We start from the raw sequence: 57,671 nt of genomic DNA, 5'->3' as shown, positions 1-57,671 counted from the left end.
TCAATTTACTCCTCCGCCCTGAAGATTTGCGGATTTATGACCCCAAAGACACGGCTCATAGTGGCCTACTAGGTCGTGTCATCGAAAGTAACTATAAAGGCAGCACCTTAGATTCGATCATTGAGCTGGCCAACGGTCATGTGATCAAAGCCTCTGAGTTCTTTGATGAGGATGACCCAAGCTTTGATTATAAATTGTATGAGGCGGTTAAAGTCGCTTGGGTTGATGGCTGGGAGTGGGTATTGCCCGAAGAAGACGGGGCGATAAAAAGTAAAACGGCGCAAAAGGATGGCAGCTGATGGCACGTAATAGCTTAGGCAGTAAAAGCCCTTTTCGTACTGCCACTCTTTGGCTGATTTGGGGCTGGTTGCTGATATTTGCGCTGTTGCCCAATATTTTGGTGATCGCTGTCAGTTTTTTGACCCGTGATAGCAGTGTTTTTATTAGCTTGCCTATCAGCATCGATAGCTACGTGCGCATGCTTGACCCGCTGTATTTTGAGGTGTTTGTCCATTCGTTATGGATGGCAAGTATCACGACGGTTATTTGCTTGTTGCTTGGTTACCCTTTTGCCTGGCTAGTTTCCAAGGCAAAAGTGCGCTGGCAACCGCTACTCATGATGCTCTTGATCCTACCATTTTGGACCAATTCTTTGGTACGGACTTATGCGCTCAAATTGCTGTTTGCCAATAACGGTTTGATCAATAAATCTTTGTTAGCGATCGGGGTAATCGATGCGCCTATAGATATTTTATACACGCAAGGGGCAGTGATTGCCGGACTCACCTATTTACTATTCCCTTTTATGGTATTACCGTTGTACGCGGTGTTTACGGACTTGCGTAACGACATGCTGCTGGCCTCACAAGATTTGGGCGCTTCAAAGACGCAGACCTTTTGGCATGTGGTACTACCATTAACGACGCCTGGTATCATTTCAGGGGTACTTTTAGTGTTATTGCCTGCGATGGGCATGTTCTATGTGGCCGATATTTTAGGCGGTTCACGCAATCTGTTGGTGGGTAATATTATCAAAAACCAATTTTTGGATGCGCGCGATTGGCCGTTTGGGGCAGCCGCCAGCGTGTTACTGACATTGGCGATGGCCATATTGTTACTCGCCTACCGTGCCAGTAGTCGCCGTATTGGCAAAACTGATTTTAACGAGGTGGCCTAATGTCCAATAATCCACTGAACCACTCCTTAAATAGCGCCCCGACCAAACCTAAACGCACTATCAAGATTGGCAGTATCGCGGCTAAAGGCTATCTTGGCCTGATTTACGCCTTGCTCTACCTGCCCATCCTTGTCTTGGTGGTCATGTCATTTAATCAGTCAAGAATCGGCTACAACTGGGGCGGTTTTAGCTTAAAGTGGTATGAGTCGCTGTTTAACAACCAAGCCATGCTCGATGCGTTTTGGCATTCGATTGTATTGGGACTGGTCGCTGCGACCGTCTCAACCTTAATAGGGACGCTTACTGCGCTTGCCCTACATCGCTATAAGTTTCGCGGCAAAGGACTATTGAACGGATTGCTCTTTGTGTTGATGATGTCGCCTGAGATCGTCCTTGCTATCTCATTATTGGCGTTATTTTTATTGATTGGTCTGCAACTAGGCTTTGTTTCGCTGCTATTGGCCCATATCACCTTTTGCCTACCTTTTGTGGTTATCACGGTCTTTGCACGCTTGAGTAGCCTAGATGAGCGTCTTTTGGAGGCCGCACGTGACTTGGGCGCCAATGAATCAACGATGGTACGTACGGTACTTATTCCCGTTATTTTGCCTGCGGTGGTGGCAGGTTGGTTGCTCGCCTTTACCTTGTCGCTGGATGATGTGGTGGTTTCAACCTTTGTTACTGGTCCCAGTTATGAGATTTTACCCCTGCGTATTTATTCTATGGTCAGGGTCGGACTCAAACCCGAGGTCAACGCCATCGGTACGCTGCTGCTAGTGGCTTCCTTGGTATTGGTCATCATCTCACAGCTCCTGTTACGTCGGCGCTAGCTGTCTTTTGTTTCTTAATCATAAGCTTTGAGTGAAAGTCAGCGCTATATTTATTATAATGAATTTTTCTCACTTTAGCGGTCAGGTAATACTATGCTCGAGCTTCGCCACCTCAATACTTTAACCGCGCTACGGGCGCATGGTTCATTAGCGGCAGCGGCTGATGAGCTACACGTCACGGCCTCTGCCGTCTCGCACCAGCTAAAAGAGCTGGAGAACTATTACGATATCAGCTTGGTGAATCGCCGCACCCGCCCGCTCACCTTTACGCCAGCGGGCAAAACGGTACTGGCCTTGGCAGACAGCATCATGCCGCAAGTTACCCGTACTAAGTCTAATCTTAAACGCTTAGCGCATGGTCAAGCAGGCAGATTACGCCTAGCTTCTGAGTGTCACAGTTGTTTTGATTGGCTGATGCCGATACTAAACCAGTATCGCCGTGAATGGTCGGATGTGGAGCTAGACTTTGCCACCGGTTTTGAACCCGAACCGCATCATTTATTGATGGAAGGTGATATTGATTTACTGATTACCACCAGTGACTTACCGATAGAGGGAATCAGTTATCAGCCATTGTTTGAATATGAAAGCCGCTTAGTGCTGTCACCAACCCATGATTTAGCGGCGCAGGACTTTATTGCACCGAAGGACTTGTGTGATGAGACCTTGATTGCTTATCCAGTAGAAGCCAAGCGCCTTGATATTATTGCCAACTTTATGACACCAGCGCAGGTAAGCTTTGAGCGTGTGCGTACGACTGAGTTGACAGCGATGCTGATTCAGCTCGTCGCTAGTGAGCGCGGCGTGGCAGCACTACCTGATTGGGTGGTGGCTGAATATGAGAAAAAAGGCTGGGTGGTCTCACGTCCATTAGGTAGTGGCGTGTATTGTCAGCTGTATGCAGCGACGCGCACGTCTAGTCAAGAGACGGCTTATATGCAAGGATTTGCAAGTTTGTTAGAAGGGATTGTAAAGCCGTTGTAAGACAACATTTTTTAGCTAAGTAACGCTAAATACTTTCTTATACCATGGTTCCCTAGTGAGGACTTGAATATTCGGCTGTGTGCTAATGATATAGAGGCTTTACTCCCTGAAATAGTCACAATGTACTTCGTGGTGTACATGCAGTGAGCTTTTGGATCATTATTTTTATTTACCATTAGCGCTGTTATAGGAATAAGGAGTACTACTGGCATACCTAACAACAAGACTAATGGTTAGGCATTAAGCTCTTTGCTCACCTTTTAATATCATTATTCTCAACAGAAGCTAGTGACTTGGCATACCATAGTGATCTGCGATTAGCTCAACAGTGCGCGATTGAGCCTGGCGCGAATAACCTTGAACAACTAACATGACCTCGTCGACTCCTGTCTGCTCCTGAATACTCTCTAAAATTTTTGCGACCTCGGCAGCAGTGCCATGCAGGGTTTGATTGGTATACTGCTCAATAATCTGGCGCTCTTGTACGTTGCCTTGAAAAGCCGCCACTTCATCAGGTGGCAGTAGGGCAAAAGGCTTACGTTGGAACATTCTTAACATTGCCATAGCAGATGATGTTGACTGGCGACGTGCCTCTACAGGATCTTCATCCGCAATCGCGCCAATAATGACCAAACTATATGGCTTGGCTAGAATTTTTGAAGGACGGAAATTCTCTCGGTAAATGCGCATGGCACTTAAGACATCAGCACTGCCAAACTGTAAAGCGAAGGCATAGGGTCTGCCAAGCTAGGCTGCCAAATGTGCGGAATAAGTCGATGACCCCAAGATCCAGACATCCGCAGGGGTCTTTGATGGGGGTACTCGGTTTTGCTCGGCTTGCCATGGGCCTGGCACCGCATGAACCGCATTATAAGGATGATCTTTTGGGAAGCTGTTTTGTAAAAAGCCCAATAATTCTGCGACTTGCTGAGGAAATTCATCGCTTGCTGCCTTATGCCGACGCAAAGCGGAAGCCGTTGCACAATCCGTACCCGGCGCCCGTCCCAAACCAAGATCAATTCGTCCTGGCGCCATCGCATCGAGCATACCAAATTGTTCAGCGACGACCAAAGGCACATGATTGGGTAGCATGATACCGCCTGCACCAAGTCTAATGCTCTCAGTTTCTCCAGTCAGCCGAGCCACCATCATCTGCGGCGAAGGAACTGCGGCGCCCGGCATGGCATGATGTTCAGACATCCAAAACCGCTCAAAACCCCTTTTATCCGCCAGTTTTGCAAGCGCAATCATCTCTTGAATGGTGTTCTCTGACGTATGACCAACACCGGTAAAGGCATTGTCGAGCACCGATAGAACGAAAGGGGCATTACCTGAATAATTTGGAATATTCATAAACGATCTCAGTTATAGCGTATTGATGAGGTATAGCAACACCCCTTGGGTATTGCCATACAAGAAAGATTTAAAGACTCAGCCATCAAGCACTAGAATTTATAGGTTTGACCATCATTAGGAACAAGCGCACGCTGCTTGTCTAAGTGCTTTTCTTCGATAAAGCGGCGCAGCTCTGCTTTTGTGAGTGTGGCATGATTGACCGTATCCATATGTACGCTAACAATCTGCGCATTAGGAGAGTATTGATACGCACGATATACATCGTCTTTACCCATGATGATAGAACCATCCACAAAGGTAGTCAGCTTCGCATACCCTGTATTCAGGATGACGGCATCAGGCTTGTAGCGAGTGAGTGCACTCTCTACGTCTTTATTCCAAATGGTATCCCCTACTACATAGACCGTCTTATAGTTTGGTTTCTGGAATACAATCCCCATCGTTTTGCCCAGCAGTTCAGCTAATGGCGCCACTTTGTACATCTCATCAGTACCATGCTGTCCGATGGTTTTATTAATCTTAGTGCCTTTAAACACAGCGCCTTGCTCGGTCAATACTCTAACATCAGTAAAACCATCTTTACGTACGATTGCCGCATCGGCTGCATCTTGGGTAAAAATTGGCATGTCACGAGGCACGAGGTTACGTGCAGCTTCATCCCAATGATCGTCATGTAAGTGGGTCAAAATAATGGCATCCACCTTAAGCACTTCGGCAGCAGTCATCGGCAAATCCACCATTGGATAACGTATTTGGCTATTTACTGTGCCATCAAACCCTGGATAAGCGTTTTTAGCCGCTAGCATCGGATCCACTAAAAACGTGGTCCCGTCATAATCAAGCTTAATTGTGGCATTACGGATTTGCTGAAATTCAACGGTATTGGTCGCTGTCTGTTTTACCGCGTTAGAATTTGCTGTTGGACTGGCAAAGGTGGTGCATGCCGTTAACAACATGACGCCACTTAATAGTGTGGTGCCGGTCAGCGATTTTACGATATTCATAATGATTACCTTATCAATGAATCTGTTTGAAAACTTTGGCTTAACGGGCAATCCAGGTTTGGGTATCAATCACTTCGCCATATAGAAACTCAATCGCTGCCATGATGGTGGCATGAGCCTGAGCAGCAGGTACTTTTGTGCCATTAAATTCAAGATCAAGCGTGGCACAGGCATCATGAACCGTAGTTGTGGTATAACCAAAGTCTACTGCCGCGCGAACTGTGGCATCCACACACATGTGGCTCATGGCGCCAATCACGGTCACCTCTTTGAAGCCTTCTTTATCCAATAGCTCTTTCAGATCGGTCTCACGGAACGAATTGGGATAGTGCTTAGTAATGACAGCCTCACCCTCTATCGGTTTTACTTTCTCATTGATCTCTACACCATCAGTACCAGGCGCAAAGATTGGGGCGTCAGCAGAGGGCATTTCATGACGGATATGAATGACGGTATGACCTTTTTCTCTAGCAGACGCAATCACCAAAGCAGCATTATCAGCGGCTTCGTTAATACCTACGAGTGATAAGTTACCTTGTGGGAAGTACTCATTTTGAATGTCGACAACGATCAGTGCTTGTGTGTTCATGATAATTCCTTTTTGTTTATGAAAGTGACTGTATAGACATATATTCTACAAGTACTATGCTACACTAACGAGTGGCTACATCGACATATAACAGGCTAATAACGACAAATGAATCAAAACAATGCGATTGAAATCGGCTTGATTGTCTATGAGAAAGCACAAATGGCCGCTGTCCTTGGACTGACTGATTTACTTATGATTGCCAGTAAACTCGCTGCCAAACGTGAAGATATAACCGATCTGCCTTTACAGGTCAGTCACTGGGAGATTAAAGGTTCTGATCTGCGTCCTACCTGCACTTTTTCGAGTAATCCAAATAGCGCAGGAAAATTAGCGGCTGTTATCATTCCGCCAACGTTAGAGGCGCCTATTGCAAAGCAAGCAGCAGCACCTTGGCTAGAATGGCTGAAAGAGTTGCACTCGACAGGTGTGATAGTGTCGTCCGTCTGCGCAGGTGCTTTTTTATTGGGCGAAACAGGACTACTTTCCAAGCGAAAGGCAACCACACATTGGGGTCATGTAGAAGAGTTTGAACAGCGCTTCCCCGATGTGGAGCTTGATGTTGATCGCATTATTATCGAAGACGGTGATATTGTGACCGCTGGGGGCGCTATGGCTTGGACCGATCTGGGGCTTAGGATGGTGGATCGCTTTCTTTGCTCACAGGTAATGAATGAGACCGCTCGTGCGTTGTTAATCGATCCCTCAAGGCGTGAACAATGCTATTACAGTACCTTCTCACCCAACCTCACCCATGGTGACGCAGCCATATTAAAAGTACAGCATTGGCTGCAAAGAACCAATGCACAAGATATTGATTTATCTACCTTAGCCAATTGCGCGCAGTTAGAAGAGCGTACTTTTCTGCGGCGTTTTCATAAGGCAACGGGCATAACATCAACAGAATACTGTCAACGATTACGGATAGGAGAGGCAAAAGACTTTCTACAGTTCTCGTCGTCTCCTGTTGAGAAAATTGCTTGGAAGGTGGGTTATGGTGATGTCAGTGCATTTCGTAAGATATTTAAGCGCATTGTTGGGTTGACACCAAGTGAGTATCGGCGCAGATTTAATTCGAATAAAGGATAAGATGTTTAGGCGGTGGCTGAGTTAAAGGTAGGCACATTGACTGCTTCTAGGTAAGAGAAAGATTTAATAAAACGGCTACTGATGTAGCCATAACCGTTTTATTCTTTAACTGTCATTAACGGGAAGACATTCCTTTAAAACGCAGTAAACGCAATGCATTCAGCGTCACCAATACTGTAGCACCAGTATCCGCTAGCACAGCAATCCAAAGTCCTGTCACGCCGAGTACAGTGGTTATCAGAAATATGCCTTTTAACCCAAGTGCAAATATGACATTTTGATGGATATTTCTCATGGTGGCGCGGGATAAGGCAATAAGGTTAGCAACGTCCATCACGCGGCTTTTTAATAGGGCAATATCAGCCGTTTCGATAGCCACATCCGTGCCACTGCCCATCGCAATGCCAATATCTGCCGCTGCCAAAGCGGGTGCATCATTGATACCATCACCAATCATCGCTATTTTACTATTGCTTTGCATCTCACTGAGTAGACGTAGCTTGTCTTCAGGTAATAACTCCGCTTTCCACTCTATATCTAACTGACTAGCAAGTGCTTTTGCCGTACGGCTATTATCACCTGTGAGCATGACAGAGCGCACGTTCATCTTATTAAGCTGGGCAATAGCTTGCTGTGCATCTTCTCGTAACTCATCACGTAGAGCAACCAATCCGAGCGCCTCCCTCGTTTGCTCATCAAATAAAATAGAAACCGTTTTACCATCATTTTGTAGCATCTCAATTTGAATCTGCTGCTCAGCTGGCAACATCACTTTCTCAGCGACGTAGACTGGTGAGCCGATGGCCAAAGAGCGTCCAGCGACAGTGGCATGAACGGCTTTGCCTGCCGTAGCAAAAGCATTAGAGGCATCAGGTATCACTACCTTAGCGGCTTTGGCATGATCCACAATAGCGATAGCAAGCGGATGACTGGATGTAGCATCGACACTTGCAAACAGTGACAGTAGTTTATCGTGACCATCAACATCGCAATGTACTGTTTTAAAACCAATAACATCGGTTACCCGTGGTTTTCCTTCAGTCAAAGTACCCGTTTTATCAAAAGCGACAGTACTGACCTGACCCACCAACTCCATGACATTGCCGCCTTTGATAAGCAGTCCATGGCGCGTGCCGACAGCCAAACCTGAGGCAATAGCGGCAGGTGTTGATAGCACAAGAGCACAAGGACAAGCTATCAGTAATAGCGCCAAACCACGATATAGCCATGTCCCCCACTCTGCCCCCATCAGTAGAGGTGGAACAATAATGATCAGTACGGCAATCGCCATAACGATAGGCGTATAGTAGCGGCTAAAGGTCTCAATAAAGCGTGCGGTCGGTGCTTTGGACGCTTGCGCTTGCTCTACAAGATCAATAATACGCGCAATTGTATTATCTGCCGCTGTTTTTTCTACGCGTATTTGTAGTACCCCATCAACGTTGATAGATCCAGCAAAGACCTCATCGCCTATGGTTTTGGCAACAGGAACAGATTCTCCTGTCACAGGCGACTCATCAAGGCTAGATATCCCTTGAATAATTACTCCATCGGCAGAAACTCTATCACCAGGACGCACAAGCACCTTATCGTTAATCTGTAATGCAGTCGCTGCCACCTGACGTTGTTGTCCTTTCGCGTCCAATAGAATAGCAGTCTTTGGCACTAACGAGGATAACGCTCGAATACCTGCGCGCGCACGATCAGCTGCGACGCTTTCTAATAGCTCACCAACCGAAAATAGGAACACCACGGCAGCAGCTTCTTCTGCCTCTCCAATGATAAGGGCGCCGATAGCCGCAACAGACATGAGCATTTCAATTGAAAAAGGCGAACCTACTAACGCCAGTGCAAAAGCTTTACGGGCAAATGGTAGGACACCGATAGCCACAGCGGCAATAAAAACCCATGCGCCATATTCAGGGAAAATCAAAGACAACACGTATGCGGCACTCATCAAAAGCCCAGTACCAATAACCTGTTTGCCTTTTATGGTTTGCCACCAGCGCTGATCGTTTACCGCTGCTTGACCACCATCAATTCCCATCTCATTTTGTTGACTCGTTAACGCTGATACACCAAACCCTAAGCGCTTAATAGTCTTTTCGATATCTTTAACGTCAGTACTCGTATCAGGTTCTAGGGTTAACTCTAGCTTCTGAGTCGAAAAGTTTAGCTGAACCCCAGAGACACCAGGCATACGTGTTAGCGCCCGCTCAATTTTGCCAACACAGCTTGCACAGTCCATACCTTCAATATGATATTGCATAGTTATTTCCCCTCTTATTAAAGATATTATGGATCCTATAGTAACTTCAGGGTCAAGGCTTTTAATGACAAAGAGGTTTGATTTTTTATCAGCAAACCTTATAGTTACTTTATTGTTTTAGATAATAGAAAATACTATTTAAGGAGATACACATGCTAATCAAAATTGGTGAGCTTGCTACGCGCACAGGAGCGACGGTCGAAACCATTCGCTATTATGAGAAAGAAAAGTTATTAACAGAGCCTACTCGCAGCCAAAGCAACTATCGTTTGTACAATGAGGCGCATTTTGAGCGTCTACAATTTATCCTGCACTGCCGTACGCTCGATATGACTTTGGATGAAGTACGAACCCTGCTTCAATATAGAGACAAACCTGATGAAAACTGCGGTGAGGTCAATATACTATTGGATGAGCATATCAATGCGGTAGAGACACGTATGGAAGAGCTGATACAATTAAAGCGACATCTACTAGAGTTGCGGCAAAAATGCGCAAGTGAAGCGCTAGCTGAATCCTGCGGAATATTGCATGCGCTTGCCGATAATTCGTGTCATAGATAAAGGTTTTTTCTGGCTTTATTAGCAAGTAATTTAGTTAAGTGATGAATACTTACCTGATCTAGGTGAATGAAGGTAATATCACCACTTTTCATACTTAAAATTTGATATCTAACCCATCTCAAGGGGCAAACACATCACTAAGATGCAGTTGCCCACCCCAGCTTTTTCCAAGCAGTTAATAATCTCGAAATTATTAAGCCCATCCCTCCTTTCTGTTAATCGTCTAAGATGCACGACTATCAGGCTGATTCATTGCATTTGTGCAGGGAAACCATCTCTTGCTAAAGCAGCCATCATCTGATCAACACTTGCGATGGTGTCGATACTGACCACTTTTGTTGTCAAATCAATATCGACTTTGGCATTTGGATCGACATCGTTAAGAGTTGCTGTCACACCACGGGCGCAACCACCACAAGTCATATTTACAATTAATAGTTTCATAATCTTTCTCCAAATAAGTTTTATTTCATCACTAAGCTTACGCTTTGTCATGATGGTAAGGTCAAACACATTTTTAAAAAACAAGCTTGACCTTACCATTATGTCAACCTATATGCTGTTGATAACAGATTGAACATGATAGAGGATGTTATGAACTCAGAAAATAGTAAGTCTTATCTTTACAATGAAACATTGCCCATTGAAGGTATGACCTGTGCTTCATGTGTGGGACGGGTGGAAAAAGCATTAAAAAAAGTTGAAGGTGTTGAAAATGCTGAGGTGAATCTTGCGACTGAAAAAGCCATGATTTCCTCGTCTCAACCTTTAGACCTTATCGCAGTAACCAAAGCAGTAGAACGAGCCGGTTATAAGGTTTTGGCATCTCAGCCGATCGAGCTGTCGATAGAAGGTATGACCTGTGCTTCCTGCGTTGGACGGGTAGAAAAAGCCTTAAAAAAAATCGAGGGCGTACAACAAGCAAACGTCAATCTTGCTACTGAACGCGCATGGGTACAAGGCAACGCTCAAGTACAGAGTAGTGATTTGATTCAAGCCGTTAAAAAAGCGGGATACACAGCTAAGCAGATTGAGCAAAGTGTGAGTGTTCAACAGGATAAAAAAGCCACAGAACAGCAACAGCTGAAACGAGATTTAATGATCTCTTTAATTTTAGCCGTGCCTGTTTTTATTCTAGAAATGGGATCACATATGATTCCAGCTTTTCATATGTGGGTCATGGACAATATCGGCACGCAACAAAGCTGGCTGATTCAATGTGTTTTGACTACGTTGGTACTCATTTTTCCAGGCCGACGTTTTTACCAAAAAGGTATTCCAGCATTATGGCGCTTTGCCCCAGATATGAATTCATTGGTCGCGGTTGGAACACTGGCGGCTTATAGTTTTTCACTAGTCGCAACATTTATTCCAGAAGTTCTACCTGAAGGCACTGTTAATGTTTACTACGAAGCGGCGGCTGTGATTGTAAGCTTAATTTTATTAGGGCGTTATTTTGAAGCAAAAGCCAAAGGGCGTACCTCTCAAGCCATTCAACATCTAGTGGGTATGCAAGCAAAAACAGCACGCGTTCACCACAATGGGCAAGTGACTGAAGTACCGATTGCAGAGGTGACCACAGAAACGATTGTTGAGATTCGTCCCGGTGAGCGTGTTCCAGTCGATGGTGAAGTAATTGAAGGTCAAAGTTATATTGATGAATCCATGATTACAGGTGAACCCGTTCCTGTCAAAAAACAAGTCGGTGATCAAGTGGTAGGAGGAACGGTCAATCAGAATGGAACATTGAATTTTCGGGCAACTGCCATTGGCGACTCGTCGGTATTGGCGCAAATCATTCGCATGGTTGAACAGGCTCAAGGGTCTAAATTACCGATCCAGGCATTGGTTGATAAAGTCACTATGTGGTTTGTACCCATGGTCATGCTCTTAGCGGCTCTGACTTTTGCTGTGTGGTTTATTTTTGGTCCTGACCCTGCTTTGACGTTTGCTCTCGTCAACGCCGTTGCCGTCCTAATCATTGCTTGTCCCTGTGCAATGGGATTGGCAACACCTACCTCCATTATGGTTGGTACAGGTCGCGGTGCAGAAATGGGCGTCTTATTCCGTAAAGGCGAAGCGTTACAAGCTTTACAGGAAGTTAAAGTCATTGCGGTCGATAAGACCGGCACATTGACTGAAGGCAAACCAACCTTAACGGATTTTTATGTCCAACAAGGGTTTGAACACGAACAAGTCTTGCGTATTGTGGCATCGGTTGAAGCAAAATCTGAACACCCCATTGCCTTAGCCATCGTTCAGGCAGCTGAGCAACAAAATATTAGCTTATTACCGATTACTACTTTTGACTCTGTGACGGGATTTGGAATCAAAGCGGAAGTGGCAGGTCAAGCCGTTCATATTGGTGCTGATCGTTATATGCAGCAATTAGGACTTGATGTTACTCCCTTTAAAGACAAAGCGGCACACTTAGGACAAGAAGCTAAAACCCCACTCTATGTTGCGATTGACCAGAAGCTAGCAGCCATTATTGCCGTTGCAGACCCTATTAAAGACACCACTTATACCGCTATTGCAGGTTTACATCAATTGGGCTTAAAAGTAGCCATGATTACAGGCGACAATCGCCATACTGCGCAAGCGATTGCAGCAAAACTAAATATTGATCAAGTGGTCGCAGAAGTGTTGCCTGATGGAAAAGTAGATGCGATACGTCAACTGCAACAACAATATGGACGAGTGGCTTTTGTTGGTGATGGTATTAATGATGCACCCGCTCTTGCTCAAGCTGATGTCGGACTCGCAATTGGGACAGGGACAGATGTGGCGATTGAGGCAGCAGATGTGGTGTTGATGTCAGGTAGTCTACAAGGGGTTCCTAATGCGATTGCTTTAAGTAAGGCCACCATCAAAAATATTCGACAAAATCTATTTTGGGCATTTTTCTATAACATTGCTCTAATTCCAATTGCCGCAGGCGTTCTGTATCCAGCGTTTGGAATTTTGTTGTCACCCATTTTTGCAGCAGGAGCAATGGCGCTATCCTCTGTTTTTGTGCTAGGTAATGCCTTACGCTTAAAGTATTTTCAGGTGCCAACGATTAAAGCATAGATTGTATTAAGATAGGGTTAAAGTGGTAGTTTGGCTTCAACCCTTTTTATATCAGGAGGAAAGTTATGAATATCGGTCAAGCGTCAGAGCAATCAGGAATCTCTCCCAAAATGATCCGCTATTATGAACAGATCGGGTTGCTTGATGCCGCAAAACGCTCAAATTCAGGATATCGAATCTATTCTAAACAAGATATAAAAGACTTATGCTTTTTGAGACAGGCTCGTGATTTAGGTTTTTCCTCTAAACAGATGAAAGAGTTGCTTGATTTGCGGAAAAACACAGATCGGCAGAGTGCTGATGTCAAACAATTGACACTGACCCATATAGAAGTCTTAAACCAAAAAATAGCTCAATTGCAAGATATAGTAAGCGTGTTACAGATATCTGCTGATCATTGCTCAGGTGATAAAAATGCAGATTGTGCCATATTAGAAGATCTTGAACAGGGCAAATAAAGTAAATTACATGTAGTCTTACCTATCTTTCTTATCAATGCAATAGTCTAGAAATGTATACCTCAAGGGAACCACTCAAACAGACCTAATAAGAAAAAAATAGACCACTTAAAATAGACTGCTATAAAGGAACTACTTAAATCAGACTACTAAGTAAATAATTCTATCAAAGGCTACAAAACCAGCTTAAAAAAGTAAAAACCAAGCGCCGTCGCCAGTAATGTCAGTCCAACATGCAGCCCTATCAGCGCTAACCCTGCCAGCAGTCGTCCATCATGAATAAAACCAAATACCTCTGCGCTGAACGTGCTAAAGGTGGTCAGTCCGCCCAAAAAACCGGTAATCACAAACACGCGTACATTGTCAGACAGACCACTTCCCATACGCTCAAACCACACCAATGCCAGTCCGATCAGTAGTCCACCCAAGATATTGGCTCCCAAGGTGCCAAGTGGTATCCAACTGTGCACAGGATTAAAACGTGATAGCCACGCGCGCAGGCAGGCACCAAACGCTGCTCCTAAACCAATGGCGAACCACTGCATAAACGATCCTTACGTTAGCGAGATGTTAATGGATACATGTTCAAGCAACAAGCCATTAAACCGCTGGCAGCTCAGTCATGGGCCAACGCGGCACGCAGCTGACCGCCAAATCATCAGCCTGTCCCGCTTGCAGGCGCTCATAACCGGCATAGGCAATCATCGCGCCATTGTCGGTACATAAAGCAGGCGGCGCATAATGAACCGTGGCATTGATCTTGGCAAGCTCGGCTTCTAATGTTTCGCGCAAATGGATGTTGGCACTAACGCCACCTGCAATCACCAGTCGGCTCATCTCTGCTTGCTTTAACGCTTTGACGCATTTTTTTACTAGCGTGTCGACCACAGCATGCTGAAAACTGGCGGCGATATCGGCGCGGACTTGTGGATTACTGTCGGAGCCACTCCCTGAACCTTCAGTGTCTTTGATCAGGTTATGCACGGCCGTTTTCATACCACTAAAGGAAAAATCCAAGCCGCGATGTAGCATCGGACGCGGTAAATCATAAGCGCTGGGATCACCATTTTCGGCCAATTTGGCAATATTAGGGCCACCAGGATAGGGCAAGTTCAGCATTTTGGCGGCTTTGTCAAAGCACTCACCTGCAGCGTCATCTATCGATTCCCCCAGTATTTCATATTGCCCAACCCCGCGAGCGGCGATGAGCAATGTATGGCCACCTGACACCAATAACGAGACAAAAGGGAACGCTGGTGGATTGGCGCCCATCAGCGGTGCAAGCAGATGCCCTTCCATATGATGGACACCAATCGCTGGGATACCTAAGCCATAGGCCAAGCTGCGCCCAAACAATGCCCCTGTCATCAAGGCACCAATAAGGCCAGGGCCTTTGGTATAAGCGACGGCATCAATCTCGTCCTTACTGATATCGCATTGTGCCAAAAGCTCATTAAATAAAGGCACAAGCTTACGAATGTGGTCGCGACTGGCAAGCTCAGGCACCACGCCACCATAAAGCGCATGCAGCTCTATTTGTGAGTACAGCACTTGCCCGAGCAGCCCTTGATTGTCGCTGTCTATTTGCTCACTATCAAAAATCGCTAACCCTGTCTCATCACAAGATGTCTCTAAACCTAATACCTTCATACTGTTGCCTTTATATCGTTTTTTGCCGCGTTTTTTTGTTTTATACGTTTCAAGAAATGTCAGCAGCAGGAGCAAAAATGTCAGTTCGACACTTAGTGGGCTAAATGCGTTTGACTCAGCTCATCACATTTTTGAGATTGGTATCAATAAAAAACGGGCATAAAAAAACCGTCATTGTCAGTCACAATGACGGTCATTTTAGCAAATTTCAATGGCTGATATATTCTATATATACCGTATCAGCTTACTGACGCTAGCATGTAGTCAACAGCGGCTTTTACTTGCGCTTCGCTGACACCATTTACGGCTTGTGCTGGCATTTTATTAAAGCCTTTAGCCGAGTGCATGTACAGTGTCTCTTTGTCTTTGGTTAAACGAGCACTCCACGCCGCTGCGTCTCCATATTTTGGCGCATTAAGCAAACCGGCTTCGTGGCAGACCTTGCAGTTTGACTCATACAGTTTAGCGCCTGCATCAGCGGCCAAGACTTCAGGCTCAGCAGTCACTTCTTGCGCAGCCTTTGCGTCAGTAGCCGTTACCTCAGTATCTGTTATCTCAGTAGATTCGGCCTCAGCGATAGGCTCAGGCGTAACCACTTCAACCTCAGCTACGGGCACCTCTTCTACCACAGCGGTGGTTTCGGCAGGCTCATTGACCACAGCAGTTTCCTCCACCGCTTCGTTGTCACTACTGCAAGCACTTAGCACCAACAGGGCGCTGACACCAATAGCAGATAAAGTAAGTTTATTCACACGCTGTTGTTTATACTTCATGATCACACCTCTACTCGATATTTCATGGGGATGGCGGCTCATGACAGTATAGAACCTCATCACTCTTACCTACCACTTGCCAGCGCTAACCACCGTTAACTACGACTTATTCAGCCAGCAAGCGCTTATTGAGGCGCCGCACTACTAGTAGCTGCCGTCTCGGCACTGTCAGAACCTGCACCCGCCGCACCCGCATCGTCAGTAGCAGCCGTTTCTGTCATATCAGCGCCAGTCGTTTCCGCTTCAGTTGTTGCATCAGTCGTCGCTGTTTCGGCCGTTGCTGCGGCATCTGCTTCAGCAGCTGGCATCGGAGCTGTTTCTGGAAAATCTATGTCTTCAGCTGGCGGCGCATTTTTGATAGCCAGTGCCGCAGCTTCATCAACGCGATCTTTTGCCAATACTTCGTGTGAGTCGTGCTCGTTTTCGCCACCACAAGCGCTAACGCTCACACCCAAAGCGACGATAAATGCTGTGCTTAACGCCGTGTTTAGTACTGTTTTTCTCATTCCAACATCCTCAATAAAATGCCTATAAAACGGGTAATATGCTTAGTATTCCATACAAATTATCATAGCATAATCTCCGCCCAAACCGTTATAGACAGTAGGGATTTTTTATTCACACCATACAGCGCTTTTTGGGTCATTGTGCTACCGCTTTTATTACATTGCTGCCCCATAAATTTGAAACACGCTTATCAGTAGCGCCTGCCTGTCAACACGTCTATTTCATGATGTGATGAGTTTCTGTGGCACTCTGCAACTTAATGATAAATAGGGATTAATGCGCTAAAAGCATTGACTTTGTTGATATTTTTTATTAAAATACCTGCCCTTGTGCTCCTGCGCAATATTATCCTAGTTTGAGCTGATGCCAGTAATCTTGAGATATTACGGCTAAATACTAATACACAGCCAAACTAATGCCTTTGTATCTCATCCTAATCGAGGAGTCTTCATGCCTGCAGTTAAGGTTAAAGAAAACGAACCAGTTGATATCGCTATCCGTCGTTTCAAGCGCGCTTGTGAAAAAGCTGGTGTATTATCAGACGTACGTAAGCGTGAGTTTTATGAAAAACCAACGCAAGTACGTAAGCGTAAAAAAGCAGCTGCTGTAAAGCGTTATAAGAAAAAGTTACAACGCGAAACTATTCGTACCACTCGTATGTACTAATCGATAATACGATTAGTTAAGTACAAGCGCTACATTAACGCCACTGTTATCCATCGATATCAGTGGCGTTTTTTATGCTACAATTTTTATTATTGCTGACACATGCTTTTATGAGAGTCCGCATCAGCAGGCTTTCACCTTAACATTGAACGAATAGCGTTTCACCCATAAAACTTAACGTACAAGGATAATAACCGTGAGCCAACTCAAACAGACTTTATCAGACAATATTAAAACTTCTATGAAAGCTCGTGAGCTTGAGCGGGTTAAAGTCTTGCGCAATGTGCAATCGGTCGTCAAACAAATTGAGATTGACCGTCAAACAGAACTTGATGATGCCCAAGTACTAGAAGTATTACAAAAGCAGCTAAAACAGCGTCAAGAGTCGCTCACTATTTTTACAGAAAATGGCCGTGATGACTTAGCGACCAAAGAGCAGTTTGAGATTGATATCATTAATGAATTTATGCCAAAACAAATGAGTGATGATGAAATTAGTGCGTTAGTCAACGCTGAGATCGCTGAGCAGGGTGCGACCTCAATGCGTGACATGGGTAGCGTGATGGGTGTGCTAAAGACCAAAACCGCTGGCCGTGCGGATCCTGCGTTAATCTCTAAACTGGTTAAAGAGGCGCTACAGGGCTAATCGTTGTTTGTGGCATCATAAATGCTGCATCGATCGCCACCACTTAAGACAATGCTTTACAACCAATCGCCTATCAAAAAAAGCAACCGTCTGTCATAAAAACCATCACCTATCGTAAAAAACAACCGCCTAAGGCTCAAAGTCTTTGGCGGTTTTTACCGCTTTTATTTCTGCATTAATATTGGCTAATAGCGGACGGGCGCTGCTGGCTTGTGCGGTATTTTGCATTTTTTCCGTCAGTTGTTTGGCTTGGGTGAGTGAGGTAAGCGCACGATCAAAACGACCACTCCATAGCTGATCATGACTGCGATAGCGTAATGCGTTGATGGTCGCAATCTTGGCCAATTGCGGTGATGTCGTGGTTTTGGCAAGCTTTTCATTGGCCAGTTGTAGACTCTGCCACGCGTAACGATCGCTTGATTGCTGCTCAGTCAACGGTTTGAGCAACGCTTGCGCTTTCACAGGTTGGTTACTATTGGTGAGTGCTTCCGCCAAATAAAGGCGCAGGTCACGACGCTCAGGATACAGGCGCTGCTGGCTCTCTAAAATATCAGCGGCCTGTGACCACTTGCCTTGTTCACTTAAAATCTGACTGTGAGTAATCGATAGCAAGGGCTCTAATCCCTGACGCCGCGCCGCTGGCCACGCTTTAATCTCAGCCAATATCTCCTCGGCGTCTTCAAAGCGTTGCTGCTCACCATACCAGTGCATCAAGGCCAGTTTGGCACCAACGCTATTTTTCGCAGCGGTCGTTAATACTGTCTCAGAGGCGTGCTGACCCGTACTTTGTACGCGCCAATAAAGCAGATCAAATAACGTCTGATAACGTTGCTGCTGGTTTAGTGATAATGAGGGGTAGTGCTGCGCGCGACTTTGTGACTCACTCAGTCGCTCATTACTGAGTGGATGCGACCGTACAAAGCTTGGTAAAAACCGTTTCTCCACTTGATTGAGCTGGCTTTGTTGATTCATCGTGGCAAAAAACCGTGGCATGGCTCTTGGGTCATAACCCGCTTGGGTCATGATTTGCATCCCTACTCGATCCGCCTCACGCTCATTGCTACGACTAAAAGCCATACTACTGTTCATCGTTGCGGTTTGGCTTCCCATCATTACCGCCGCCGCCGCATCACTATCGACAGCTGACGCTGCAATCGCGGCCAGCATACCGCCTATCTGCATCAGTAATGCTTTTTTACGTTCATCTGCCCCATTCTCATAGTGATGTTGGCTGATGTGAGCGACCTCATGCGCCACGACACTGGCAAGCTCATCCATGCTACTGGCGGCCAAGATCGTCCCTGTATTGAGACCAATGACGCCGCCTGGGGCTGCAAAGGCATTGATACTCGGACTGTCAATAATAACCAAACCTATTGGTGCTTGTTGCCGTGCTTGTGCATTTAGCCGCCACGTCATGTCTTTCACGGTTTCATGAATCCATGGGTCATGCTCCATCTTGATGCGCCCATTGACGTTTCGGAGCGACCACTCGCCAAGCAGTTTGTTTTGATACTGCTCAGCAAAGCTTAACCCCTGCCCGCGCAAATTGGGTAAACTCAACTCTTCTGGGTTTTGGGATTGCCACGAGCTGTAGGCGAATGGCGCCGCTTGGCTATTACTATTGCTACTGTCATTACTGTTAGCAGCGGTGGTCACCGCCAGCAGCGTAGCTGAAACCACCAGTTTAAGAGCGCGTACTACTGAGATAGCGCCGCCCATTCTTTTTTGCGAATAGAAGGGCGATATCACCTCCAGCGTACGCTTGGCTGTCTTGCCTGTATTCAACTGCTTCATGGTCGCCCTATCAAGCATCGACTGTCTATTAGAGTGGGACAAGTGCTTATCCTATACAAGTACAAGTGAGTGAAGACAACGTCTTTTTGACTATACGAGCTTATGTATATAAGGTCAATTCTAGTAAGCGTTTGACTACCAATAACCAAGTAGCCCGTCACTGTTGTGAAACATCGTTATGTGATTCTAGAGAATCGAACATGACGTTGACTATATTCAACTGCAATTACCTACTGGCTATTTGATATAATAAGCGTCTACAACGATAGGTTTGACTCGCTATAAAGTAACAGCTGATTAGTACAAAAAACTAAATAACGAGATTTTGACGCCACCTACTGATAATAAAAACAATATTACCAACCAAAAATTTGATGTTTATAAGGTATATCTTATGTCTGCTGATAGTCAGCCCACCCTCACATACGCACCTTACTCGATAAATTTATCAGCGACCTTGTCTGGCGCTGAGCAACAAGCGGTGGATGCCTTGTTAACCTTGTTGCCAGCGAATGATGCGGCAACTGCAAGTAGCAAAACAGAAGAAGAGCAATCTACGCTTAATATTGTGCGTTTCGTCGATGGCCGCGGACTTGCTTGTCCCATGCCGCTGTTAAAAACCAAAGTCGCGCTACGCGATGTCACCAGTGGCGAGTCGTTATACGTGGTCGCCACTGATGCCAATTCGCAAGCGGATATCACGGCTTTTTGTCGTCAAAGCCAGCAAACAGACACAGCAAACCAGCTATTACTGAGCCTTCATAGGGTCACTAATCCACCGCCAGATGATAGCGTACCATCACAGCGTTTCGATACAATATATCACTTCATCATTACCAAAACTGATAGCAACTAAGTATCGCTATCCTTTACAATTACAACTATAAAGATTTTATCTGACTATTTGCTTAACTATTTAACCAAGGTCAAGAATATGGCTAATACTTCTAATGATGCTGCGAAAACGAGTAAAAAAGACGATGCAGCGCCTATAAAAAATGAGGCACGGGATGCCGCGTTAAAAGCAGCGGCACAGCGCCCTCCGTATGATTCCAGTGCGCTTGGTGATACCAGCACGCGAGACTTAGTGCCCGCGATGCCCACTCATTTATCAGCGCCAGGGGTGAATTTGGGTGCATATATCAATACCGTTCATCAAATCCCAATTTTGACGCCCGTCCAAGAACAAGAGCTGGCTCATCGCTATTATGACGAGGGTGATGTGGAAGCCGCGCGTCTGCTAGTCATGTCACATCTGCGCTTTGTGATTCATATTGCTCGCAGCTATTCAGGCTATGGTTTACCGCAAGCCGATTTGATCCAAGAAGGTAACTTGGGACTCATGAAAGCGGTAAAACGTTTTGATCCGAATAAAGGCGTCCGTTTGGTGTCTTTTGCGGTGCATTGGATTAAGGCTGAAATTCATGAATTCGTTATTCGTAACTGGCGCATTGTCAAAGTGGCGACCACCAAAGCACATCGTAAGCTATTCTTTAACTTGCGTAGCCTCAAAAAAACCAATAATCAGCTGACGCTAGAGGAAGCGGATGCCATCGCCAATGACTTAAATGTCACTCGCAAGCAAGTGCTAGAAATGGAATCACGCCTGACTTCCTATGATGCGTCTTTTGAAGCACAGTCTAGCGATGATGACGACGGCCGCTATGCGCCGCAACTGTTCTTAGAAGATGGGATTGATCCTGCTGAGCAGTTAGAAGAAGAGGACTGGGAAGAGAATAATTCTTCAGCCTTAATAGCAGCCATGGGCACGTTAGATGATCGCTCACGTGATATTGTCGAGCAGCGCTGGCTCTCTGAGCAAAAATCTACCTTGCATGAGTTGGCAGCCGTCTACTCCATCTCTGCTGAGCGTGTACGCCAAATCGAAAAAAATGCCATGGATAAGATTCGCGATGCCATGACCATTGATAGCGTGATTTTGCCCGATGACCTTCAATAAGAGCAGCCTTTTAGTTGCGATGTGTCTTTAAATAACGCGAGTTTCGCTATGGTAAATTGGATAGGTATTGCAGCGACCAATATGGCTATCGCTGTTGGACTAGGAGCGTTCGGTGCGCATGGCCTAAAAAGTATGGTGAGCGCCCAGCAGCTTGCATGGTGGCATACGGCAACCCTCTACTTATTTGTACATGCGCTGGGCTTGCTACTGGTTGGTCTATTGATTCAGTTCAGATACGCCACGCAAACCACGGCATGGCTACTACAGATTGGCATTCTTATATTTGCTGGTAGCCTATATGCGATGACGCTTGGCGCACCGCGTTGGTTTGGCGCGATTACGCCTATCGGTGGTGTTTTGATGATTATGGGTTGGCTCTGGCTTGCCGTAACGGCTTTTCGCTTAGGTCATTTAGAGACCTAAATGCCAAGCAGGAGATAGTCATTAGTCAAGTAGTCGATAGAGGTAAGTTGGTCAAAAAGGAATGTTTAATAATTTAGGAGCGCGTTTTATGATTACCATTAGCGTCAATGGCAAGAATTTACAAACCACCCATCAGACGGTGCAGCTGGTCATCAATGAGCTGGGACTGAGCCAAGGCCGTTACGCCGTAGAAGTCGATGGTGAGTTGATTCCAAAAAGTGAGCTTGCCCAGTTACGTGTCGTCGAAGGTATGAATATTGAAGTGGTACAAGCGGTCGGTGGCGGCTGATGAAGCACGGTGTTTAAAACTAAGACGGCAGCGTCACGTTCGCTTCATTTACTGACGCCCTACCTTACGTTCTAAGACTCGCTTTATTGCTACTCAAGTTTATGGCTCATAAAAAAGACTTCAACCTATGATACGGTTGAAGTCTTTTTTCTTTTTACGCGTCATAGTTTAGAGGCAGTAAAATCGAATAATCTGACTATTTATACCTTTATTATTTTATTAGTCGATACTCATTAAATCTTACGCTCACTAAACGTCACTAGCATTATACGGCTGGCGCCACATCAGCGGTGGTGAGGTCTTCATAGCGTCCATCACGCCCTGCACCCTGAGTCTTTTTCCGCTCTTGACGGGTTTTATATTTACGCACCTGTCTATCAAGTTTGTCGGCCATGTCATTAATGGCTTTATACATATCATCTTCGCAAGATTGGACAAACATTTCTTGACCTGAGACTCGCAAAATCGCTTCCGCTTTGTGGCATTTTTGACCGCCATCGCTCGCGCCGCTGTTGTCTAACGACAAGATCACTTTAATACTTTGTATCTGATCAAAATGACGCTCTACTTTGACAAGCTTTTCACGAACCGCTGTGTCCATAGCTTCGGTAACACTGATATGGTGACCACTGATAGAAACATTCATATTATCGTCCTTTTATTATTACGTACAGTCAACAGATGAGGTGGCATTCCTGCCTTTATCATCCTGCCTTACCAACAACTGCCTGAGTATTTTTAATAAAAGAGGAACTTATCCTTATATAGCTGCCTTTTTATTAAGTAGTAAATGACTGAGGTAACCTTGTTGGTATGACTCTAATTTGTCATGAAAACTAAATAGTAGCAAGACAAAATATTGTAATTAAATGTAATAAATCCTGTTGTTTCCTAAATGTTTCTATATAATCAAAAAATTTTATTTTTTATATTTATCCATATCGTTTTAACAGCTATCTGACCCTGCTAATGAGTCAGTAAGTCACGACCGTTAATACTTTTGTTTACGCTGGGTAGATGAGCCAATATTCATCGCTTCCCGATATTTGGCCACCGTCCTTCTGGCGATATCGATACCTTCTGCCAATAAACAATCCTTTATACGGCTGTCTGACAGTGGCTTTTTAGGATCTTCATCCGCGATGAGTTGCTTAATCATGGCACTGATAGCGGTTGATGAGATATCCCCATCCGTGCTGCTCACGTGTGAAGAAAAGAAGTGCTTTAAAGAAAACAACCCTTGCGGTGTCAAAATGGTTTTGCTGGTGGTCAGACGCGAGACAGTAGACTCGTGTAACTCCACTTCTTCTGCGATAACTTTTAAGATAAGCGGTTGCATGGCAGTGGCACCGTACTGTAAGAAGTCTTGCTGATAGCGCACAATACTGGTGGCGACTTTGAGTAGATTTTGATTGCGTTCTTCGATACTACGAATGAACAGCCGCGCATCGGTGAGGTTTTCACGTAGGTATTGATTGTCAGGGCTGTCATCACCGCGTTTGACTAAGTTGGCATATTCTTGATTGACTCGTAGCTTTGGCAGGGTGTCAGGATTCAGACGCACATGCCAGCCTCCGCCTTGTGTATCAGAGTTACTATCTCCATCACGGCGACGCATAGGGGTGACAAGCACATCAGGAATATCGTAGCTGGCAGGCGGCTGAGTGTAGTCTGGCTGATTGCTTTGAAACAGCAGTCCTGGTGAAGGGTTTAAAGTACGCAATAGATTGAGTGCTGGGGTGATGTTCTCAGGAGCAAGCCCTGTGCGCTCAGTGAGTGCTTTGATATTGTTGCTTACCAAATGCTCGCTTGCTGATAGTAATGCTTGCGCTTCTTTTAAATGCTCAGTGTCAGCCTGTAGTTTAGCTAACTGAATCGCTAGGCATTCACTCAAATTGCGCGCCCCCACCCCCAGCGGGTCGCAAGATTGAATAATACGCAACACCGCCATTATTTCGTCATGTTCAACCCGTGTCTCCCACTGATAAAAGCTCGCCATGGTGTCAAAGCTTTGTAACAGCTCGTCGATATCGAGCCGCACAAATCCCATATCATCCATAGCGTCCATCAGATAGGTGGCAATCAGCGTGTCCGTCTCTGATAGACGCTTAAAGTTTAGCTGCCAGCGCACATGGTCTTGTATAGTGGCGGATGTGCCGCCTTGATAACTATCAAAATCCTCGTCGCTTTTGCTGTTAGCTGACGTGGTAGCAGCAGAGGCATGGTTGCTACTCTCAAAACTGTTGTGGTCAACGTTACTGTCATCCAAACCACTGTCGTCATCGCTATCCGTCGCTTGATACTCCATTGCCCCATTATCAATACTCGCTGGCTGTAATTTGTCGAAACCATCACTAAAGGCATCACTAAAATCATCATTATACTCAGAGGCATAATCAGAAATTGACTCGGGATCGTCGGACTCTCCACTAAATGACTCCATGCCCGCACTTTGGTTCCAGTCATCAAGTGTTAAAGGCTCCCCTCTATCATCGGCGTCATATTCCTCTTCGTCATCCTCGATACGTTCTAGCAGGGGGTTACTATCCAGCTTGAGCTGAACCTCCTGCGCCAGCTCAAGACTAGAGAGTTGCAGCAACTTAATGGCTTGCTGCATCTGCGGTGTCAGTTTCTGTGAGGTACTCAGCGTGGTCGCCAATCCGAACGACATACTCATGCGTGGTTTATTACACTCCGATGGTGGGGATAGTCTATATGTATAGCCAGTTAAACTAATGATTTAACCTAATCAGGACATGACGATAGCATTTTTTACCGCAATTTTGCTATGATAATTTATACCCTGCCCAGATACGCTTGTTATGTTCTGCTTATAAGACCTTTTAAATTTGTTTATTTCGTCATTAAACGCTGCATTACTCATAACAAAAATCTGATCACAATCGTAAGCGTGTTATAAAAAATAACGAGATAACTGTTTAGTAATGCTAGGGTTAATGACATCAGTCTTAAAATCAACAGCTGGGAATAATACTATGAGTGACACAACAGAGAATCATCCATTTACCACAGCGGCCATTCAAATGAATAGCCAGCAAGACATAGAGAAAAACTTAACGGATATACAAGCCGCCATTATCGATGCCCATAAGCAAGGCGCTAAGCTTGTGGTCTTACCTGAAAACTGCTGTAGCATGGGGCAACAATTTGCCACCGCTGAGCGCTTTGATGAGCTGTCGGCGACGCTCGCAAACTATGCAAACACGTACAATATTTACGTGCTGGTAGGTTCACTACCTTGCGCCTATCGCCCTGATGGTGTGATCGTTCCTAATGGTAGGTTACGACAAGTCAGTCAGCTGTTTGCGCCTGATGGCTCGCGGGTGGCACGCTATGACAAAATTCATTTGTTTACCGCGACGGTTGCGGACAAACAAGGCAGCTATAATGAAGCGGCAACTTTTGAGCCGGGCACACAAACCGTGATGGCACCGATTGAAGTCAATGATGCGGTTTATCAATTAGGTATGATGGTGTGCTTTGATCTGCGTTTTCCAGCATTGGCACAACGTCTGCGTCAAGCAGGGGCTGATCTATTGAGTGCGCCGTCAGCCTTTACCTACCTGACCGGTCAAGCCCACTGGTCGCTCTTACTGCGTGCGCGTGCCTTAGACAGTCAATGTATGGTGATTGGCGCGGCACAAGGCGGCGACCATGTCTACAAAGACGGTAACATCCGTCAGACATGGGGACACACAGCGATTACCGCTTATGATGGAACGATGATCAACAGTTATGATCACAGCGAGCTGGATAAACCCACAGGGGCAAAAGCAGACAAGAATTATGCCATAGTCATGGCGTCATTAGACAAACAGGCGCAAGTACAAGGCCGCCAAAAACTGCCAATCTTTGACTGCCATCGTTTGGCTTAAAGTAACTTAGATAATTAGTAGCTTAGATCATTAGGACAACTACCAACTTAGCTGATTGGTAACGTGGCTGAGTATGCTTAAAGAGCGTCACTATCACTATGAGTGTGAGTCGCGCGTGGATGGGCGCGGTCATATACCTGTGTCAATTTAGCAAAATCCACATGGGTATAAATCTGCGTGGTACTGATATCACTATGCCCAAGCATTTCTTGGACGGCGCGTAAATCACCACTGCCCGATAGCATGTGAGACGCAAAACAGTGACGCAATAAATGTGGATACATATTTTGGGCAATGCCAGCACGGGTAGCGGCAACCTTTAAGCGTTGCTGTACGGCTCGCGTGGATAGCCGTGTGCCGAGTTTTTCACTGATAAACAATGCGCTGTCCATCTGCTCCACCCAGAGGTTCCGATGCGGTAGATAGCGCGTAATCGCCTCTGCTGCCTTCGCGCCCAAGGGTATCAAGCGCGTCTTGTTGCCTTTACCAGTCACTCGTACACGCAAAACGGACAAATCTACATCTGCCATATCTAATGCTACCAGCTCGCCCACGCGCAAACCACTACTATAGAGCAACTCAAACATGGCCTTATCACGCAACCACAAGCGAGCTTGCTCTGGGGTGTCAGGAACCTCTTGATCCAGCAGTTGCGTCAATAAATCTACATCGGCAATAGACGGTAGTGGCCTAGGACTACGTTTTAACTGATAGCCGGTGGTTGGATTGATACGTGCTAGGTTTTCTTCAATCAACCATCCATAAAAGTGACGGATAGCCGACAGCTCTTGCTGAACACTGGCAAGCGCCAATTTATCTTCATCTAAGCGCTGGCTGATGTGCTGGGCCAGCTGACGTTTGTCACAGCGCGTCCATGTCAAACGTTTGCCGCGCAAAAACAGCGCCAACTGATTCAGCCCAGAAAAATAAGCCTTTAGCGTGTGTTCTGAGTGATTACGCACTGATAATGTGTTTAGCCAACGATGGACAGGCGATAGTAATTCGCGCAAGGCAGCATCTGCCTCCACAGTGGCTGCCAGCTCAGCTGATAGCCACGCTTCTGTCCTTGTAGACTGGCTATTTTTACGCGAGATCACCATAAGACCTATCCTGTTATTGGTCTAACAGCACACGTGCACCGTTTACCCTGTTGCGCCAAACTTTAGCCTTCTGCATTGGGCTTCATACCTGCTTGCGCCATTAGACCATCTGGGCTAAACACGCCTTCATAGACAAAGGCAGTTGGACCAGTCATCATGACCGAATATCCCGGCTGCCATTTGATAATCATGCTGCCGCCATATAGCTGTGCGCGTATTTCTTCGCCTTCATCCAGCCAGCCTTCCCGTATGCCGACAGCCACCGCTGCACAAGCGCCTGTGCCACAGGCTTGCGTCTCTCCCACACCGCGCTCATAAACCCGCAGGCGAATATGACGCTGATTCATCACTTGCATAAAACCGACATTCACCCGATCTGGAAAAGCAGAATGCGACTCGATGGCTTTGCCCAAGGTTTCGACTTCTGCATCAAGCACATCATCAACTTTGATCACGGCATGCGGGTTGCCCATGTTAGCCACATACAGTTGCACGGGCGTACCATTGACATCTAAGTGATAGGCGTTTTGAATTTTAGTCGTGGCTCTGGGCGTAAATGGAATCTCATCCGGCTCAAACTTGGGCTTGCCCATATCGACCTCGACCCAACCATAACGATCTGTGGTCAAAGAAATGATGCCGCTGGCAGTTTCAACCCGCAGACGCTGCTTAAACGACAACTTACGGGCTTGCACAAAACGGGCGAAACAGCGTGCGCCATTGCCGCACTGCTCAACTTCTGTGCCATCGGTATTAAAAATGCGATAGCTAAAATCAACGTCAGGACGCATCGGCGGCTCAACAACGAGCAGTTGATCAAAACCAATGCCTAAGTGACGATCGCCCAATAACTGCACCAAATCCTTGGTCAAATCTAAGCGCTGGGTCACCAAATCGATGACCATAAAATCATTGCCCAGACCATGCATCTTAGTAAATTCTATTAGCATACCCTTGATATCCTATCCTATTTTTATGTATGTCTTATATTAGCACGCTGTCAGTTACAATCATAACTATCACTGCTATCAAATACCAAGTGATGTTGACAGCTTAGTCTCACTCTATACAATCAGAGTCTGCCACAAAAAAACCCACTGTTATCATCACAGTGGGTTTTCTTTAATGGTCAAATAAAGAAGTGGTTTTGGCGATGTTACTTGTCTTGCCACAATATTTCATCGGCATATAACGCTTCAATCGTTTCGCGCTTACGAATCAATTGATGACGATCACCATCCACCATGACTTCGCAGGCACGCGGACGCGAATTGTAATTGCTGCTCATGGTAAACCCATAAGCACCAGCGCCCGTGACTGCCAAAATATCACCAGTGGCTAAGGATAACAGCCGATCCTTGGCCAAAAAATCACCCGTTTCACAAATCGCCCCAACGATATCCCACACCTGCGTACCCTCAGTATCCAAACCATTTTTTGGTAGCGTTTCAGGAATCACAGCCATGTCGGCTTGATATAACGCAGGACGAATCAAATCGTTCATAGCCGCATCGACAATGGCAAAGTTCTTGTGGGGAGTAGGTTTTAGCACATCGACTTGAGTCAGCAAGATACCAGCATTGGCCACAATACTGCGACCCGGTTCAAAGAAAACCGTCAAGCCAAGCGCGCTAAGCTTCGGTAATAAAGCAGTCGCAAACTCATCGATAGACACCGGCGTCTCATCGATATAACGCACGCCCAAACCGCCGCCTAAATCGATGTGACGCAGCTCAATACCTTGCTCGCGTAGGCTATGGACCAGCTCAATGACTTTATCCAAAGCCGCGACGAAGGGTTCGACCTCAGTCAACTGCGAGCCAATATGACAGTCAATCCCAACGACATCGATGTGAGATAAATCCGCTGCTTGCTGGTAGACCGCCAGCGCCTCTTCATGGGTAATACCAAACTTATTGTCTTTTAGACCCGTTGAGATATACGGATGAGTCTTGGCATCGACGTTTGGATTGACGCGTAATGAAATTGGCGCAGGTTTATCAAGCGTCTTTGCTACCTCGTTGATTAACGCCAACTCACTTATCGACTCGACATTAAAGCAGCCGATCCCTTGAGCAAGCGCAAACTCGATGTCGCTATACGTCTTACCAACTCCCGAAAACACCACACGTGATGCCGCGCCGCCTGCCGCCAACACGCGCATCAGCTCACCACGTGAGACGATATCAAATCCAGCGCCTGCTTGTGCTAATACGCCCAGTACAGCCAAATTGGAATTGGCCTTTACTGCATAGCATATCTGGTGCTTTAGACTGGCAAAGCTATCGGTGTACGCTTGATAAACCTCTAATATCGCCTGTTTTGAGTACACATAGCATGGCGTATCGTAGTGCTTGACCAGTTCTTTAACACTGACCTGCTCCATATACAACGCCTCATCACGATAATGCAATGCGGGCAAGCAAGCGGTTAAGGCTTTAGGATCGATGTATAATCCTTGTTCGGTCTGGGTGGTGACGGACTCGCCAGCTTGTGGCTCAGAATGACTCATATGAACATCTCTAATGTAATCAGGGTAGCAAGGTTGGAAATCATGTTTAAAAAAAGCAGCAACGCGCTTTAAAAGTAAATATGTACTCAGTATCAGTAATCGTTGGGATCACTGCTGGGTTCTGGTAACACAAAATCGGACGGTTTTTGGCCATCGGTTATGGTTTGATAGTTATCATCATCGATACCAGCAAAAGCAGCATCTTGTGGATGGCTGGTACTTTCCAGTCCAGCTGAACTCCGTATGGTTTGGTTACTAGCATCTGTCAAATATAGATCGCCTTTTTGTCCGCAGCCCGACAAGCTTAGCATCAAAACGCCACCCATAAGAACAGTAGAAAGAGCACGGCGACTGATATGAAGGGCGTTGGCGTGCTTAGTTTTTAAAGTGCGGCGTATGATAAGCATAAAATAGATAACCTGTAAGCTTGCAACGGTGTAAGTACAGTAAAAGAAAGACGATAAGTAAAACGGCAGATACGGCTGTTTTGAATCATAACATTATTACATAAAGCTGTGCGCATACTGGAGACGTCTGCCTAATAAATTTAGTAATTATTCAGGTTTACTGCTTTAGCACGATAACAGGTATATCAGTACACCATAACCCGCGTGCAAAACGCATTAAGGTTATTTAGAAAAATTTTCTTACAATTTTTATTGGTTCTACTTTTTTGCTGTAGCGCCCGACAAACACTAGCCACAGTCGGTGTACAGTTGTATTCGACAACCCCCCTTCTCTTGCGTTAACCCTTATAGTTATCGTGGTATAGCCACAAAAATATGTTACATTATGCTCTACCTTGAGGCGGTAGTAAGGCGCTAGCATGCAACTTACGAGCACTTATCAATAGTGCCAACGCAAAAGGGGATGAAATCAGCAATATACTTGCTCACTGTATATCAGCATGGATGTGGCTGATTTTTATGTATTTAACCGGTATTCATCGATGATGAATCACCATTCATAACATATAATCTAAGGATAGAGTATGAGCGCTAGCCCAACCACCACTTTTGATGACCAAAATACTGACACATCAACCCTGACCAATCCTACCTTAGTTCTCAACTGCGGCTCCTCTTCCATTAAATACGCGCTGATTAGCGATGATAACTCTACTCGTATCACTGGTTTGGCCGAAAACCTAGGGCTTGATACTGCTCGTATCAAACACACCACACTGAATGGTGACAAGCTTGAAATCTCGATCCCAGGTGGCCGTCACAAGTTAGCGCTACAAAAAATCCTTGAGCTATTAGAACAATATCACTTCATCGCGGTTGGTCATCGCGTGGTCCATGGTGGCCGTGAGTATTCTGAAGCTGTCCGTGTCGATGAACACGTACTGGACGAGGTAAAACGCTTAAAAATACTCGCGCCACTACACAACCCTGCCCACGCTTTGGGTATCGAAGCGGTACAGGCGATTTATCCTAATATTCCTCAAGTAGTCGTCTTTGACACAGCCTTTCACCAAACCATGCCGCCAGTTGCTTTTCGCTATCCGCTACCAAAAGCTCTGTATGAAGAGCACAAAATCCGCCGTTATGGCTTTCATGGTACGTCTCATGCCTACGTCTCAGAGCGTGCCAGTGAGATTACAGAGTCTAAAGGCCCACATGGCTGGCTCACAGCGCATCTGGGTAACGGCTGCTCGGCAACGGCCGTTTATGATGGCAAAAGCTTCGATACCAGTATGGGCCTGACCCCGCTTGAGGGACTCATGATGGGTACGCGTAGTGGTGATGTCGACCCAAGCCTACACATCCACCTAAAGCGCCAGCTCGGTATGAGCTTGGAAGAGATCGATGCCATGCTCAATAATGAAAGTGGTCTATTGGGTGTCTCAGGGCTATCTAATGATTTACGTACTGTCGAACAAGCGGCCAATGAAGGACATCAAGACGCCAAGCTTGCCATCGAGATGTTCTGTTACCGCGTCGGTAAATACCTCGCCAGCTTGAGCTGTGCGCTGCCAGAATTTACTGGTATTGTCTTTACCGGTGGTATTGGTGAAAACTCAGTGACCACGCGTACGAGCATCTTAGAAGTGATGCGTCATTTTGGTATCAAAGTAAATGCGGACAAAAACGCAAGCCTGTTCGGTGGCAGTGAAGGTAGCTTCCACGCCGATGATAGCAGCATCGAGCTATGGGTGGTACCAACGGATGAAGAGTGCCGCATCGCCCAAGAAACTCGTGACGCTTTGGACTTAGTCTAAACGCGACCGTTTTGAGTCGTTGCTTAGACCAGCGCTTCTTATAAATAGATAAGTAAGAAGCGCGACGTTTTTCTCATTTCAGCAAGGATGACTTGAGCTGTCAGAATATAATAAACCGTAGGATACACTATGCAAACCATTTTACTTGTTCCCATCAGCCGCGGCATTGGCGTCACGTCAGCTGCGCTCGGCCTGATCCGTGCTTTTGACTACAACGGTATAAAAGCGGGCTTTATGAAGCCATTTTTGCAAGACGACACTCTGGATAAGCAGCGCAGCTTAGACAGCTCAAGTGCCTTAACCATGCACGCTTTTGGTTTAAACCCGCCCGAATCCATCAGTCGTCAGCGCGTTGAGCGCATGATTGGTGATGGCAATCTTGATGACTTGATGGAAGAAGTGGTCGTCAATTATCACACGATTGGTGACGGTCATGATGTGGTCATCTGCGAAGGTCTGGTACCAACCACCGAAACCTCGTATGCCTCACAGATCAACCGTGCCATTGCCCATGCGCTAGACGCCAAAATCATTTTTGTCAGCACGGCTGACACCAGCAAGCCTGCCTATCTGGCCGACAAGCTCGATGTCCACGCTCGCGAGTTTGGCGGTATCGCCAATGCCCGTACGCTAGGCGTGATTTTGATGCGGGTGCACGATGTGCCAAATACCTTTGAGACCCAGCCGGTTGCTCCTGGTGAGGCCATCGTGAGCTTGGACGACACCTTCATGCAGGAAGTCCAACGCTTGTCTCCTCACTTTGATACTGAAGCATTTCGCTTAATCGGTGTGGTGCCATTTAGTGACTCACTGTCTGTGCCTCGCACTTGGGATATTGCCACTGAGCTTGATGCCAAGTGGCTCAATGTGGGTGACGCAAAAACGCGTCGCATCAATCGTATTAGCCTAACGGCACGCTCCGTGAACCGCGTGGATGAAGTGTTCAAACGTGGCACCCTAATCGTCGTTCCTGGTGACCGTGATGACTTATTACTGGCTGCTGGGTTGGCATGCATCAATGGCATCCCGCTGGCAGGTTTGGTGTTGACAGGCGGCGTCGAGCCAAGTATGACGGTTGCTGAGCTATGGCAATCAGCGCTCAAAACGGGTATTCCTGTGATGAGTGTCGAAAGCGACAGTTATGAGACCGTACAGAGTCTGATGCACATGAGCTCTGAGATCCCAAGTGATGATACAGAACGCGCTGAAGAAGTGGCTCGTTACGTAGCTGCGCATTTAAACTTAAGCTGGATTAAAGACTACTTCAGCCGCGATTATAAGCCGCGTCTGTCTCCTTCTGCCTTCCGTCATCAATTGGTCAAAAAAGCGCAGCATGCCAAAAAACGCATCGTACTACCAGAAGGTTCTGAACCTCGTACAGTCGAAGCAGCTTGTATCTGTCAAAGCCGCGGCATCGCCAACTGTGTCCTACTTGCGAAGCGTAGCGACGTCGAGCAAGTGGCGAAAAACCGTGACTTAACGCTGCCAGAGGGTCTAGAGATTATCGATCCCGATAGCCTTGATATAAGCAAATATGTCGCTGCTGTCGTCGAGCGCCGTAAAGGCAAAACCTCTGAAGATGTCGCTGCTGAATACCTCAAAGATACCGTGTATTTGGGCACCACCATGCTACAAATGGACGAAGTCGATGGCTTGGTCTCAGGTGCGATTCATACCACTGCCAACACCGTCCGTCCAGCGTTTCAGTTGATTAAGACCGCTCCGCAGTACTCACTCGTGTCATCCGTCTTCTTTATGCTATTGCCTGAGCAAGTGGTCGTCTACGGTGACTGTGCCATCAATCCGGACCCGAATGCTGAAGAGTTGGCTGAGATTGCTATTCAATCAGCCCAGTCTGCCGCCGCCTTTGGTATCGATCCAAAAGTTGCGATGATTAGCTACTCTACTGGCTCGTCAGGGGCAGGCGCCGATGTCGAAAAAGTCACTCGTGCCACCCAAATCGTACGCGAGCGTGCGCCAGATCTAAAAGTCGATGGACCACTACAGTATGATGCAGCCTCAGTCATGAGCGTGGGTAAACAAAAAGCCCCTGACTCGCCTGTTGCTGGTCAAGCCAACGTCTTTATTTTCCCAGATCTTAATACCGGTAATACCACTTATAAAGCGGTACAACGCAGCGCCAACGTCATCAGTGTTGGCCCGATGTTGCAAGGTTTGAATAAGCCCGTCAATGACTTATCACGCGGAGCTTTGGTCGATGATATTGTTTATACCATCGCCCTAACCGCCATCCAAGCCTATAGCGACCAGATTTAATTGCGTTAGAATTTATGCGTCACCGTACTGCATATCACCGACTATCGTCATGATGGTCGGTTTTTTATTATAAGTTTCTCACGATTTTTGCGCGCTTTTAATGACAGGTACCCACGCACCCTCTACAATACTGCTCTTCTCTCACGCTTTTTTGCTCATTTATTTATGCCAAATACTGCCCATAACCGTCATGATAAAAGTCCTGCGCCCGCCATTCGTGCCTATTTGGGCGGATCATTTGACCCTGTGCACGAGGGGCATTTACAAATGGCAATGACCGTCTATCAACGTTTATTGCCCATAGCTAGGCTGCAACAGCGCGACCTGCACGTGTCATTATTGCCAAACTCCCGCTCTCCTTTTAAGCAAAAAAGCACTGACCCCGCCCATCGTCTGGCCATGTTAAAGCTTGCGACACTCAACACGCCGCTGCAGATTAATGAGCTTGAGCTGTGGCAGACGCCGCCTGTCTATACCATCGACAGCGTACGCACGCTAAGAGAACGCTATCCAAATGACAGCTTGATCTTTATCATTGGTATGGACAGCGCGCTGAATTTAGGCCAATGGAAAGAGGGGCTTAGACTGACTGATTATGTCAACCTTTGGATTTTTAGTCGTCCTAACGTCAGTAGCCCGTCTGATATGGACAATACCCTTTTTGCGACTAAAAAAAATAACATATCTCAGGACACCCTTGCCATTCAAGCCAAACTACCCATACAGTTGCAATCTCTCGTCATCGACTCGCCGACTGATTTGATAACGCCCTCATCAGAAATGCTTAAAGCCAATAGTCCCTTGAAAAATGCTCACCAAGGCCGCATTTATATAGATACGCGCCCGATCAAAGCAGTATCGAGTACCCAAATACGCCAGCAGCTACAGTCGTTAAAAGAGCAACCCGATATCACTCATTCAGCCGACAGGCAAATGACATCTGTACCGCCAATAAATGATATCATGCACCCTAATAAATCCAATCCATTGACTAAATGGCTAAATCCTGCTGTTTATCACTATATTATCGCCCATCAGCTATATTCTGCTGCCCAATTCCGTTAAAATCACCTTATCTTTGTCATTTTGCCCATTTTGTCTTTATACATGACTGACGACACCTGAGCAGTTGGACAATCCAAATTAACGATTTACCCTTTTATTTTAAATATTGACGATTCAAGAGATGAAAATTTATGACCAACACCATGACTGAAGAACGCTTAACCGTGTGCTTAAACCTTGTACAAAGCGCGCTGACTGATATGAAAGCGAAGAACATCACCGTATTAAATGTAGAAGACTTGACTGACGTCACCGAACGTATCGTCATCGCTGATGGTACCTCAAAGCGCCATGTACGCGCGATGGCTGATAGTGTCGGCGCAGAAGCAAAGCAAGGCGGCTTTATGCCACTTGGCCGTGAAGGCGGCATCGACTCTGACTGGACATTGATTGATTTGGGCGCAGTGGTCGTCCATATGATGACGCCACAAGCGCGCGAGTTCTATGACTTAGAAGGCCTATGGTCATCACCTGAGCAGTTGGCTGAGCTGGTCGCCACCCCGCGCGAAAAGAAAACGGCAGGTCGTCGCAACAAAAACAAATAAGCGTATTGCGTGCAGTGAGCTTATAACACTCACTTAGAGTACTAAAAAGACCAGATGCTGATTCTGGTCTTTTTTTTGACTGTCTATAAATAACCCCATTTGTATACTCAATATAAATGAGCTGAAAGCGACCTATGATTGCGATAAGATAATGGCAATCATCAAATCGTATTTGCTAAAAAATGACCAGCCATTAGGAAACGTGATGCACACAGAACCAGCCGATACCAGCGTACAAATCCAGACGGACTTTAACCAAACCCTGCCCCTGCATATTGCCAACCTCACCTGTGTGCGTGCTGGCAAAGCCATGCCATTCACCCGTGAGCAAATGAGTGCCATCGATAAAGCGCCAATCAAAGCACCCGTCGCCGTCAACTTTATGGGTCTGACCACCGATGAGCAAGCGGATCGTAAGCATCATGGTGGCCCCTTAAAAGCGGTGCATCAATTACCAATCGCGACGTACGAGCAGATGAATGCAGAGTTTGGTTTAAAAGTGCGCATCGGTACACTGGGCGAGAACCTCACCACCGAAGCGGTCAATGGTTTACCAGAGATGGATGAGACGACGGTCTGTATTGGCGATGTCTATCAGTATGGGCAATTGCGTGAAGACCATATAAACGGTGAGGATGGCGTACAACTTCGTATCGTCCAACCGCGCCGTCCGTGTTATAAGATCAATGACCAAATCGGCCAATTCACCAAAGTGCCAAATATTGCCGCATGGGTGAGTAAGCAAGGCATTGCTGGTTGGTACTTTCAGGTCGTACGTGACGGTCTGATTCATGCGGATTTGCCTGTTTATTTGGTTGAGCGCCCTTACCCGTTTGCCACGCTTAAGACACTTTGGCAGCTGGCGAATAGTAAAGAAAAATTCGATGCTGATGTCATTGAGCCGTGGCTTGCGATTGATTGTTTAGAAGACAGTTGGAAAAAAGTGTTGGCTAAGAAGACTCGGCAAGGTTGAACACAAGTCTTAAAACATTAGACATCCTCTAATCGCAATACACACGTAAAATAAAGATGCGTATCCCCCACCTTTATTCATGCAGAGCATTTCATGGCAAAAAACACTATATCGACGGCATTGGCTTGCGGGCTAACCCTCTCCTTGGTTGGCTGCATGACAACGCCCCCGCCAGTGGCAACGACCAAAAACTACGTCGTCGATAGTAAAACGTATCAAGCGACTGGCAAAAGTGAGCGTATCAAAACCATCGTCCTGCACTATACGGTCTCAGATAATGAGCGCTCGATAAAGACATTGACCACGGGCAATGTGAGTGCGCACTATCTGATATTGGACAATGACGATGATAAAATTTATAACCTCGTGCCAGAGTCCAAGCGCGCGTGGCACGCAGGCGATGGCGGATTCTCAGGCAGAACCATATTAAACGATACCTCTATCGGCATCGAGATCGTAAATAGCGGTATCAAGCCTGAATATCGAGATGCACTCAAAAACAGCACGCTCGATTATCGTCCTTATCATCATTATGTTGAATTTGATGAGTTGCAGATTAAAAAAGTCGCACAATTGGTGCAAGATATCGCCGCGCGCTATGACATCTCACCCAAAAACATCATTGGTCATGCGGACATGGCACCCTCGCGCAAGATCGACCCCGGTGCCAAGTTTCCTTGGGAGCGACTGCATTTCGATTATGGCATCGGCGCTTGGTATGATGAATTTGATAAGCAATTCTTGCTGAATCAAGATGGATTTGCATCGGCCACGATACCTGAGATCAAGCAAACGTTTCGCCAATATGGCTATCAAATCAACGACACTGATACGTGGGATAAAGCCAGCCGTGATGTCATCTATGCGTTTCAGTTGCACTTTCGCCCGCAGCAGCCAACAGGTAATATGGATAGCGAGACCTATGCGATTTTGCAGGCGCTAAATCAGAAGTATGCTGGCAAGGATGATTTTTATTAAACGTTACAAAACAGCAGGAGATATGCCATGAGTCATTCTCAAAAAGATGAGCAAAACGATCTGCAAAAATACCTAGAAGAAAAAGATAAGCAAGCGCAGAAACAGCAACAAGAACAAGAGTCGCAACCGCTCTCTGCGTATGACGCTTGTGTGCTCAAAGAAAGCGCTAAAATTCATGAGTTGATGGCTCAGGCGCAAGGCGAGACTCTTGATAGATAAATAGATAAATAGATAAATAGCCATCTACCCGTCAACACCTTCTGTAGTCAACGCTGAATGAAACAGATGCATTATATAAATGCACTAGACTGGTATAAATTTTTCGCAGCCTCTGTCGGCGTAAGCACAGCAAGCAAGTAAAATTTATACCAGTCTATCTGTATCCCTTTTATAGCGACCTAACTATATCATTAGCATGGTGATTGGCATCCTTTTTTATCTTGTGTTCGATGCTTTAGTTGATAAGGCGTTGCTTGGGCTACTTATTGCGATGGGCTAATGATAAAATTGCCGCTTACGGGGTTATAGATTACCGGATTATAGATAGTATCACTGCTCGCACCGTCTCGTTGGTTTTACTAAAGACTAGAATGATGCGTGGCTTTGATCGTTTGGTGCTATCAGCAGGCCTACTATCGGCATTACTAATATTTGCATGACGTATGCAAACTCCAATAATATTAAAAAAGGAAAATTTATGTATCAAGCCTTTCAAAAACATCTACAACAAGAAATCAGCGATATCCGCGCGGCAGGATTGTATAAAAACGAGCGCGTTATCACCTCTCCGCAAGATGCGCTAATCAAGATCGCGGATGGTCGTGAGATGCTTAACTTCTGTGCCAACAATTACCTTGGATTGTCTGACCACCCTGAGATTAAACAAGCGGCGATCAAAGCCATTGAAGACTCAGGTTATGGCATGTCATCGGTACGTTTTATTTGTGGTACGCAAGATTTGCATAAGCAATTAGAGGCGTCGATTTCTAAGTTTTTTAATACCGAAGATACGATTCTGTATGCGGCTTGTTTCGATGCCAATGGCGGTGCCTTTGAGCCACTACTGACCAGCGAAGACGCCATTATTTCTGATTCGTTAAATCATGCCTCCATCATTGATGGTGTGCGCCTGTGTAAAGCCGCGCGTTATCGCTATGCCAATGCGGATATGCAAGATTTAGAGACGCAATTGCAAGCGGCGCAAGCACAGCGTTTTCGTTTGATTGTCACCGATGGTGTGTTTTCAATGGATGGTAACGTGGCGCCAATGGATGAGATTTATGCGCTCGCACAAAAATATGATGCCATGGTGATGATTGACGAGTCGCATTCAGCAGGCGTCGTCGGTCACACTGGTGGCGGCGTGACTGAATTGTTTGATCTACGCGGTGATATTGAGCTGATCACGGGTACGTTAGGCAAGGCATTTGGCGGGGCGATTGGCGGCTTTACGACGGGTAAAAAAGAGATCATTGAGATGCTCCGTCAACGCTCACGCCCGTATCTGTTTTCAAACTCCATTCCTCCTATGGTAGCTGCCGCTGGGGTAAAAGCGTTTGAGATGCTATCGCAAGACAACACCCTACAAGACAAACTGCATGAAAATACCGCTTATTTTGTGAAGCAAATGCAAGATGCAGGCTTCGACATTAAGCCTACTGAATCGGCCATTTGTGCAGTGATGCTCTATGATGCCAATGTCTCGCAACAAATGGCAGACGCACTGCTTGAAGAAGGCATTTATGTGATTGGCTTCTTCTACCCTGTCGTACCCAAAAATGAAGCTCGCATTCGTGTCCAGCTCTCTGCTGCCCATACTCGCGAGCAGCTCGACCAGTGTATCGCCGCCTTTATCAAAGTCGCCAAGCAAATGAAGGTGATTGATTAAAATATAGTCAGCGAAAAATTACATCGATAGATCAGATACTGCTGGTATAAAATTTCCTCGCTGGCTGTTCGCAAGCGTGACAGAGGCTTCGAAAAGTTCATCCCAGCAGTACCGCAGCTAAGCTATTGTTCTTTGGCTATAGTTCAGTATTTATCTAGATTTAACAATAAAATACAACGTACAGAAATAAGAGAAAAATATGAAAGCACTGGTTAAAGCTCATGCCAAAAAAGGCATCTGGATGCAAGACATGCCAGAACCGACCGTCGGCATCAATGACGTAAAAATTAAAATTAAAAAAACCGCCATTTGTGGGACAGATTTGCACATTTATAAGTGGGATGAGTGGTCACAAAACACCATTAAGACGCCGATGATTATCGGACATGAATACGTCGGTGTCATTAGTGAAATGGGCGATGGTGTCAAGCATCTTGAAGTGGGCGACCGAGTCACCGGCGAAGGTCATATCGCTTGTGGACATTGCCGTAACTGCCGCCGTGGTAAGCTGCATGTGTGCGAAAACACCATAGGCGTGGGCGTTGACCGCGATGGCGCGTTTGCCGAATATTTGGTGATCCCTGCCGATAATGTCATCAAACTCGATGAGCGTATCAGCGATGAGATGGCCGCTATTATGGACCCCTTTGGCAACGCCACTCATACTGCCTTATCCTTTCCTGTCCTTGGTGAAGATGTGCTGGTTACAGGTGCGGGGCTGATTGGCTCAATGGCAACGGCGATTTGCCGCTTTGCCGGGGCGCGTAATATTGTGGTCAGCGATATCAGCGATTATCGCCTAGAGCTTGCCAAAAAAATGGGCGCGACGATGACCATCAACCCAGCCAAGGGTGAAACCATCGAAGGCGCTATTGCTGAGTTAAAAATGCACGGCTTTGACATTGGGCTTGAGATGTCAGGCTCGCCTCAGGCCTTTGATTCGATGATTAGTAACATGTATAACGGCTCTAAAATCGCGCTCTTGGGTATTTTACCCAACACTACCACGGTAGATTGGAGCAAGATTATCTTTAAAGCGTTAACCCTAAAAGGTATCTATGGGCGCGAGATGTGGGAGACGTGGTATCAGATGGAGCAAATGCTGATTAGCGGTATTGATCTGTCGCCAATCATTACCCATCGCATGCACATCGATGACTTCCAAGAGGGCTTTGATATCATGGAAAGTGGACAATGCGGTAAGGTAATTTTAAGCTGGGATTAATTTGGTGATTTAGCATTTGAGGAGTCGTGATTAGGGTTTAAATTGTCACGACTGATAAAACGGCACTGATTTTAGTGCCGTTTTTTTTGGGTATTAAAAGGTGATGAGATTTACAAGGTAATTTCAGAGGCTCAGAAGCGTTCAAAATATAAATAGTTGAATAAAAAGATTTTCATCCACTAATCATGCGTTTACGGTAGAATCAACCTATGTTTATAAGTGATATAAAACTCAAACGTCATATGTAGAAATTAAAAGGGACTTACGATGAGTGCAGGATTAATCAAGCATTTAAAAAGAAAAACCGAAGAAGATAGCAATACCAGAATCTTGATGTCGCAATGGGAGTTTGATGAAAAGCTCGTCGGTAAGTCGCTTGAAAATGTGGGGAGTTATTATCCGCACTTTAGTAGCCACAACGAATCGCACTCGCAGCAAATCCTCGTCAATGTCGAACGTCTACTTGGTAGCAATATTGAAAAGCTAACAGCAACAGATACATGGTTAATTCTAGAAGCGGCTTACTGGCATGATATCGGTATGTTGTTTAATGCTGATGAAGTTCAAGATGTAATTAAAAATGAGCATTTTAAAGACTACGTTGAAGATCTTGCTAATAACAATGTTCAAGACTTACATGAGTTTGCCAAAGTGTGGCATAACGACGGTTGGGAAGCTGCTCTTGTTCATTATGATAACCCATATAAAGGCGTTGAAAAATATCGTCAGATGGTTGCCGAATGGTATCGGCGTGACCACCCCGCCAACTCCGAAAGAGTCGTTTTAAAACCATTTGAAAAGCTAAATATTAGCTCTCCACGTACCGAGTTACTCCCAAACCGTATTTATCGGTATCTCGCTCAAATCTGTTTATCTCATGGTAAAAGTTTTAACTACGTCATGCAGGACTTACCTTTTCGCCAAACAGGTATGGGTACAGAAGATTGTCATCCTCGTTTCGTCGCTTGCTTACTCCGCTTAGGTGACTTGTTTGATATCGATGACAACCGCTTTTGCCCTGTTATGGCAAGACAAGTTGGTAATATGCCGTCTTTTAGCGAAACGCATAAACATAAGCATCAAGCTATTCGAGAATTTCAGCTATATAATGAAACGGTAAGCGTAACGGCTATTTGTAGTACTGAGATGGCATATATTGAATGTCGCAACTGGTTTGATTGGATTAAAGAAGAGATTCAAAATCAGATGTCACAATGGAAAAATATCGTCCCTAGTCGTGACTTCGGATTACTTCCAACTATTAATAAGCTTGATGTTGAGATGACTGACAAAAAAATTCTACTCAATGACAAGCCAATGAAGTTCTCACTAGATGAGCGTAGTGCTATTGAGCTATTACAGGGTAATAATCTATATAAAGATGACATGAGTATTTATCGAGAACTCATTCAGAATGCGATTGATGCCACGATGATTCGCGTTTGGTTAGAACATGGATCAGAGAGTTCTCAAGAACCTTTATCACCTAATGCAAACCCTTATGATGAAGGTACTCGTAAAATATTTGAAAAATACTCTATTGAGGTAGACTGCAAAAAAGTAGCCGATAACGATGATTCAACGTTATGGGAGTTTAGTATTAAAGACCATGGTATTGGTATTGCTCGTAAAGATCTTGAATATATGCAAAAAATAGCAGGCTCAAAGAACAATAAGGAAAAGCAGAAAATTATCCGCCAGATGCCAGCATGGATGCGCCCATCGGGAGAATTTGGCATTGGCCTTCACAGTGCTTTTCTACTTATGAAAGACTTACCAGTTGAAAAGCAAAAAATCCTCCTCTTTACGAAAAGCCGACTCACTCATGAAAGTTTAAAAATAGAACTAAACTCTCCTTTATCCGGAAAATCAGGTTACTGTTTTATAGAAGAAATAGATAATAGAGATAATTATGGAACTAAGCTAATAGTCAGTTTTGAATCGAAACGTCCAAAAGATATTACAAATGATAATTTATTAAAAAATGAAGATTCTATTTTTAATAAAAGAAACAGTATTAGTAATGCTAACAGTTTTAAATATTTTTATCAAAAAAATATATTTAGAGGCAGCTATCAAAGCTTTATCACTCTTTCCAAAATAAAAAGCATAATAAATACATCTTGCCTTCCTGTAATAGATATAAGGTTATCAAGAAATTTAGAAAATATTGATTCTACAATTGAAAAGCGGAGCAGTACGGACGATGTATATTACTGGGACGCAGATAACTCATCGAAGATTAGTGTAGAGGTATTAGATGCCTCAGAAAGATATAACTCTTGGCATTCTTCTAATATATTTTTTTACTATAAAGGTAGTTTCGTCTGTAGACTAGTATCAAACCATGGTATCAATATAAAAAACAATATCCACTTATGTGGTAACTTTAGATTTAGTATAGATATTTATGGTAATACTGCTAAAGAAATTTTAAATCTAAATAGAAGTGGTGCGAATAAAGAATATGAGGTAGCTAATATTTTTGAAAAGACTTTTGCAAACATGATAAATAATCCAGATAAGATAAACATTTCTCACGATATTAGTAAGGAACATAAAAAAAGCAAATATAGTATGTTATTTAAGTTGCTTGAATTAGAAATAAATCCTAACAATTTAGAAAATTCATGGAGAAACTATCTAATAGCTAGCAAAACAAAATTTTCTGACTTACTTAAATTAGAAAAATTTTCAACAAAGCCCTTATCACTAAAGTGTATACAAAAAATTCCTAACCTTGAAATAATAGAGTCTATAACCTTTGAAGATCTCTTACATATTGATTCATTTAGAAATATACTAGAAGAGAATGAGTTTAAATGTTTTATCTATAATACAAATGATTTTTCAAAAGATTATGGTAGTGAAGTTATATACTCAAAGGACAACTTAAGCACAAATGATTTTACTAAAATTCCTTTGGAAGGCAGTTCCTCGATCTATTTTAGATCTTTGAAAGATATTTTAGAATCACTAAATAAATCTTTGAAAAACTATTTCCTACAAAATCATAGAGATCATAGGGGTTATACAGTAAACTCAGCTTCCTTAGGGAATGAGCCTGAAATATATAATGTTAATAGATTATCTTCCTGCTTCTTTCCTAGAAATAAAGAAGAATTTCAAGATTTATTCCTTAATAAAGAAGATGATAAGTACTATATATTCCCATTTATACTATTTAGAGATTTATTGATTTTAACTCCTATAGAACAGCTATATAATAATTTTCATAATGATATTTCAATAAATAAAATCAAAATTCTTAATGATGAAATTTGTAAACATATTATTGATACAATCCAAAGAGATTATTTAGAATTATATGAGGCATATATTCGTGGAAAAAACTTTCAATCTATTGATTTAACCCCATTAGATAAAATTTTTGAACCAACCACTTAACCCAAATTCCAGACACAAAAAAGGTGAGCCGAAGCCCACCTTTTTTTATGCTTAAAACAATAATCTAAATAAAATCAGTCCATCTTAACGCAACCAAGCGCGAGCGTTACGGAACATACGCATCCACGCGCCGTCCTCATCCCACGCTTCTGGTTTCCAGCTGTGGTTATACGCACTCAAGTTACGCTCAGGGTGCGGCATCATGATAGTGACGCGACCGTCGGTACTACATAGACCCGTGACACCGCCGAGCGAACCGTTTGGATTGAGCGGGTACGTCTCAGTTGGATGGCCTTGGCTATCGACATAACGCATCGCTAGCTGACCGTGTTTTGCCATACCGTCGATCTCAGTACTGTCTAGCGTGGCATAGCCTTCACCATGAGCGATGGCGATTGGCAAGATGCTATCTTGCATGCCTTTAAATAGGATCGACTTGGTACGCTCGATTTTTACGTTGACCGTACGCGCTTCAAATCGTGCAGATTTATTAGCGATAAAACGTGGGAAATTTTCCGCGCCTGGGATCAGATCTTTGAGCTGCGCCATCATCTGACAACCGTTACAGACGCCAAGGCTAAAGGTATCAGGACGGGCAAAGAAGCGCACAAATTGCATACGCAGCTCGTCATGGAACAAGATAGAGTTCGCCCAGCCAGAGCCTGCGCCCAGTACGTCACCATAACTAAAACCACCACAAGCAACCAGACCGTCGAAGTCACGTAGATTGATACGACCGCTGAGCAAGTCGCTCATGTGGACGTCAACCGCTTCAAAACCAGCTTTGGTAAAGCCTGCTGCCATTTCTGTCTGACCATTAACGCCTTGCTCGCGCAAGATGGCGACTCTAGGTTTGTTTTCGCGGCTGTTTAAGTACGGCTCTTCCACTTTTTGATTCAGATCGTAGTTTGGCGCGGCGATAAGACCTTGATGGCTGGCATCGCTGATTAAGTCATATTCCTCTTGTACGCACGCTGGGTTATCACGGCGACGAGCGATCTGATAGCTGACCTGCGTCCATGCTTGCTGCAATTCGCTACGGCTAAAGCGTAAGGTGTCGTCACCCATGCGTGATGGCGTTTGGATAAGTAAACTGTCTTCTTCTGAGCTTTGACCCACAAGACTTAGCATATCACTGACATTGAACTCTTCTGCCAATTGCATGAGCGCCGCGACGTTTTCTGGTAATACTTGGATGACCGCGCCCAGCTCTTCACTGAACAGCTGACCGAGTAAATTGTCATCATTCAATGCCAGCTTGATGCCTTGGCGGCTGGTGAATTGCATCTCAGCGATGGTGGCAAGCAGGCCACCGTCACCGATATCATGATAGGCGCTGATGACGCCTTGCGCGTTACCCGCTTGGATAAAGTTAAAGAAGTCGATCAGGTCGCTTGGCTGCGCTAGATCTGGGCAGTCATTACCGAGTTGGCTAAGCGTTTGCGCGAGGATGGAGCCGCCCAGACGCAGCTTGCCTTTGGACAAGTCAATACGATAAAACGCGCTATCGCCGTTAATAAGCTCAGGCGTTAGGGTTTTTGCCACATCAACGACAGGGGCAAACGCGGTCACCACCAAGCTCATTGGCGACACGACTGATTTGTCTTGGTTTTGATTATCAGCGTCTTCGTCACTCCAGTTGGCACGCATCGATAGCGAGTCTTTCCCAACTGGGATCGCAATGCCAAGGGCTGGACACAGCTCTTCACCGACAGTATGAACGGCATCGAACAGTGCTGCGTCTTCTGCATCATCACCGCACGCCGCCATCCAGTTCGCTGACATGGTGATATCAGATAACTGGGCGATTCGCGCACCTGCGATATTGGTAATCGCTTCGCCCACGGCCAAACGCGCAGAGGCTTTTGGACTGATTAGCGCAACAGGCGTACGCTCACCGATACTCATCGCCTCACCGCTCATGGGCTGACCGTCAATCGCCATCAAACCAGAAGCGGTCACCGCGCAGTCCGAAACGGGCACTTGATAGCGACCCACGTACTGATCGCGCACGACCATACCCGTGATCGAGCGGTCACCAATGCTGATCAAGAAGGATTTGCTCGCCACGGTTGGATGACGCAATACATCAGTGATTGATTCGGCTAAGTTAACGTCGTCAAGCTCTAATGCTGGCAACGTGCTATCAGTACGCTCAAAGCTACGCTGCATTTTTGGCGTACCACCGAGCAGTACTTGCATTGGCATATCAACAGGCTGCTCAGGGAGCAATTCATCATTGACAACCAACTGACGGATGTCCGTCGCCTCGCCTAAGATCGCATACGGGCAGCGCTCACGGGCACAGATGGCATCGAACTGATCTTTGCTTTCTGGGCGAATCGCCAGCACATAACGCTCTTGCGCTTCGTTTGACCAGATGGCCATTGGCGACATGCCCGCTTCTAATGATGGGATCTTACGTAAGTTCAGATGCGCGCCCATTTCATGGTCATTGACCAGCTCTGGCATGGCATTCGATAGACCACCTGCTCCTACGTCATGTAGTGAGACAATTGGGTTGCCATCTTTACTGTTATTACTTACATCGACATCATTACCAGCTAGCGCCCAGCAGCGATCGATAACTTCTTGGCAACGACGCTCCATCTCAGCGTTGTCACGCTGCACTGAGGCAAAATCTAAGCCTTCATCAAGCTCACCACTATCAACTGACGAGGCTGCACCGCCGCCCAAACCAATCTGCATCGCGGGGCCACCAAGGACGATGAGCAGATCGCCTTTTTGGATGGCATTTTTTTCAATGAGGTTGCGTTTGATATTGCCGTAGCCACCTGCCAGCATGATGGGCTTGTGATAGCCACGCATCTCGCTGCCATCTTTATCTTTCGAGGTATCCAGCTGGAAGCTACGGAAGTAACCGCATAGGTTTGGACGGCCAAATTCGTTTGAGAAGTTGGCTGAACCTAATGGTGCTTCGGTCATAATCTCAAGACTGGTGGCCATACGATCAGGCGTACCATACGCTTGCGTACTCAGCTGACCTGACTGCTCCCACTTCTCGGCCAGCTCTGGAATGTGCAAATGTGACACGTGAAAGCCTGTCAGACCCGCTTTTGGCTTACCGCCGCGACCGGTTGCGCCCTCATCACGAATCTCACCGCCAGCACCCGTCGCTGCACCAGAATACGGCGCAATCGCTGTTGGGTGGTTGTGCGTCTCAACTTTCATCAAGATATCGATATTTTCTTGATGGAAGTTATAAGGATGGATCGAGCTGGCATCCGTCGCGTCCGTCGGGATAGGATAAAAACGCATACCATCAGAGCCAGCCATCACAGCGGCGTTGTCTTTATAAGCCGACAAGATGCCTTGCGGATTCGACTGGTAAGTGTTTTTGATCATCTGAAACAGAGACTTTGGCGCCGCCGTACCATCGATTGTCCACTGGGCATTGAATATCTTATGACGGCAATGCTCTGAGTTGGCCTGTGCAAACATCATCAGCTCAACGTCCGTTGGGTTACGACCCAACTCATTGACGTACGCATTCATCAGATAGTCGATGTCTTCAACTGATAGCGCAAAGCCAAATGCCGTGTTGGCTGACTCTAGCGCCGTACGACCTTGGCCGATGACATCGATATGATGGAGCGATGCTGGCGGCTCGTCATCAAACAGTTTATTCACGTCATTTAAGTCATAGACCAGACTTTGGGTCATACGATCAAACAATAATTGCTCAGCAGCAGCGGGCAGTTTTTTGTCAACCATACTATCGGCCGCTGTATTATCAAGCGTTAGCGTATAAACAATGACGCGCTCAACGCGATTGATCTTAATTTCACAGTTGTTAAAGATATCGGTCGCTTTACTGGCCCATGGCGAAATTGTGCCAAAACGCGGACTCACGATGACTTGTCGTTGGTTGTCTTGCGGCGCTGCAAGCTCAATACGGTCACGAATCTCAAACAAGTTCAACGCTTTTTTATGTTCATCACCAGAGAGCGTGCGTGATAGCACATATACCTGCTGCGTATGGATTTGGCTAACATTTAACTCGGTTTTTTGCTGAAATTGACTGATGAGTTGCTGCGTCTGAAAATCGGTAAGTAACGGTTGTCCGGCGATGGTCATCATAAAGGCATAATCCGTAAGATCAAGGCATCACTGCCATGCTAAGTAAATGGTCTGCGTATTATAACAAGAAGCCATATAAGAAGCAGGTCTAAACCAAGATAAATTGTTGAAAGGATCGTCGTCACGCCGCTATTTGATCCAAATAAAATACCTCAGTGCGCCTGCTTCATATGACGCTTGTTGTCATCCGTTTACACTAAATAAGTTCAGTCTATAAAAGCGTTTTACTGCTATAAGTTCTCTTAACTTGCGACGCTGTTGCAGGCAGAGATATAGAAAACTTCAACCAGCCGCCCTCACTCCTTTATTCAGGTACGCCGCCTGTAACCCTGAAGGCCCTTAAAGCTTAGGATTAAGGGGATGGCGTCACAATTTTTACTTAACCCTTATATTCCTTACAAACACTCACATCGCATTACTGGGCGCCTATATAAATAGCCCGCTACAAATCGGTATTCTAGAAGCCAGTTGCCGATGAGCTGTTTGTTTTTACTCTTTAAGTTTTTAACTTTGTTTTTAAATTTTAAGCCATTAGCACTTTTTTCTGAACAAAAATTATTTTTCTAAAGTATTCAGATTTAATGAACACCATCCAATCATTATAAAAAAGGAAGTTCCTATGAGTAGACAAGACCATATCGATAAAGTCCAAGAGTTGGTAAAAGACGTTAAGTTTGCCATGATGACCACTCGCACACACGAAGATCATTTACATGCTTGCCCGATGACGACGAGTGAGACCAGTCTTGGGGCAAAAGAGATTTGGTTCATCGGGGATAAAACGACTGAAACCGTCAAAGACATTAAGCAAAATCCGCAAGTGAACTTGGCGTATGTCAGTCAAGATGCCAAAGACTATGTCTCAATCAACGGTAAAGCAGAGCTGGTCGATGACCAAGACAAGCTTGATGAGCTATGGTCGCCAGTTTACAACGCTTTTTATGAGCAAGGTAAAGAAGACCCAAATGTCCAACTGATTAAAGTGGTGCCACACGGGGCAGAATACTGGCTCAGTGGCAGCTCGGTTGCCAATATGTTTAAAATGACCACGGCTGCGGTTATGGAAGGCAAAAAAGCGACCAACTTGGGTGAAAACAACTCAGTCACTCTTTAATCAGCTAAATAACTAAGTTGTAAATAAGTTAAGTAAGTTAGATAGCACTATTTTTTAGTCTAACGAAGTGAGATCTCATAAAAAACGCCAGTGGCTCATGCGACTGGCGTTTTCTCTTTTTCTCATATGATACTTTTTATTCTGCTCTCTTAACACTACGTCCCATCACCTTAGGGCTAGCCACTCTGCTTTAGATACGGCCATGCTGCTTTTAAGTAAATCAGCATTGACCACAAGGTGAGAATAACGGCTGCAACCATCAACACATAGCCAATCGTTTCAAGCGATTGCCAGTTGAGTAACAGTACGGTGATCGCTATCATTTGAAACGTCGTTTTAAGCTTGCCAACATAAGAGACGGCGACACTGGTACTTTTGCCCAACTCCGCCATCCATTCACGTAGCGCTGACACAGCAATCTCACGTGAAATAATCACAATGGCGGCTATCGCCATGATGATATTGGGATGCCATTGTACTAAGACAATCAGCGCTACCGCCACCATCAGCTTATCAGCGACCGGATCTAAGAAGCGGCCAAAGGCAGACACCACGTTTAGCTTACGGGCAAAATAGCCATCAAGCCAATCGGTAATGGCCGCAATGATAAAAACACCCGTCAATAGCAAATGGCGCAATAAGCTATCACTAAACTCACTCATGCCTACTCGAGCAATGACATTGTCTGAGATGGCAGGCATGCCAATCCCCATGGCAGGTGGCCAATAGGCAATCGCTACAAACAGCGGAATCATTAAGATACGTGCAATCGTGAGGTTATTAGGCAAATTAAAAATGCTTTTTTCACTTTGCCCTGGTAACGGTTTTTGCTCTGGCGTGTGCAGATGTGTACTCTCGGTCATGGCAAACCCAGTTTATAGTGGACGTAAGAATGTTGCTAGCTTAGCATTTTTCACAGATGCCGTCATGCCATCTCTGCATCTTCCTCAACACTAGCAATCTTGTGCAGCTTGTGTGGTTGCCGGATTTTTTCTTTAAAGCAGCCTTAACCGTTATTCTGTTTTAACCGCCATTTTCATCACTGATATCTATGACCCCCAGATGACCTCAATACAGTTGTACACTAGAACTTGTAAGCAGATGTAAGAATTTCTTGAATTCTGAGCGTTTGCCACTATCTTTACGGTAAGAATAATAAATTTTTATCTACTTACTTGTGGTTTTATCACCTGTTAAGTTTTCCTCAGTCCACAGTTCCTCCTCTGTGGGCTTTTTTTTGACTAAATTATGACTGTCAATCCTTAAGATTTTTTGTCCTCATTTCCCGTCTCCTGCAGTTTGTCGTCTTTCTTAAACGGTTCTGAAAATTGCAGGATTAAGAAGCCAACAACCGAGAGTATAATAGCAATCTCGTAACGATTGTATGCCACAGAAATACCGATAGCGCCCGTATTCCATAAACTGGCTGCCGTCGCTGTGCCCTTTGAGCCCTGTTCATTTTTAAAAATAGCCCCACCACCGATAAAGCCCATGCCCGTGATGATGGCATACATAATTCTCGCTTCACCTGCAGATTCATAAATATCCATACCCACCAGCATAAAGGCACATGAGGCGATGGTGACTAATGGAAATGTTCTGAGTCCTGCCCCATTGTCTTTCATCTCACGGTTCAGAGCGATCGGCAATGAGAGGATAAAGGCAACGCCCAGTTGAAAAAAGTGATAGCCCATCAGCTCTAAATCTATATCGAACCCAAACATGGTTTACCTCCCTTCCTTGACAGGCAGCATTGTCATTGTAGAAACCATGGCTTCTACCGTTTTTTGTGCCATCTGGTAGCCGCTTTCAATGTTGCCTTGCCCGCACCAATCACCACTCACGACCCAGTGATGCTCCTGATCCAGCAAAATGCCTAGCACTTCATCATTGTCTCGGCTGTCAGTCTCCAACATCGTTGCCGCATAACGCCAGCGATGACAGTCAATTTGAGTGGGCGCACTGTCAGCACTCCAATTTAGTGCTTGCTGTGCGGCTTGTAGTAGGTGCGCTTTTACCGCTTCAATATCATCATCGACATGCGCTTCTGACCAGTCATTACGGGCGTGAATAGTCATACTCGGTAGTAATTTATTATGCGCAGGCTTTTGGTGTTCGATAAATATTCTGTCTAGGGGCGAATCACTCACATAAGCCACATCCCAATTGGGCGTCTGATGGCTGATAGTCTGAGGCAATGGTTGCTCGTGATCCCAGCCTAACATTAAGGTATAGCACGCCAACATTTTCGGTTTAGAGATTTTTGTTTGCAGTCCAAAGCCACTATTTGCCATAAGCTCGGCAGCCTGTCCGTTAGGTACCGTACAAATGACCCAATCAAACCAGCCGAGACTGGCGCCACTGTCATCAAACAGTTCGGTTTTTTTATTCACACGGTCGTGGGCATCTTGATTCAATGGTGCAACACGCGTCTGAAATTTTATGGTGGTATGCACCAGTTCATCGGCTAATACTCGTCCCCAACTGGTCATTTTGGGCGTGCTGATATAGCGAGCTTGCGTGGTATTCCATTGCTCTTTATTTTGGATGTCAGGTGATTGAGTCTCGTCATTGAGGGGCGTTACGCTGACCACTTGCGCACACCACGGCTGTAGCAACCCAGTCTCTAACCAAGGCGCAATGAATTGCTGAAAACCAGCCGTCTTGGCAGTAAAAAACTGCGCGCCAAACGCCCACTGCCAATTTTGCGGACTACTAGTAGCTGTCTGGCTCTTGGTACGATAACGCGTCGCCAACCGCCCAACACTGCGTGACTTCTCAAAAATGGTAATTTGCGGAATGCGCGAGGTGGCTGGACTCTCTTTTGCTCTATAGTTTGCCCTATAGTTTGCCGTAGGGTTTTGAGGTTGGTCTTGTTTAAAGGCCCGCTCTAGTAAGGTGGCAGTAAATAGCCCCGTCAAACCCCCACCGATGATAGCGATTTTTGGTGAGGTGGTATCAGCAGGACGCGATGCATAATTGGACATAATGACAGTGGGCCTTATAAAGCATTGAGTAAAGTTGAATGTATAGTCAATTTCCTATAAGTCGGAAACGGTGTCAGACTCGATTAGTCTACTATTTGTAGTACCTTTACTCGTCTTTCTTGTATCCAACTTATATTGAAACGGCTATGGATAAAAATAGGTTTGCTTTACATAATATTGAACCTTGAAACCGCGGGTATAGCAATATCATCTACGTAAAAAAGCCATGCTATCGCTAGTAACATGGCTTTTTGAAGGTTAGCCGTGAGTCTTTAAGGCCATCTTTAATAGTCTTTAGCGACAGTTTTTAATAATAGCCTTTGATGATGTATAACCAAACTGTCAGCGACTTAGCCTACTCTCCACGCTCGGCCTTAACCACCTCGACCAGTTTATTAATCACCGAGCTATCAGCCAAAGTAGATAAATCGCCCAGCCCCACATATTGTCCCGCTGCCAGATTACGTAGGATACGGCGCATGATTTTCCCCGAGCGCGTTTTTGGGAGCGCATTGACAATATGAATCGTGTCTAGATTGGCAATCGGACCGATCTCAGCACGCACGTGTCGATTCAGCTCAGCCCTTAGTGACTCCGTCTCGTTTTCACCAGACTTTAGGATAATAAAAGCACAAATACCCGTACCGCGAATCTCATGTGGCATACCGACAATAGCGGCCTCAGCCGTAGCAGGGTGAGCGACCACGGCGCTTTCTATTTCTGCGGTACCCAGACGATGGCCTGAGACATTGAGCACATCATCCACCCGCCCCGTAATCCAGTAATGGCCATCTTCATCACGCTGGGCGCCATCACCCGTAAAATAAAAGCCTGGATACTCACTAAAGTAAGTCTGCAAAAAGCGCTCATGGTCATTGTAAATCGTTCGCATCTGTCCCGGCCAGCTACTATTAATTGCCAAGTTACCTTCAGCAGCGCCTTCTAATACCGTACCGTCGCGATCAATGATTTCTGGTTTGATACCATATAGTGGGTTCATCGCCGCGCCCGGTTTGAGAGCGACCGCCCCTGGAATCGGTGCCATTAGGATGCCGCCAGTTTCGGTCTGCCACCACGTATCGACGACAGGACAATGGCCATCGCCGACGACATGATAATACCAGTCCCAAGCCTCTGGATTAATCGGCTCACCGACTGACCCAAGCAAGCGTAGGCTTGAGCGATCCGACTCACGAACAAACGCATCGCCTTCTTTCATCATCGCTCGAATCGCCGTCGGTGCCGTGTATAAAATCGTGATATTGTGCTTATCAATAATATGGCCAACACGTGCCCACGTTGGATACTCTGGCACCCCCTCGAACATCACGGTCGTCGTGCCATTGGCAAGCGGCGCGTAGGTTGAGTAAGTATGGCCTGTGATCCAGCCTACATCTGCTGTACACCAGTAGACGTCATCGTCTTTGACATCAAAGACATCTCGGAAGCTTGAGAGGGCGTAAGTGATATAGCCACCAGTTGTATGCACCACGCCTTTAGGTTTGCCCGTAGAACCCGAGGTGTATAATAAAAACAACGGGTCTTCGGCATTCATGACTTCAGGCTCGCAATGTACGGATTCCCCATCCACCAAACTGTGATACCAAACGTCACGGCGGCCACTCATGGGGACAGAGTTACCCGTACGATGGACGACAATGACGTTGGTAACGCTGTCTGTACCATCCATATCTAATGCCCGATCGACATTGGCTTTGAGCGGCGTACGCTTGTTACCCCGTATGCCTTCATCAGCAGTGATGACGATTTTTGAGCGGCTGTCTATCAGGCGATTGCCCAAGCTCTCAGCAGAGAAACCCCCAAAAACCACGGAATGCACCGCGCCAATACGAGCACATGCCAGCATCGCAACCATCGCCTCCGGTATCATCGGCATATATAGCGTCACACGGTCGCCTTTTTTGACGCCAAGCTTGCGCATTGAGTTCCCTAAGCGGCAAACCGCTTCATGCAGCTCTTTAAAAGAGATAATTTTATGAAGTGAGGGATGATCCCCTTCCCAAATAATGGCGGGCTTGTAGGGATTTTTTTTGACATGTCGATCAAGACAGTTGGTAGAGATGTTTAACTCACCATCTTCAAACCATTTGATGCGAAAATCGTCTAAATCATAGTTCACATCGCGGATCTTGGTGGGTTTTTTTATCCAGTCAATCAGCTCGGCACGTTGCGCCCAAAAGGCTGCATTGGAGTCAGGCGATTCGATCGACTGCTGATACTCTGTGGCGTATTGTTCAGCTGGCATATTGGCAGCAGCGAGGAACTCGGCGGCAATAGGAAATGATTTCTGTGTCATAGTGCTCATCCTTTTTAATTATTACAAACTGTACTCACAACCGTCGATAACGACTGTCTGTACCGGTAATAAGAGTCATCTTCCATAACGTGTAACACCTATCAGTAGTGTGACAAATAAGCAGGATGGTTGCAAGACATCAACTGCCAATCATAACAATTTCACTGCACAGGTGTACACTTGGTAACGCGAGGCCACTTATGACCGTAGAACGAGGTTAAACACCTCCTTTACTTCGGCCTCAATATCGTGGCTACCGAGACTGAGTTGGGCTAACATTTGAATCTGGCAAATTTAACCCTTGTAACCTGATATGAAATATGGACAATAGCTACACAAACGTTATCGCTTAAAACGATCAACCCAATCTGATTTTTTAACGTAAGCAATGGTTAACATACGCCATTGGCTTTATTCTTACCTTTTTATACCTGTCATTTTACGAGACCACAATGAGTAATCATCACAACACCCCACCCCCCACTCACTATGATGTCATCATCATCGGCGCGGGCGCGTCTGGGTTATACTGTGCGCTCACTGCCGGTCGGCGTGGGCGGCGCGTTCTAGTGTTAGACCATGCCAATAAAGCCGGTAAAAAAATTCTCATGTCAGGTGGTGGCCGTTGTAATTTTACCAACTACTTTGTTGAGCCTGAGCACTTTATCGGCACCAACCCTCATTTCTGCAAATCTGCGCTCAGTCGTTATCCCAGTTGGGAGTTTATTGCTATGGTTGAGGGGCATAAGATCCCTTATCACGAGCGTGAACACGGACAACTGTTTTGTGATGATTCTGCACAAGATATTTTGACCATGCTGCTTGATGAATGCCGCGCAGTCGGTGTACAAGTACGGCTCAACACCAAAATTGACAGCGTCAACACTGTCGAGCGGGATAATACAACCCGTTTCCAGTTAGCCACCAGTAAGGCACTCAATAAAAAAGACATGGCGAGTGGGGCTAAATCCTCTCAAGTCAGCTATAGCTGTGAGTCGTTAGTCGTCGCTACGGGCGGACTCTCTATCCCCACCATGGGGGCAAGCGGTTTGGGTTATGAGCTGGCACAACAGTTTGGCCACACACTGATAGCCACTGACGCAAGCTTAGTACCCTTTACCTTTACCGATAAAACAGGCGAGCTGATTCGATCGCTAGCGGGTATTAGTCTGCCCGTGATTGCCAGTAACGAGCGCATCTCTTTTAAATTGCCATTGTTATTCACCCACCGCGGACTCTCGGGCCCTGCCATGCTACAGCTGTCAAACTACTGGCATACGGGCGAGAGCATCAGCATCAATTTACTACCAGACACCGATGTGACCGCGCTGCTGCTTGCGCACAAAAAATCGCACCCAAGACAACTGATTCGTACGGTACTGACCGAAAATACGAACAGCGCGCTACCCAAAAAACTACTGGCAGCACTGCAAACGCAACTATGGGACGATATAAAAGACACGGAACTTGCCAATATTAAAGATGAGCGGCTGCTTGAGCTGGGCACCACTCTCAACGGCTGGCAACTAAAACCTTCTGGTACAGAGGGCTATCGCACAGCGGAAGTGACGCGCGGCGGTGTCAAAACCGATGAGGTATCCTCTAAAACCATGCAAAGCAAATTGCAAGAGGGATTGTACTTTGTCGGCGAGGTGCTTGACGTTACAGGCTGGCTTGGCGGTTATAATTTTCAATGGGCGTGGGCAAGTGGTTTTGTCAGTGGTGAAGTCGTCTAACGCTAAAGCATGCATTGGTCATTGTAGAAAAAATAGAACATAAGTCGATTTTACTGTAGAATTACTAAATATTGTTGAGTTGTTGATATTTGTTTTACTTAGACTGATGAGATGAGCAATGCGTCCAATTAAAAATATACATGGTGACAAAGCGCCACACTGGGTAGGGGATGGTTTTTTTGTAAAAACCCTTATCAATCACATTGAGGATAACCCGAATTTTAATTATAGCCATACTGATCCATTTTTATTGTTCGATTATGGCACGCCGACCACCTTTGCACCCAACCCTCATTATCAGTCGCAGCCGCATGGCATCGGGCAGCACCCCCACAAAGGGTTTGAGACCGTCACCATTGCCTATTCAGGCGAAATCAGTCACGCAGACTCAACAGGTGGCCACGGTGATATTTTAGAAGGCGATGTACAGTGGATGACCGCAGGGCGCGGTATCTTGCATGAGGAGTTTCATTCAGAGGCGTTCGGTCAGCGCGGTGGCGTTTTTAGTATGGTGCAAATGTGGGTGAACCTGCCAAGCGCCCATAAGCTTACCGCGCCAAAGTATCAATCCATCAAGCGCGCCGAGATGCCTATCATCGAGCTGACAGACAGTAGTGACGCTGACCATCAAGCGCCGATTGGTCAGGCTGCTATCATCGCTGGCGACTGGCACGGCGTCACAGGGGCAGCCAGTACGTTTACGCCCATTAATGTGTGGGATATTGAGCTGCATACCGCTGGAGCGACGACCCTACACGTCCCCAGCACCCACAATACGCTCCTATTAGTGCAAGAAGGCGAATTGCTGGTCAATGGCACACGAGTGAGTGCAGGCCGTTTGATTCAATTTGCAGCGCCCCCTCAAAGCCGCCTAGACGCTCAAAAAAAGCCAGCCTCTGACGCATCTCGCCCTGCTACCGATACGATTGAGTTACATTACCCTCGTACCACTGCTGACGGGCAAACGCTAGCGCCTGTCAAGCTACTGTTGCTCAGCGGCGAACCTATTGGTGAACCAGTGGCCGGTCATGGCCCTTTTGTCATGAATACCCAAGAAGAGCTGCGCCAAACGTTTCGTGATTATCAAACGGGGAAGTTTGCAAACGAAGAAGTTTGATAGACGATCAATGTCTCTGTAAGTGTCTCTGCATAAGAAAAGCCCCCTAACTGAACTGACCCCCATAAGTTGGACACAACTTATGGGGTATTTTTATGCGTTACGA

General features: G+C 45.8%; 50 protein-coding genes (1 of these 50 running past the window's edge). 28 read left to right on the top strand and 22 right to left on the bottom strand.

The features are described from left to right. The 4 genes from potA to JFC06_RS09895 all read left to right on the top strand — a co-directional run. Positions 1 to 299, top strand: the 3' end of a protein-coding gene (gene potA / locus JFC06_RS09910) for a spermidine/putrescine ABC transporter ATP-binding protein PotA (RefSeq protein WP_198334922.1). The gene continues 943 nt to the left of window position 1, outside the view; 299 of the gene's 1,242 nt are visible here — the last part of the coding sequence; its start codon lies off the left edge, out of view; it ends in the stop codon at positions 297 to 299. Beyond that, positions 299 to 1,177 carry a spermidine/putrescine ABC transporter permease PotB gene (gene potB, locus JFC06_RS09905; protein ID WP_198334921.1) on the top strand — a complete coding sequence of 293 codons (879 nt, stop codon included), beginning with the start codon at positions 299 to 301 and terminating at the stop codon, positions 1,175 to 1,177. The genes potA and potB overlap by 1 nt, the downstream gene beginning before the upstream one ends. Further along, complete coding sequence (gene potC, locus JFC06_RS09900) at positions 1,177 to 2,007, top strand: spermidine/putrescine ABC transporter permease PotC (protein WP_198334920.1); 831 nt, start codon at positions 1,177 to 1,179, stop codon at positions 2,005 to 2,007. The genes potB and potC overlap by 1 nt, the downstream gene beginning before the upstream one ends. 93 nt (positions 2,008 to 2,100) lie before the next feature. Next, positions 2,101 to 2,991, top strand: a complete 891-nt coding sequence (locus tag JFC06_RS09895; RefSeq protein WP_193006326.1) for a LysR family transcriptional regulator — start codon at positions 2,101 to 2,103, stop codon at positions 2,989 to 2,991. Between the two features lie 285 nt (positions 2,992 to 3,276). On the opposite strand, the gene JFC06_RS12350 is transcribed toward JFC06_RS09895, so the two are convergent. From JFC06_RS12350 to JFC06_RS09880, 4 genes are all read right to left on the bottom strand, one after another. After that, entirely contained in the window at positions 3,277 to 3,681 is a 405-nt protein-coding gene (locus JFC06_RS12350; protein WP_265088196.1) for an LLM class oxidoreductase, read from the bottom strand. A 57-nt stretch (positions 3,682 to 3,738) separates the two neighbouring features. Then, the gene (locus JFC06_RS12345; protein WP_265088195.1) at positions 3,739 to 4,344 is read right to left on the bottom strand and encodes an MsnO8 family LLM class oxidoreductase; all 606 of its coding nucleotides are present in this window, start codon (positions 4,342 to 4,344) and stop codon (positions 3,739 to 3,741) included. Between the two features lie 92 nt (positions 4,345 to 4,436). Beyond that, the gene (locus tag JFC06_RS09885; protein WP_198334919.1) at positions 4,437 to 5,351 is read right to left on the bottom strand and encodes an MBL fold metallo-hydrolase; all 915 of its coding nucleotides are present in this window, start codon (positions 5,349 to 5,351) and stop codon (positions 4,437 to 4,439) included. A gap of 40 nt (positions 5,352 to 5,391) precedes the next feature. Beyond that, positions 5,392 to 5,940, bottom strand: coding sequence for a cysteine hydrolase family protein (locus JFC06_RS09880; RefSeq protein ID WP_198334918.1), 549 nt, complete (start codon positions 5,938 to 5,940; stop codon positions 5,392 to 5,394). Between the two features lie 108 nt (positions 5,941 to 6,048). Here JFC06_RS09880 and JFC06_RS09875 point away from each other — a divergent pair, with 108 nt between their 5' ends. Further along, positions 6,049 to 7,029: a GlxA family transcriptional regulator gene (locus tag JFC06_RS09875; RefSeq protein ID WP_198334917.1), complete on the top strand. Its 981-nt coding sequence runs from the start codon at positions 6,049 to 6,051 to the stop codon at positions 7,027 to 7,029. 115 nt (positions 7,030 to 7,144) lie between these two features. Here JFC06_RS09875 and JFC06_RS09870 read toward each other — a convergent pair whose 3' ends face one another. After that, the gene (locus tag JFC06_RS09870; protein WP_198334916.1) at positions 7,145 to 9,298 is read right to left on the bottom strand and encodes a heavy metal translocating P-type ATPase; all 2,154 of its coding nucleotides are present in this window, start codon (positions 9,296 to 9,298) and stop codon (positions 7,145 to 7,147) included. Between the two features lie 152 nt (positions 9,299 to 9,450). Between JFC06_RS09870 and cadR the strand changes: the two genes are divergently transcribed. Next, positions 9,451 to 9,861 carry a Cd(II)/Pb(II)-responsive transcriptional regulator gene (cadR, locus tag JFC06_RS09865; protein ID WP_227685592.1) on the top strand — a complete coding sequence of 137 codons (411 nt, stop codon included), beginning with the start codon at positions 9,451 to 9,453 and terminating at the stop codon, positions 9,859 to 9,861. A gap of 249 nt (positions 9,862 to 10,110) precedes the next feature. Here the strand turns inward: cadR and JFC06_RS09860 are convergent, their stop codons facing one another. Continuing rightward, a complete protein-coding gene (locus JFC06_RS09860) occupies positions 10,111 to 10,305 on the bottom strand; it encodes a heavy-metal-associated domain-containing protein (protein WP_198334915.1) in 195 nt (64 codons plus the stop codon). Positions 10,306 to 10,455: 150 nt separating this feature from the next. Here JFC06_RS09860 and JFC06_RS09855 point away from each other — a divergent pair, with 150 nt between their 5' ends. Then, complete coding sequence (locus JFC06_RS09855) at positions 10,456 to 12,933, top strand: heavy metal translocating P-type ATPase (RefSeq protein WP_198334914.1); 2,478 nt, start codon at positions 10,456 to 10,458, stop codon at positions 12,931 to 12,933. Between the two features lie 65 nt (positions 12,934 to 12,998). After that, positions 12,999 to 13,391, top strand: coding sequence for a Cu(I)-responsive transcriptional regulator (gene cueR / locus JFC06_RS09850; RefSeq protein WP_198334913.1), 393 nt, complete (start codon positions 12,999 to 13,001; stop codon positions 13,389 to 13,391). A gap of 173 nt (positions 13,392 to 13,564) precedes the next feature. On the opposite strand, the gene crcB is transcribed toward cueR, so the two are convergent. The 4 genes from crcB to JFC06_RS09830 form a co-directional block, all read right to left on the bottom strand. Further along, positions 13,565 to 13,936 (bottom strand): fluoride efflux transporter CrcB, encoded by a 372-nt coding sequence (gene crcB / locus JFC06_RS09845; RefSeq protein ID WP_198334912.1) that lies wholly within the window; start codon positions 13,934 to 13,936, stop codon positions 13,565 to 13,567. A 55-nt stretch (positions 13,937 to 13,991) separates the two neighbouring features. Further along, positions 13,992 to 15,041 (bottom strand): tRNA (adenosine(37)-N6)-threonylcarbamoyltransferase complex transferase subunit TsaD, encoded by a 1,050-nt coding sequence (tsaD, locus tag JFC06_RS09840; protein WP_193006320.1) that lies wholly within the window; start codon positions 15,039 to 15,041, stop codon positions 13,992 to 13,994. 239 nt (positions 15,042 to 15,280) lie between these two features. Continuing rightward, positions 15,281 to 15,814, bottom strand: coding sequence for a c-type cytochrome (locus tag JFC06_RS09835; protein WP_198334911.1), 534 nt, complete (start codon positions 15,812 to 15,814; stop codon positions 15,281 to 15,283). Positions 15,815 to 15,939: 125 nt separating this feature from the next. Beyond that, positions 15,940 to 16,320: a hypothetical protein gene (locus JFC06_RS09830; protein WP_198334910.1), complete on the bottom strand. Its 381-nt coding sequence runs from the start codon at positions 16,318 to 16,320 to the stop codon at positions 15,940 to 15,942. A 451-nt stretch (positions 16,321 to 16,771) separates the two neighbouring features. Between JFC06_RS09830 and rpsU the strand changes: the two genes are divergently transcribed. Both rpsU and JFC06_RS09820 read left to right on the top strand, forming a co-directional pair. Next, positions 16,772 to 16,987 (top strand): 30S ribosomal protein S21, encoded by a 216-nt coding sequence (gene rpsU, locus JFC06_RS09825; protein WP_010195908.1) that lies wholly within the window; start codon positions 16,772 to 16,774, stop codon positions 16,985 to 16,987. Between the two features lie 196 nt (positions 16,988 to 17,183). Beyond that, positions 17,184 to 17,633: a GatB/YqeY domain-containing protein gene (locus JFC06_RS09820; protein ID WP_193006317.1), complete on the top strand. Its 450-nt coding sequence runs from the start codon at positions 17,184 to 17,186 to the stop codon at positions 17,631 to 17,633. Between the two features lie 129 nt (positions 17,634 to 17,762). Here the strand turns inward: JFC06_RS09820 and JFC06_RS09815 are convergent, their stop codons facing one another. Further along, positions 17,763 to 19,472, bottom strand: coding sequence for a M48 family metalloprotease (locus JFC06_RS09815; protein WP_227670208.1), 1,710 nt, complete (start codon positions 19,470 to 19,472; stop codon positions 17,763 to 17,765). A 352-nt stretch (positions 19,473 to 19,824) separates the two neighbouring features. On the opposite strand from JFC06_RS09815, the gene JFC06_RS09810 reads away from it, so the two are divergent. The 4 genes from JFC06_RS09810 (at position 19,825) to thiS (ending at position 22,102) form a co-directional block, all read left to right on the top strand. Further along, positions 19,825 to 20,286: a sulfurtransferase TusA family protein gene (locus JFC06_RS09810; RefSeq protein ID WP_198334909.1), complete on the top strand. Its 462-nt coding sequence runs from the start codon at positions 19,825 to 19,827 to the stop codon at positions 20,284 to 20,286. A 240-nt stretch (positions 20,287 to 20,526) separates the two neighbouring features. Then, positions 20,527 to 21,390, top strand: a complete 864-nt coding sequence (gene rpoH, locus JFC06_RS09805) for an RNA polymerase sigma factor RpoH (protein WP_198334935.1) — start codon at positions 20,527 to 20,529, stop codon at positions 21,388 to 21,390. 48 nt (positions 21,391 to 21,438) lie between these two features. After that, positions 21,439 to 21,813, top strand: coding sequence for a DUF423 domain-containing protein (locus tag JFC06_RS09800; RefSeq protein WP_198334908.1), 375 nt, complete (start codon positions 21,439 to 21,441; stop codon positions 21,811 to 21,813). An 88-nt stretch (positions 21,814 to 21,901) separates the two neighbouring features. Then, positions 21,902 to 22,102 carry a sulfur carrier protein ThiS gene (gene thiS, locus JFC06_RS09795; protein WP_198334907.1) on the top strand — a complete coding sequence of 67 codons (201 nt, stop codon included), beginning with the start codon at positions 21,902 to 21,904 and terminating at the stop codon, positions 22,100 to 22,102. A 265-nt stretch (positions 22,103 to 22,367) separates the two neighbouring features. Here thiS and hpf read toward each other — a convergent pair whose 3' ends face one another. Further along, positions 22,368 to 22,748 carry a ribosome hibernation-promoting factor, HPF/YfiA family gene (hpf, locus tag JFC06_RS09790; protein WP_193006312.1) on the bottom strand — a complete coding sequence of 127 codons (381 nt, stop codon included), beginning with the start codon at positions 22,746 to 22,748 and terminating at the stop codon, positions 22,368 to 22,370. A gap of 345 nt (positions 22,749 to 23,093) precedes the next feature. Continuing rightward, positions 23,094 to 24,779, bottom strand: coding sequence for an RNA polymerase factor sigma-54 (locus JFC06_RS09785; RefSeq protein WP_198334906.1), 1,686 nt, complete (start codon positions 24,777 to 24,779; stop codon positions 23,094 to 23,096). A gap of 319 nt (positions 24,780 to 25,098) precedes the next feature. Here JFC06_RS09785 and JFC06_RS09780 point away from each other — a divergent pair, with 319 nt between their 5' ends. Further along, positions 25,099 to 25,998, top strand: coding sequence for a nitrilase-related carbon-nitrogen hydrolase (locus JFC06_RS09780; RefSeq protein ID WP_198334905.1), 900 nt, complete (start codon positions 25,099 to 25,101; stop codon positions 25,996 to 25,998). A gap of 77 nt (positions 25,999 to 26,075) precedes the next feature. Here the strand turns inward: JFC06_RS09780 and JFC06_RS09775 are convergent, their stop codons facing one another. From JFC06_RS09775 to lptM, 4 genes are all read right to left on the bottom strand, one after another. Continuing rightward, entirely contained in the window at positions 26,076 to 27,098 is a 1,023-nt protein-coding gene (locus tag JFC06_RS09775) for a tyrosine recombinase XerC (RefSeq protein ID WP_198334904.1), read from the bottom strand. Between the two features lie 62 nt (positions 27,099 to 27,160). Then, positions 27,161 to 28,048 (bottom strand): diaminopimelate epimerase, encoded by an 888-nt coding sequence (dapF, locus tag JFC06_RS09770; protein WP_198334903.1) that lies wholly within the window; start codon positions 28,046 to 28,048, stop codon positions 27,161 to 27,163. 206 nt (positions 28,049 to 28,254) lie between these two features. Then, on the bottom strand, positions 28,255 to 29,610 hold the full coding sequence (gene lysA / locus JFC06_RS09765; protein ID WP_198334902.1) for a diaminopimelate decarboxylase: 1,356 nt from the start codon (positions 29,608 to 29,610) through the stop codon (positions 28,255 to 28,257). Positions 29,611 to 29,702: 92 nt separating this feature from the next. After that, the gene (lptM, locus tag JFC06_RS09760) at positions 29,703 to 30,017 is read right to left on the bottom strand and encodes an LPS translocon maturation chaperone LptM (RefSeq protein ID WP_198334901.1); all 315 of its coding nucleotides are present in this window, start codon (positions 30,015 to 30,017) and stop codon (positions 29,703 to 29,705) included. A 584-nt stretch (positions 30,018 to 30,601) separates the two neighbouring features. Here lptM and JFC06_RS09755 point away from each other — a divergent pair. The 10 genes from JFC06_RS09755 (at position 30,602) to JFC06_RS09710 (ending at position 44,193) form a co-directional block, all read left to right on the top strand. After that, positions 30,602 to 31,834, top strand: coding sequence for an acetate/propionate family kinase (locus JFC06_RS09755; RefSeq protein WP_193006305.1), 1,233 nt, complete (start codon positions 30,602 to 30,604; stop codon positions 31,832 to 31,834). Positions 31,835 to 31,963: 129 nt separating this feature from the next. Further along, on the top strand, positions 31,964 to 34,111 hold the full coding sequence (gene pta / locus JFC06_RS09750; RefSeq protein ID WP_198334900.1) for a phosphate acetyltransferase: 2,148 nt from the start codon (positions 31,964 to 31,966) through the stop codon (positions 34,109 to 34,111). A gap of 165 nt (positions 34,112 to 34,276) precedes the next feature. Then, positions 34,277 to 35,176, top strand: coding sequence for a nicotinate-nicotinamide nucleotide adenylyltransferase (locus tag JFC06_RS09745; protein ID WP_198334899.1), 900 nt, complete (start codon positions 34,277 to 34,279; stop codon positions 35,174 to 35,176). Between the two features lie 131 nt (positions 35,177 to 35,307). Further along, positions 35,308 to 35,721: a ribosome silencing factor gene (rsfS, locus tag JFC06_RS09740; protein WP_193006302.1), complete on the top strand. Its 414-nt coding sequence runs from the start codon at positions 35,308 to 35,310 to the stop codon at positions 35,719 to 35,721. Positions 35,722 to 35,926: 205 nt separating this feature from the next. Then, complete coding sequence (locus JFC06_RS09735) at positions 35,927 to 36,694, top strand: MOSC domain-containing protein (RefSeq protein ID WP_198334898.1); 768 nt, start codon at positions 35,927 to 35,929, stop codon at positions 36,692 to 36,694. Positions 36,695 to 36,787: 93 nt separating this feature from the next. Then, positions 36,788 to 37,672 carry an N-acetylmuramoyl-L-alanine amidase gene (locus JFC06_RS09730; RefSeq protein WP_198334897.1) on the top strand — a complete coding sequence of 295 codons (885 nt, stop codon included), beginning with the start codon at positions 36,788 to 36,790 and terminating at the stop codon, positions 37,670 to 37,672. A gap of 27 nt (positions 37,673 to 37,699) precedes the next feature. Next, the gene (locus tag JFC06_RS09725; protein ID WP_198334896.1) at positions 37,700 to 37,891 is read left to right on the top strand and encodes a hypothetical protein; all 192 of its coding nucleotides are present in this window, start codon (positions 37,700 to 37,702) and stop codon (positions 37,889 to 37,891) included. A gap of 478 nt (positions 37,892 to 38,369) precedes the next feature. Continuing rightward, positions 38,370 to 39,560 carry a glycine C-acetyltransferase gene (kbl, locus tag JFC06_RS09720; RefSeq protein WP_198334895.1) on the top strand — a complete coding sequence of 397 codons (1,191 nt, stop codon included), beginning with the start codon at positions 38,370 to 38,372 and terminating at the stop codon, positions 39,558 to 39,560. Between the two features lie 199 nt (positions 39,561 to 39,759). Then, entirely contained in the window at positions 39,760 to 40,785 is a 1,026-nt protein-coding gene (gene tdh / locus JFC06_RS09715) for an L-threonine 3-dehydrogenase (protein WP_198334894.1), read from the top strand. Between the two features lie 267 nt (positions 40,786 to 41,052). Beyond that, the gene (locus tag JFC06_RS09710; RefSeq protein WP_198334893.1) at positions 41,053 to 44,193 is read left to right on the top strand and encodes an HD domain-containing protein; all 3,141 of its coding nucleotides are present in this window, start codon (positions 41,053 to 41,055) and stop codon (positions 44,191 to 44,193) included. 84 nt (positions 44,194 to 44,277) lie between these two features. On the opposite strand, the gene purL is transcribed toward JFC06_RS09710, so the two are convergent. Beyond that, positions 44,278 to 48,294 carry a phosphoribosylformylglycinamidine synthase gene (gene purL, locus JFC06_RS09705; protein ID WP_198334892.1) on the bottom strand — a complete coding sequence of 1,339 codons (4,017 nt, stop codon included), beginning with the start codon at positions 48,292 to 48,294 and terminating at the stop codon, positions 44,278 to 44,280. Between the two features lie 619 nt (positions 48,295 to 48,913). Here purL and JFC06_RS09700 point away from each other — a divergent pair. After that, positions 48,914 to 49,408: a pyridoxamine 5'-phosphate oxidase family protein gene (locus JFC06_RS09700; protein WP_193006294.1), complete on the top strand. Its 495-nt coding sequence runs from the start codon at positions 48,914 to 48,916 to the stop codon at positions 49,406 to 49,408. A gap of 176 nt (positions 49,409 to 49,584) precedes the next feature. Here the strand turns inward: JFC06_RS09700 and pgsA are convergent, their stop codons facing one another. The 4 genes from pgsA to acs all read right to left on the bottom strand — a co-directional run bounded on the left by pgsA (position 49,585) and on the right by acs (position 54,712). Then, complete coding sequence (gene pgsA / locus JFC06_RS09695; RefSeq protein WP_193006293.1) at positions 49,585 to 50,271, bottom strand: CDP-diacylglycerol--glycerol-3-phosphate 3-phosphatidyltransferase; 687 nt, start codon at positions 50,269 to 50,271, stop codon at positions 49,585 to 49,587. A 399-nt stretch (positions 50,272 to 50,670) separates the two neighbouring features. Next, on the bottom strand, positions 50,671 to 51,132 hold the full coding sequence (locus tag JFC06_RS09690; RefSeq protein WP_198334891.1) for an MgtC/SapB family protein: 462 nt from the start codon (positions 51,130 to 51,132) through the stop codon (positions 50,671 to 50,673). A 3-nt stretch (positions 51,133 to 51,135) separates the two neighbouring features. Beyond that, entirely contained in the window at positions 51,136 to 52,395 is a 1,260-nt protein-coding gene (locus JFC06_RS09685) for an NAD(P)/FAD-dependent oxidoreductase (protein ID WP_198334890.1), read from the bottom strand. A gap of 355 nt (positions 52,396 to 52,750) precedes the next feature. Next, the gene (gene acs / locus JFC06_RS09680; RefSeq protein WP_198334889.1) at positions 52,751 to 54,712 is read right to left on the bottom strand and encodes an acetate--CoA ligase; all 1,962 of its coding nucleotides are present in this window, start codon (positions 54,710 to 54,712) and stop codon (positions 52,751 to 52,753) included. Between the two features lie 452 nt (positions 54,713 to 55,164). On the opposite strand from acs, the gene JFC06_RS09675 reads away from it, so the two are divergent. Beyond that, on the top strand, positions 55,165 to 56,448 hold the full coding sequence (locus JFC06_RS09675; RefSeq protein ID WP_198334888.1) for a BaiN/RdsA family NAD(P)/FAD-dependent oxidoreductase: 1,284 nt from the start codon (positions 55,165 to 55,167) through the stop codon (positions 56,446 to 56,448). A gap of 118 nt (positions 56,449 to 56,566) precedes the next feature. After that, a complete protein-coding gene (locus JFC06_RS09670) occupies positions 56,567 to 57,565 on the top strand; it encodes a pirin family protein (RefSeq protein WP_198334887.1) in 999 nt (332 codons plus the stop codon). Positions 57,566 to 57,671 lie beyond the last annotated feature (106 nt).

The organism is Psychrobacter namhaensis (assembly GCF_016107545.1).
Taxonomy (GTDB): domain Bacteria; phylum Pseudomonadota; class Gammaproteobacteria; order Pseudomonadales; family Moraxellaceae; genus Psychrobacter; species Psychrobacter namhaensis.
Note: the sequence above shows the minus strand (reverse complement) of the source record. Positions and strands in the feature narration are given on the sequence as shown.

Excerpts from the sequence above, each read along its gene's own strand:
- JFC06_RS12345 (WP_265088195.1), bottom strand. The coding sequence starts at position 4,344 with ATGAATATTCCAAATTATTCAGGTAATGCCCCTTTCGTTCTATCGGTG.
- JFC06_RS09885 (WP_198334919.1), bottom strand. The coding sequence starts at position 5,351 with ATGAATATCGTAAAATCGCTGACCGGCACCACACTATTAAGTGGCGTC.
- JFC06_RS09830 (WP_198334910.1), bottom strand. The coding sequence starts at position 16,320 with ATGAGAAAAACAGTACTAAACACGGCGTTAAGCACAGCATTTATCGTC.
- JFC06_RS09710 (WP_198334893.1), top strand. The coding sequence starts at position 41,053 with ATGAGTGCAGGATTAATCAAGCATTTAAAAAGAAAAACCGAAGAAGAT.
- JFC06_RS09860 (WP_198334915.1), bottom strand. The coding sequence starts at position 10,305 with ATGAAACTATTAATTGTAAATATGACTTGTGGTGGTTGCGCCCGTGGT.
- JFC06_RS12350 (WP_265088196.1), bottom strand. The coding sequence starts at position 3,681 with ATGCGCATTTACCGAGAGAATTTCCGTCCTTCAAAAATTCTAGCCAAG.
- tdh (WP_198334894.1), top strand. The coding sequence starts at position 39,760 with ATGAAAGCACTGGTTAAAGCTCATGCCAAAAAAGGCATCTGGATGCAA.
- JFC06_RS09835 (WP_198334911.1), bottom strand. The coding sequence starts at position 15,814 with ATGAAGTATAAACAACAGCGTGTGAATAAACTTACTTTATCTGCTATT.
- rpoH (WP_198334935.1), top strand. The coding sequence starts at position 20,527 with ATGCCCACTCATTTATCAGCGCCAGGGGTGAATTTGGGTGCATATATC.
- JFC06_RS09855 (WP_198334914.1), top strand. The coding sequence starts at position 10,456 with ATGAACTCAGAAAATAGTAAGTCTTATCTTTACAATGAAACATTGCCC.
- dapF (WP_198334903.1), bottom strand. The coding sequence starts at position 28,048 with ATGCTAATAGAATTTACTAAGATGCATGGTCTGGGCAATGATTTTATG.
- rsfS (WP_193006302.1), top strand. The coding sequence starts at position 35,308 with ATGACCAACACCATGACTGAAGAACGCTTAACCGTGTGCTTAAACCTT.
- thiS (WP_198334907.1), top strand. The coding sequence starts at position 21,902 with ATGATTACCATTAGCGTCAATGGCAAGAATTTACAAACCACCCATCAG.
- cadR (WP_227685592.1), top strand. The coding sequence starts at position 9,451 with ATGCTAATCAAAATTGGTGAGCTTGCTACGCGCACAGGAGCGACGGTC.
- potB (WP_198334921.1), top strand. The coding sequence starts at position 299 with ATGGCACGTAATAGCTTAGGCAGTAAAAGCCCTTTTCGTACTGCCACT.
- JFC06_RS09735 (WP_198334898.1), top strand. The coding sequence starts at position 35,927 with ATGCACACAGAACCAGCCGATACCAGCGTACAAATCCAGACGGACTTT.
- JFC06_RS09690 (WP_198334891.1), bottom strand. The coding sequence starts at position 51,132 with ATGTTTGGGTTCGATATAGATTTAGAGCTGATGGGCTATCACTTTTTT.
- JFC06_RS09730 (WP_198334897.1), top strand. The coding sequence starts at position 36,788 with ATGGCAAAAAACACTATATCGACGGCATTGGCTTGCGGGCTAACCCTC.
- cueR (WP_198334913.1), top strand. The coding sequence starts at position 12,999 with ATGAATATCGGTCAAGCGTCAGAGCAATCAGGAATCTCTCCCAAAATG.
- lysA (WP_198334902.1), bottom strand. The coding sequence starts at position 29,610 with ATGAGTCATTCTGAGCCACAAGCTGGCGAGTCCGTCACCACCCAGACC.
- pta (WP_198334900.1), top strand. The coding sequence starts at position 31,964 with ATGCAAACCATTTTACTTGTTCCCATCAGCCGCGGCATTGGCGTCACG.
- JFC06_RS09875 (WP_198334917.1), top strand. The coding sequence starts at position 6,049 with ATGAATCAAAACAATGCGATTGAAATCGGCTTGATTGTCTATGAGAAA.
- crcB (WP_198334912.1), bottom strand. The coding sequence starts at position 13,936 with ATGCAGTGGTTCGCCATTGGTTTAGGAGCAGCGTTTGGTGCCTGCCTG.
- purL (WP_198334892.1), bottom strand. The coding sequence starts at position 48,294 with ATGATGACCATCGCCGGACAACCGTTACTTACCGATTTTCAGACGCAG.
- JFC06_RS09810 (WP_198334909.1), top strand. The coding sequence starts at position 19,825 with ATGTCTGCTGATAGTCAGCCCACCCTCACATACGCACCTTACTCGATA.
- JFC06_RS09675 (WP_198334888.1), top strand. The coding sequence starts at position 55,165 with ATGAGTAATCATCACAACACCCCACCCCCCACTCACTATGATGTCATC.
- pgsA (WP_193006293.1), bottom strand. The coding sequence starts at position 50,271 with ATGACCGAGAGTACACATCTGCACACGCCAGAGCAAAAACCGTTACCA.
- kbl (WP_198334895.1), top strand. The coding sequence starts at position 38,370 with ATGTATCAAGCCTTTCAAAAACATCTACAACAAGAAATCAGCGATATC.
- JFC06_RS09800 (WP_198334908.1), top strand. The coding sequence starts at position 21,439 with ATGGTAAATTGGATAGGTATTGCAGCGACCAATATGGCTATCGCTGTT.
- hpf (WP_193006312.1), bottom strand. The coding sequence starts at position 22,748 with ATGAATGTTTCTATCAGTGGTCACCATATCAGTGTTACCGAAGCTATG.
- JFC06_RS09895 (WP_193006326.1), top strand. The coding sequence starts at position 2,101 with ATGCTCGAGCTTCGCCACCTCAATACTTTAACCGCGCTACGGGCGCAT.
- JFC06_RS09700 (WP_193006294.1), top strand. The coding sequence starts at position 48,914 with ATGAGTAGACAAGACCATATCGATAAAGTCCAAGAGTTGGTAAAAGAC.
- lptM (WP_198334901.1), bottom strand. The coding sequence starts at position 30,017 with ATGCTTATCATACGCCGCACTTTAAAAACTAAGCACGCCAACGCCCTT.
- JFC06_RS09870 (WP_198334916.1), bottom strand. The coding sequence starts at position 9,298 with ATGCAATATCATATTGAAGGTATGGACTGTGCAAGCTGTGTTGGCAAA.
- rpsU (WP_010195908.1), top strand. The coding sequence starts at position 16,772 with ATGCCTGCAGTTAAGGTTAAAGAAAACGAACCAGTTGATATCGCTATC.
- acs (WP_198334889.1), bottom strand. The coding sequence starts at position 54,712 with ATGACACAGAAATCATTTCCTATTGCCGCCGAGTTCCTCGCTGCTGCC.
- JFC06_RS09775 (WP_198334904.1), bottom strand. The coding sequence starts at position 27,098 with ATGGTGATCTCGCGTAAAAATAGCCAGTCTACAAGGACAGAAGCGTGG.
- JFC06_RS09780 (WP_198334905.1), top strand. The coding sequence starts at position 25,099 with ATGAGTGACACAACAGAGAATCATCCATTTACCACAGCGGCCATTCAA.
- potC (WP_198334920.1), top strand. The coding sequence starts at position 1,177 with ATGTCCAATAATCCACTGAACCACTCCTTAAATAGCGCCCCGACCAAA.
- tsaD (WP_193006320.1), bottom strand. The coding sequence starts at position 15,041 with ATGAAGGTATTAGGTTTAGAGACATCTTGTGATGAGACAGGGTTAGCG.
- JFC06_RS09880 (WP_198334918.1), bottom strand. The coding sequence starts at position 5,940 with ATGAACACACAAGCACTGATCGTTGTCGACATTCAAAATGAGTACTTC.
- JFC06_RS09685 (WP_198334890.1), bottom strand. The coding sequence starts at position 52,395 with ATGTCCAATTATGCATCGCGTCCTGCTGATACCACCTCACCAAAAATC.
- JFC06_RS09745 (WP_198334899.1), top strand. The coding sequence starts at position 34,277 with ATGCCAAATACTGCCCATAACCGTCATGATAAAAGTCCTGCGCCCGCC.
- JFC06_RS09725 (WP_198334896.1), top strand. The coding sequence starts at position 37,700 with ATGAGTCATTCTCAAAAAGATGAGCAAAACGATCTGCAAAAATACCTA.
- JFC06_RS09670 (WP_198334887.1), top strand. The coding sequence starts at position 56,567 with ATGCGTCCAATTAAAAATATACATGGTGACAAAGCGCCACACTGGGTA.
- JFC06_RS09785 (WP_198334906.1), bottom strand. The coding sequence starts at position 24,779 with ATGAGTATGTCGTTCGGATTGGCGACCACGCTGAGTACCTCACAGAAA.
- JFC06_RS09755 (WP_193006305.1), top strand. The coding sequence starts at position 30,602 with ATGAGCGCTAGCCCAACCACCACTTTTGATGACCAAAATACTGACACA.